Origin of the sequence: Rhizobium sp. SL86, assembly GCF_026672545.1 — a bacterium.
Taxonomy (GTDB): Bacteria; Pseudomonadota; Alphaproteobacteria; order Rhizobiales; family Rhizobiaceae; genus Neorhizobium.
This window is the reverse complement of sequence record NZ_JAPPRJ010000001.1, coordinates 1,598,097-1,655,767: the sequence shown is the minus strand read 5'-3', so window position 1 is coordinate 1,655,767 and position 57,671 is coordinate 1,598,097. Positions and strand designations below refer to the sequence as shown.

The 57,671-nt window shown below is 62.7% G+C and carries 50 protein-coding genes (1 of these 50 only partly in view); 28 read left to right on the top strand and 22 right to left on the bottom strand.

The annotated features are described in order from the left end of the window. Together OU993_RS08275 and OU993_RS08270 are read left to right on the top strand one after the other, a co-directional pair. Nucleotides 1-1,109 carry the final stretch of an aminotransferase class III-fold pyridoxal phosphate-dependent enzyme gene (locus OU993_RS08275; protein WP_268156095.1) on the top strand. 1,432 nt of this gene lie to the left of the window's left edge, so only the last 1,109 of its 2,541 coding nucleotides appear in the window; its start codon lies off the left edge, out of view; its stop codon occupies nt 1,107-1,109. A gap of 376 nt (nt 1,110-1,485) precedes the next feature. Continuing rightward, nucleotides 1,486-1,692, top strand: coding sequence for a hypothetical protein (locus OU993_RS08270; protein WP_268156093.1), 207 nt, complete (start codon nt 1,486-1,488; stop codon nt 1,690-1,692). Nucleotides 1,693-1,756: 64 nt separating this feature from the next. Here OU993_RS08270 and OU993_RS08265 read toward each other — a convergent pair whose 3' ends face one another. Together OU993_RS08265 and OU993_RS08260 are read right to left on the bottom strand one after the other, a co-directional pair. Then, nucleotides 1,757-1,993, bottom strand: coding sequence for an Lrp/AsnC ligand binding domain-containing protein (locus tag OU993_RS08265; RefSeq protein WP_215569816.1), 237 nt, complete (start codon nt 1,991-1,993; stop codon nt 1,757-1,759). 89 nt (nt 1,994-2,082) lie between these two features. Next, nucleotides 2,083-3,021, bottom strand: coding sequence for a LysR family transcriptional regulator (locus tag OU993_RS08260; RefSeq protein ID WP_268156090.1), 939 nt, complete (start codon nt 3,019-3,021; stop codon nt 2,083-2,085). A 106-nt stretch (nt 3,022-3,127) separates the two neighbouring features. On the opposite strand from OU993_RS08260, the gene OU993_RS08255 reads away from it, so the two are divergent. The 5 genes from OU993_RS08255 (at nt 3,128) to OU993_RS08235 (ending at nt 7,809) form a co-directional block, all read left to right on the top strand. Continuing rightward, nucleotides 3,128-4,411, top strand: coding sequence for an NAD(P)/FAD-dependent oxidoreductase (locus OU993_RS08255; protein ID WP_268156088.1), 1,284 nt, complete (start codon nt 3,128-3,130; stop codon nt 4,409-4,411). A 49-nt stretch (nt 4,412-4,460) separates the two neighbouring features. Further along, nucleotides 4,461-6,002, top strand: coding sequence for an L-piperidine-6-carboxylate dehydrogenase (amaB, locus tag OU993_RS08250; protein WP_268156087.1), 1,542 nt, complete (start codon nt 4,461-4,463; stop codon nt 6,000-6,002). Between the two features lie 108 nt (nt 6,003-6,110). Next, the gene (locus OU993_RS08245; protein WP_268156085.1) at nt 6,111-6,386 is read left to right on the top strand and encodes a CopG family ribbon-helix-helix protein; all 276 of its coding nucleotides are present in this window, start codon (nt 6,111-6,113) and stop codon (nt 6,384-6,386) included. Further along, nucleotides 6,386-6,718 carry a type II toxin-antitoxin system RelE/ParE family toxin gene (locus OU993_RS08240; protein WP_268156083.1) on the top strand — a complete coding sequence of 111 codons (333 nt, stop codon included), beginning with the start codon at nt 6,386-6,388 and terminating at the stop codon, nt 6,716-6,718. Before OU993_RS08245 ends, OU993_RS08240 begins: the two co-directional genes overlap by 1 nt. A 95-nt stretch (nt 6,719-6,813) precedes the next feature. Further along, complete coding sequence (locus OU993_RS08235; RefSeq protein WP_268156081.1) at nt 6,814-7,809, top strand: P1 family peptidase; 996 nt, start codon at nt 6,814-6,816, stop codon at nt 7,807-7,809. 6 nt (nt 7,810-7,815) lie between these two features. Here OU993_RS08235 and OU993_RS08230 read toward each other — a convergent pair whose 3' ends face one another. Further along, nucleotides 7,816-9,180: an APC family permease gene (locus OU993_RS08230; RefSeq protein ID WP_268156079.1), complete on the bottom strand. Its 1,365-nt coding sequence runs from the start codon at nt 9,178-9,180 to the stop codon at nt 7,816-7,818. A 257-nt stretch (nt 9,181-9,437) separates the two neighbouring features. Here OU993_RS08230 and OU993_RS08225 point away from each other — a divergent pair, with 257 nt between their 5' ends. After that, entirely contained in the window at nt 9,438-11,129 is a 1,692-nt protein-coding gene (locus OU993_RS08225; RefSeq protein WP_268156077.1) for a catalase, read from the top strand. A gap of 325 nt (nt 11,130-11,454) precedes the next feature. Here the strand turns inward: OU993_RS08225 and arsK are convergent, their stop codons facing one another. The 7 genes from arsK to OU993_RS08190 form a co-directional block, all read right to left on the bottom strand. Beyond that, nucleotides 11,455-12,660 carry an arsenite efflux MFS transporter ArsK gene (arsK, locus tag OU993_RS08220; RefSeq protein WP_268156075.1) on the bottom strand — a complete coding sequence of 402 codons (1,206 nt, stop codon included), beginning with the start codon at nt 12,658-12,660 and terminating at the stop codon, nt 11,455-11,457. Further along, complete coding sequence (arsH, locus tag OU993_RS08215) at nt 12,657-13,406, bottom strand: arsenical resistance protein ArsH (RefSeq protein ID WP_268156074.1); 750 nt, start codon at nt 13,404-13,406, stop codon at nt 12,657-12,659. The genes arsK and arsH overlap by 4 nt, the downstream gene beginning before the upstream one ends. Beyond that, nucleotides 13,381-13,803 (bottom strand): arsenate reductase (glutaredoxin), encoded by a 423-nt coding sequence (arsC, locus tag OU993_RS08210; RefSeq protein ID WP_268156073.1) that lies wholly within the window; start codon nt 13,801-13,803, stop codon nt 13,381-13,383. Before arsC ends, arsH begins: the two co-directional genes overlap by 26 nt. A 3-nt stretch (nt 13,804-13,806) precedes the next feature. Beyond that, nucleotides 13,807-14,865 (bottom strand): ACR3 family arsenite efflux transporter, encoded by a 1,059-nt coding sequence (gene arsB, locus OU993_RS08205; RefSeq protein WP_268156071.1) that lies wholly within the window; start codon nt 14,863-14,865, stop codon nt 13,807-13,809. Nucleotides 14,866-14,867: 2 nt separating this feature from the next. Further along, a complete protein-coding gene (locus OU993_RS08200) occupies nt 14,868-15,395 on the bottom strand; it encodes an arsenate reductase ArsC (RefSeq protein ID WP_268156069.1) in 528 nt (175 codons plus the stop codon). Between the two features lie 12 nt (nt 15,396-15,407). After that, nucleotides 15,408-15,749 (bottom strand): ArsR/SmtB family transcription factor, encoded by a 342-nt coding sequence (locus tag OU993_RS08195; protein WP_268156067.1) that lies wholly within the window; start codon nt 15,747-15,749, stop codon nt 15,408-15,410. Between the two features lie 124 nt (nt 15,750-15,873). Next, nucleotides 15,874-16,380 carry a ferritin-like domain-containing protein gene (locus OU993_RS08190; protein WP_268156065.1) on the bottom strand — a complete coding sequence of 169 codons (507 nt, stop codon included), beginning with the start codon at nt 16,378-16,380 and terminating at the stop codon, nt 15,874-15,876. A gap of 209 nt (nt 16,381-16,589) precedes the next feature. Between OU993_RS08190 and OU993_RS08185 the strand changes: the two genes are divergently transcribed. Continuing rightward, a complete protein-coding gene (locus OU993_RS08185; protein ID WP_268156063.1) occupies nt 16,590-17,582 on the top strand; it encodes a crotonase/enoyl-CoA hydratase family protein in 993 nt (330 codons plus the stop codon). 3 nt (nt 17,583-17,585) lie between these two features. Here OU993_RS08185 and OU993_RS08180 read toward each other — a convergent pair whose 3' ends face one another. Next, entirely contained in the window at nt 17,586-20,096 is a 2,511-nt protein-coding gene (locus tag OU993_RS08180; protein ID WP_268156061.1) for a hybrid sensor histidine kinase/response regulator, read from the bottom strand. Beyond that, entirely contained in the window at nt 20,093-22,243 is a 2,151-nt protein-coding gene (locus OU993_RS08175; RefSeq protein ID WP_268156060.1) for a two-component system response regulator, read from the bottom strand. Before OU993_RS08175 ends, OU993_RS08180 begins: the two co-directional genes overlap by 4 nt. Before the next feature lie 362 nt (nt 22,244-22,605). On the opposite strand from OU993_RS08175, the gene OU993_RS08170 reads away from it, so the two are divergent. Both OU993_RS08170 and OU993_RS08165 read left to right on the top strand, forming a co-directional pair. Next, on the top strand, nt 22,606-22,821 hold the full coding sequence (locus OU993_RS08170; RefSeq protein ID WP_268156058.1) for a hypothetical protein: 216 nt from the start codon (nt 22,606-22,608) through the stop codon (nt 22,819-22,821). Between the two features lie 71 nt (nt 22,822-22,892). Next, entirely contained in the window at nt 22,893-23,276 is a 384-nt protein-coding gene (locus OU993_RS08165; protein WP_268156056.1) for a hypothetical protein, read from the top strand. Between the two features lie 22 nt (nt 23,277-23,298). Here the strand turns inward: OU993_RS08165 and OU993_RS08160 are convergent, their stop codons facing one another. Then, nucleotides 23,299-23,517, bottom strand: a complete 219-nt coding sequence (locus OU993_RS08160; RefSeq protein WP_268156054.1) for a DUF1674 domain-containing protein — start codon at nt 23,515-23,517, stop codon at nt 23,299-23,301. Between the two features lie 114 nt (nt 23,518-23,631). Between OU993_RS08160 and htpX the strand changes: the two genes are divergently transcribed. From htpX to purH, 4 genes are all read left to right on the top strand, one after another. Beyond that, the gene (gene htpX, locus OU993_RS08155; RefSeq protein ID WP_268156052.1) at nt 23,632-24,591 is read left to right on the top strand and encodes a zinc metalloprotease HtpX; all 960 of its coding nucleotides are present in this window, start codon (nt 23,632-23,634) and stop codon (nt 24,589-24,591) included. Further along, nucleotides 24,582-25,991, top strand: coding sequence for an RsmB/NOP family class I SAM-dependent RNA methyltransferase (locus OU993_RS08150; protein WP_442792941.1), 1,410 nt, complete (start codon nt 24,582-24,584; stop codon nt 25,989-25,991). Before htpX ends, OU993_RS08150 begins: the two co-directional genes overlap by 10 nt. A gap of 110 nt (nt 25,992-26,101) precedes the next feature. Further along, on the top strand, nt 26,102-27,778 hold the full coding sequence (locus tag OU993_RS08145) for a heparinase II/III family protein (protein WP_268156050.1): 1,677 nt from the start codon (nt 26,102-26,104) through the stop codon (nt 27,776-27,778). A 111-nt stretch (nt 27,779-27,889) separates the two neighbouring features. Beyond that, nucleotides 27,890-29,506, top strand: a complete 1,617-nt coding sequence (gene purH / locus OU993_RS08140; protein ID WP_268156048.1) for a bifunctional phosphoribosylaminoimidazolecarboxamide formyltransferase/IMP cyclohydrolase — start codon at nt 27,890-27,892, stop codon at nt 29,504-29,506. 250 nt (nt 29,507-29,756) lie between these two features. Here the strand turns inward: purH and OU993_RS08135 are convergent, their stop codons facing one another. Then, nucleotides 29,757-31,145 (bottom strand): MFS transporter, encoded by a 1,389-nt coding sequence (locus OU993_RS08135; RefSeq protein WP_268156046.1) that lies wholly within the window; start codon nt 31,143-31,145, stop codon nt 29,757-29,759. 33 nt (nt 31,146-31,178) lie between these two features. Further along, nucleotides 31,179-35,924, bottom strand: a complete 4,746-nt coding sequence (locus OU993_RS08130; RefSeq protein ID WP_268156045.1) for an NAD-glutamate dehydrogenase — start codon at nt 35,922-35,924, stop codon at nt 31,179-31,181. Between the two features lie 148 nt (nt 35,925-36,072). Here OU993_RS08130 and pdxY point away from each other — a divergent pair, with 148 nt between their 5' ends. Continuing rightward, a complete protein-coding gene (gene pdxY / locus OU993_RS08125) occupies nt 36,073-36,942 on the top strand; it encodes a pyridoxal kinase PdxY (RefSeq protein WP_268156043.1) in 870 nt (289 codons plus the stop codon). Nucleotides 36,943-37,017: 75 nt separating this feature from the next. Beyond that, the gene (locus OU993_RS08120; protein WP_268156042.1) at nt 37,018-37,659 is read left to right on the top strand and encodes a carbonic anhydrase; all 642 of its coding nucleotides are present in this window, start codon (nt 37,018-37,020) and stop codon (nt 37,657-37,659) included. Nucleotides 37,660-37,763: 104 nt separating this feature from the next. On the opposite strand, the gene OU993_RS08115 is transcribed toward OU993_RS08120, so the two are convergent. Beyond that, the gene (locus tag OU993_RS08115) at nt 37,764-38,534 is read right to left on the bottom strand and encodes a lytic murein transglycosylase (RefSeq protein ID WP_268157581.1); all 771 of its coding nucleotides are present in this window, start codon (nt 38,532-38,534) and stop codon (nt 37,764-37,766) included. A gap of 224 nt (nt 38,535-38,758) precedes the next feature. Continuing rightward, a complete protein-coding gene (locus tag OU993_RS08110) occupies nt 38,759-39,793 on the bottom strand; it encodes an aspartate-semialdehyde dehydrogenase (RefSeq protein WP_268156041.1) in 1,035 nt (344 codons plus the stop codon). Nucleotides 39,794-40,172: 379 nt separating this feature from the next. Here OU993_RS08110 and OU993_RS08105 point away from each other — a divergent pair, with 379 nt between their 5' ends. The 3 genes from OU993_RS08105 (at nt 40,173) to OU993_RS08095 (ending at nt 44,156) form a co-directional block, all read left to right on the top strand. Continuing rightward, nucleotides 40,173-41,234, top strand: coding sequence for a hypothetical protein (locus OU993_RS08105; RefSeq protein ID WP_268156039.1), 1,062 nt, complete (start codon nt 40,173-40,175; stop codon nt 41,232-41,234). 16 nt (nt 41,235-41,250) lie between these two features. After that, nucleotides 41,251-42,183, top strand: coding sequence for a UDP-glucose 4-epimerase family protein (locus OU993_RS08100; RefSeq protein ID WP_268156037.1), 933 nt, complete (start codon nt 41,251-41,253; stop codon nt 42,181-42,183). Between the two features lie 77 nt (nt 42,184-42,260). Next, a complete protein-coding gene (locus OU993_RS08095) occupies nt 42,261-44,156 on the top strand; it encodes a polysaccharide biosynthesis protein (protein WP_268156035.1) in 1,896 nt (631 codons plus the stop codon). Nucleotides 44,157-44,191: 35 nt separating this feature from the next. Here OU993_RS08095 and OU993_RS08090 read toward each other — a convergent pair whose 3' ends face one another. From OU993_RS08090 to OU993_RS08075, 4 genes are all read right to left on the bottom strand, one after another. Beyond that, complete coding sequence (locus tag OU993_RS08090) at nt 44,192-45,007, bottom strand: phosphatase PAP2 family protein (protein WP_268156033.1); 816 nt, start codon at nt 45,005-45,007, stop codon at nt 44,192-44,194. Between the two features lie 98 nt (nt 45,008-45,105). Beyond that, nucleotides 45,106-46,215: a 3-isopropylmalate dehydrogenase gene (gene leuB / locus OU993_RS08085; protein ID WP_442792888.1), complete on the bottom strand. Its 1,110-nt coding sequence runs from the start codon at nt 46,213-46,215 to the stop codon at nt 45,106-45,108. A 148-nt stretch (nt 46,216-46,363) separates the two neighbouring features. Continuing rightward, nucleotides 46,364-46,969 (bottom strand): 3-isopropylmalate dehydratase small subunit, encoded by a 606-nt coding sequence (leuD, locus tag OU993_RS08080; RefSeq protein ID WP_268156031.1) that lies wholly within the window; start codon nt 46,967-46,969, stop codon nt 46,364-46,366. A gap of 135 nt (nt 46,970-47,104) precedes the next feature. Continuing rightward, the gene (locus OU993_RS08075) at nt 47,105-47,350 is read right to left on the bottom strand and encodes a hypothetical protein (protein ID WP_268156029.1); all 246 of its coding nucleotides are present in this window, start codon (nt 47,348-47,350) and stop codon (nt 47,105-47,107) included. A gap of 110 nt (nt 47,351-47,460) precedes the next feature. Between OU993_RS08075 and OU993_RS08070 the strand changes: the two genes are divergently transcribed. The 3 genes from OU993_RS08070 (at nt 47,461) to murA (ending at nt 50,146) form a co-directional block, all read left to right on the top strand. Next, entirely contained in the window at nt 47,461-48,345 is an 885-nt protein-coding gene (locus OU993_RS08070; RefSeq protein WP_268156027.1) for an HpcH/HpaI aldolase/citrate lyase family protein, read from the top strand. Between the two features lie 26 nt (nt 48,346-48,371). After that, entirely contained in the window at nt 48,372-48,578 is a 207-nt protein-coding gene (locus OU993_RS08065) for a DUF1737 domain-containing protein (RefSeq protein WP_268156025.1), read from the top strand. Between the two features lie 257 nt (nt 48,579-48,835). Continuing rightward, a complete protein-coding gene (gene murA, locus OU993_RS08060; RefSeq protein ID WP_268156023.1) occupies nt 48,836-50,146 on the top strand; it encodes a UDP-N-acetylglucosamine 1-carboxyvinyltransferase in 1,311 nt (436 codons plus the stop codon). Nucleotides 50,147-50,155: 9 nt separating this feature from the next. On the opposite strand, the gene OU993_RS08055 is transcribed toward murA, so the two are convergent. After that, on the bottom strand, nt 50,156-50,599 hold the full coding sequence (locus OU993_RS08055; protein WP_268156021.1) for a metallopeptidase family protein: 444 nt from the start codon (nt 50,597-50,599) through the stop codon (nt 50,156-50,158). 172 nt (nt 50,600-50,771) lie between these two features. Between OU993_RS08055 and OU993_RS08050 the strand changes: the two genes are divergently transcribed. The 5 genes from OU993_RS08050 (at nt 50,772) to bfr (ending at nt 57,634) form a co-directional block, all read left to right on the top strand. Beyond that, nucleotides 50,772-51,707: an ImuA family protein gene (locus OU993_RS08050; protein WP_268156019.1), complete on the top strand. Its 936-nt coding sequence runs from the start codon at nt 50,772-50,774 to the stop codon at nt 51,705-51,707. 40 nt (nt 51,708-51,747) lie between these two features. Continuing rightward, nucleotides 51,748-53,175: a Y-family DNA polymerase gene (locus tag OU993_RS08045; protein WP_442792940.1), complete on the top strand. Its 1,428-nt coding sequence runs from the start codon at nt 51,748-51,750 to the stop codon at nt 53,173-53,175. Beyond that, complete coding sequence (locus OU993_RS08040) at nt 53,172-56,561, top strand: error-prone DNA polymerase (protein ID WP_268156017.1); 3,390 nt, start codon at nt 53,172-53,174, stop codon at nt 56,559-56,561. The genes OU993_RS08045 and OU993_RS08040 overlap by 4 nt, the downstream gene beginning before the upstream one ends. 304 nt (nt 56,562-56,865) lie before the next feature. Then, on the top strand, nt 56,866-57,183 hold the full coding sequence (locus tag OU993_RS08035) for a (2Fe-2S)-binding protein (protein WP_268157574.1): 318 nt from the start codon (nt 56,866-56,868) through the stop codon (nt 57,181-57,183). Beyond that, entirely contained in the window at nt 57,149-57,634 is a 486-nt protein-coding gene (gene bfr / locus OU993_RS08030) for a bacterioferritin (RefSeq protein ID WP_268156015.1), read from the top strand. The genes OU993_RS08035 and bfr overlap by 35 nt, the downstream gene beginning before the upstream one ends. Nucleotides 57,635-57,671: the final 37 nt, after the last annotated feature.

The following is a 57,671-nucleotide window of genomic DNA, read 5'->3' as shown; positions in this document are numbered from 1 at the left end:
CACTGTTTGCCGGCGACCGGCTGGGCGTGGTGGCGGGTAGCGAAGGCTCGGTCGGGGGCCTGCGGATCCGGCTGAGCCGCGAGGCGCAGATCGTCCCGCCGCTCTTCGCTTCGGCAGGCAATGTGGGCCTGTGGCGGCAACTGGCCATTTCACCGTCTGCCATTCTGGGGATCGATGCCGATGCGCCGCAGGCGGCCGAACGAGCCTTCGTGCGCGGCTGGCGCGAACACGTGTTCGATGCCACAGGCCGACCCTTCATCGATCTGACCGGCGGTGCCGGCCTGCTGGGCCACGGCCATTCCGGCCTGGCGGACGCGGCCTATCACCAGTGGCTGCTGCTGAACGGCCTGTTGAGCACGCCGGTGGAAGCGGAATTCCAGGCGGCATTGCTGCAACGGCTGCCGGGCGAACTCGACACCGTCGTGGCGCTGACCAGCGAAACGGCCGCCATGGACCTTGCGCAGCAACTGGGCGAACGGCTGTTTTCCGAAGACGAACCGCCCCTCATCGCCGACGAGCGGCGAACGGGTTTTGGGCGAACCGGCAAAGGCTTCTGGTCATTTGCGGCAACCGGCACCGTTCCGGATATCGCCGTCACCGGCTCTCCCGTACCGGGCGAGCCACTGGCAGCGGTGGTGATGCGCCGATCCTCGCTTCCGCAGGCGCTTGACCTGCCGCAGCCGGACGCAAGCATGGTGGCCTGCCGTCTGGGCTCCACCGTCATCGACATGCTGGACGACCCGGAGCTGAGTGCCAATGCCGCCGATGCGGCACAGTTCCTGGAGCAGACACTGACGGCCATGGCCGAAGCAAGCGAGGGCCGCCTGGCGCTCTCCGGGGCGGGGCTTGCACCCGAACTCTCGCTCACGGTTCTGTCTGCCACCGATCTTGCGGCAGCGCTTTTGCACCGCGGGATCATTACGACAGCGGTGGACGACAGCCGTCTGCAGTTGACCGCACCGCTCTGCATTGCCCGGGCAAGCCTTGATTATGTGGTCGAAGCGCTGTCGGATGTGCTTGGCATTCCGGTTCCGCAGGCACCACTGGAGGCGAAAGAAGAGCCTCCGGAGGAGCAGGTCTTGCAGAGCGACGAGGAAACACCCATCTGACCGCCGCATGGCGGAATGGTGCAATGCGGCGAACAGGATTTCACAAACTCGCCTCCTTCCTGTCATCAAACAGAAAAAAATTCTAGGTACACAGGTTTCCGATTGAACATGCTGACCGACTCGAATATGGTTCCGTTCCATGGACGAGCTGTCATTGCACGCTGGTCTGGAACATGCGCAACGCCACCGAGAACGCGAAAAAGGGAGAGTGACATGACTTTATCGATCCGCACTGCCCTGTTCAGGGCGGCGCATGATGTGAAACGCACGGGCACCTTCTCCACCCCGTGCTGTCGAATGTGACGCTTCACTTCCCAGGGATCTGAACAAGTTCATTCGTATTGCTGCCTTGCGCAGCCACACTAGGAGTATGACCATGCAAAAGCAGGTTATCGAATACGCCGGTGAGCCGGTGGGTATCGTGGTTCCGGATCAGGACCGGCTGAAGTTCATTGCCGTGAAGTTTCACGTGATCGATCTGGACGAACAGCGCTTTGCGACCGCCGACGACGTGCGGCGCGCCATTCGCAACCACGTTCTTTCGCAGAGCCAGGCGGCAACCGCCAAAGCTGCGGTTGCCTGATCATGGGCACTGACAAACGAAGCGCCGCCCGGCCGCAGGCTCTGGGCGGCTTTTCTGTATCCGCTCAAAACGCGGTGAAGGTGAGCGTGGTCAACGAGCGCTCGATGCCCGGGATGGCGGCAATCTTTTCATTGACGAATTTGCCGATCTCCTCGCCTTCCGGCAGATAGATCTTCAAAAGCAGGTCCCAGTCGCCGCTGGTGGAATAAAGTTCCGAGACGAGCTCCGTCTTGTAGATGGCATCGGCCACCTCGTAGGTCTTGCCCGGCGCGCAGCGCAGCTGGACGAAAATCGGCTTCATGGCATCTTCCCGCAGTCTGGCCGCCCCGGCTTGAAGGAGCAAAGGCGGCTGTCGTGATCCTCTCCCGACTATTGGCTGAACCGGTGCGCTCACGCAACCCGCTCTCTTGCGATCTTGATCTCCCGGGCGATCTCCATCTCTTGTGCGATCTCAAGCAGGAGCCAGTCGCGAAAGGCGGCGAGCGGCGGATAAGAGGCGCGCTCCGGCGGGCAGGCGAGAAAATAATCGCCGCTGCGCATGGCTCCCTGATCAACGACCGGCACAAGCTGGCCCGCCTCCAGTTCCCTCGCAATCAGGAACTGCGGCAACAGCGCGATACCAAGCCCGGCAGAGGCCGCCTCGACCATGGTGACGAACTGGTCGAGCAGCATGCCATGCAAGGCGTCGAAGGTGACATTGCGGGCCCGCAGCCAGGTTTCCCAGGCATCCGGCCGGGTGTTGAGATGCAGGAGCGGCGCCTGCAGCAGGTCTTTTTCCCCGGCGATGTTCAGCCTCCGGATGAGTTCGGGGGCGCCGACGGGCACCACCTCCTCCTGCATGAGGAAGGTCAGCACCGCGCCCGGCCAGCGCGCCTCGCCGAAATGGATCGCCGCATCGAGCGTATCGAAGCGGAACTCGAAGGGTTCGAGCCGGGTGATGAGGTTGACGGTCATGCCGGGATGCGCGGCGATGAAACGCGGCAGGCGCGGGGCCAGCCAGCGGCTGCCGAAGAAGGGCAGGATGGCCAGATTGAGCGTGCCGCCAGCCGGATTGGCCCTGAGGTTGAGCGAGGCAGAGGAAATGCGTCGCAGCGCCTCGCGCACCTCGCGTGCATAGGTATCGCCCGCGATCGTCAGGCGGATCGTCTGCCGTTCGCGCAGGAACAACGCGACGCCGATCTGTTTTTCCAACGCCGCGATCTGGCGGCTGACGGCGCTTTGCGTGAGGCCGAGCTCGTGCGCCGCAGCCGTGACACTGCCGGTGCGCGCCGCGGCCTCGAAGGCCGAGAGAAGCGAAAGCGAGGGCAGGAAACGGCGCGGCGGCAACATGACGGATCATTCCTCCAAAGAATGAACTGTTGAGAAGAATTCGCTATCCGCCGTTTCGCACCGCCTGTAAAGTTTGATCTTCTCACCTGCATCCGGATGGCGTGCCATGTTCAACGATCCCCGCTCCCACGGCCTTTGGGAAAAGACGGCACCGCCCGCCCCCTCGAGCGAGCCGTTGTCCGGCGACGCCTCCTGCGAAATCGTCATCATCGGTGGCGGGTACACCGGCCTGTCGGCAGCGCTGCATCTGGCCGAAGCCGGGCGCTCGGTGATCCTGCTTGAAGCCAAGGCGATCGGGTTCGGCGGCGCCGGCCGCAATGTCGGCCTGATCAATGCCGGCATGTGGGTGATGCCGGACGACCTGCCGGGCGAACTCGGCGCGGTGCATGGCGAACGTCTGCTGACCCTGCTCGGCAACGGACCGCAGGTGGTGATGCAGCTGATCGATCGGCACGGCATCGACTGCGAACTGACGCGCACCGGCACGCTGCATTGCGCCGTCGGCGACAAAGGTCTGGCGGAAATCGAGGAACGTGCCCGCCAGTGGCAGAAACGCGGCGCCGATGTCGAGGTTCTCGATGCAACCGAGACCGAACGGCGGATCGGCACGCGCGCCTATCGCGGCGCTCTGCTCGACCGCCGCGCAGGAACCCTGCAGCCACTCGCCTATGCCCGCGGCCTTGCCCATGCGGCAGTGAAGGCGGGGGCACGGATTTATACCGAGACCCCGGCAATCGCCTGGCAGCAACGGCAGGGGCGTCACGTGATCTCGACGGGCGCCGGCAGCGTGACGGCCGACTGGGTGATCGTCGCGACCGATGCCTATTCGACAGGCCCCTTCGAAACGGTGCGCACCGAACAGGTGCATCTGCCCTATTTCAATCTCGCCACCACGCCGCTCTCCGACAATCTGCGCCGCTCCATCCTGCCCGCCCGCGAGGGCTGCTGGGATACCAAGGAGATCCTCTCCTCCTTCCGTATGGATGACGAGGGCCGGCTGGTGTTCGGATCGGTCGGTGCTCTGCGCGGGCCGGGCACCGCCATCCACAAGGGTTGGGCGCGCCGGGCGCTGCGCAAGATCTTTCCGCAACTCGGCGACATCACATTCGAGGCCGAATGGTACGGGCAGATCGGCATGACAGACAATGCCCTGCCGCGCTTCCACCGTTTTGCCGATCGTGTTGTCGGCTTTTCCGGCTATAACGGGCGCGGAATTGCGCCGGGAACGGTGTTCGGCAAGGTGCTCGCCGCGCATGTGATGGGCGAGGCGGCGGAAGCGGACTTGCCTTTGCCGCAGACCGCACCGCAGGCGCCGGCGTTCCGCCTGCTGAAAGAAGCCTATTACGAAACGGGCGCGCAGATTGCCCATCTGGCCGGGGACCGGTTCTGACGCCCAACCCCGGACAAAGACCTCAAGAGAAAGATGAGAGACGATCCTCATGACGCTTGCCACCCTGAACCTTGCCGCGGAAGCGGATGCCATTCTCTCCCGCCTCGGCGTGGATGCCGCAGCCTTCAAGGGCGGCACGCTTTCCGTCCGTTCGCCGATCACCGGACGCGAGATCGGCCAGGTGGCCGAACTGTCCGCTGATGCAACGGGTGCGGTGATCGACGCAGCGCATCAGGCCTTTCTCACCTGGCGGAACGTGCCCGCCCCGAAGCGCGGCGAACTGATCCGCCTGCTCGGCGAAGAACTACGCGCCGCCAAGGCCGATCTCGGCCGCCTCGTTTCGATCGAGGTCGGCAAGATCACCTCCGAGGGTCTCGGCGAAGTGCAGGAAATGATCGACATCTGCGATTTCGCCGTCGGTCTGTCCCGTCAGCTTTATGGTCTCACGATCGCCACCGAACGCGCCGACCACCGGATGATGGAAACCTGGCATCCGCTGGGCGTGGTCGGCATCATCTCCGCCTTCAATTTCCCGGTCGCCGTCTGGGCCTGGAATGCGGCGCTGGCTTTGGTCTGCGGCAATGCCACCGTCTGGAAGCCGTCCGAAAAGACGCCGCTGACGGCGCTTGCCACCCAGGCGATCTTCGAGAAGGCGGTAAAACGTTACGTGGCCGAAGGCGGCACGGCACCACAAAACCTCTCGACGCTGATCATCGGCGGACGCGAGATCGGCGAGGTTCTGGTCGATCATCCGAAGGTGCCGCTGGTCTCGGCCACTGGTTCCACCGCCATGGGCCGTGCCGTCGGTCCGCGGCTTGCCAAGCGGTTTGCCCGCGCGATCCTCGAACTCGGCGGCAACAATGCCGCGATCGTCACGCCGACGGCCGATCTCGATCTCACCCTGCGCGGCGTCGCCTTTGCCGCCATGGGCACGGCCGGCCAGCGCTGCACGACGCTGCGTCGCCTTTTCGTGCACGACAGCGTTTATGACGCCCTCGTGCCGCGTCTGCAGAAGGCCTATCAGTCGGTGACGATCGGCAATCCGATGGTGGACGGCAATCTGGTCGGCCCGCTGATCGACAAGGCCTCGTTCGAACGTATGCAGAAGGCGCTCGAGGCGGCCAAGGCCGAAGGCGGTTCGGTGACCGGCGGCGAACGGGTGCTGACGGACGACGCGGCAGACGCCTATTACGTCCGCCCGGCCATCGTCGAAATGCCCTCGCAATGCGGTCCGGTGGTGGAGGAAACCTTCGCACCGATCCTTTACGTGATGCGGTATTCGGAATTTGATGCGGTGCTCGACCTGCACAACGGCGTGCCGCAGGGCCTCTCCTCCTCGATCTTCACCAATGACATGCGGGAAGCCGAGACCTTCATCTCCGCCCGCGGCTCCGATTGCGGCATCGCCAATGTCAATATCGGCCCGTCCGGTGCCGAAATCGGCGGTGCCTTCGGCGGCGAAAAGGAAACCGGCGGCGGCCGCGAATCCGGCTCGGACAGCTGGAAGGCCTATATGCGCCGCGCCACCAACACGCTGAACTATGGCCGCACCCTGCCGCTGGCCCAGGGCGTGAAGTTCGATATCGGCTGATCGTTCCCCTTGGGGGCAGCGGCGAGGCTGTTGCCCCCGAAGAACAACGCGTATTTTGACTCTCCGCCTCCCCAGGACTATCCTTTTCCGGACGACGGAGATCGTGGCATGGCAGACGATAACAAGACACAGGTGTCCCTGACCCTGCCGTCCGAGACGGTTGCAGCCTTCGACCGCCTGGCCGGAATTCTGGAGCAGGATCCGGCCACGTTGATGCGGCAGGCACTGGATCAGTATCTCGCAAGCACGGGCAGGCAAGCTCTTGAGGATGCGCAGGGCCTTGATGAACTCGACCGGGGCGACAGCATCGAACTGGACGATGTCCTGGAAAAAGCCAGGCGGATCGTGGAGACTGCAGAACTTAACCGCCGCCGGGCCGTCTGATGCCGCGTGTCCGGCTTTCCAGATCGGCAGAACGCTGGTTTCTGGCCCGGATCACGGAACTGGCAGAGATTGATCCTCGGGCTGCCCGACGCCTGATCGAGCGGCTGGAACGGCAGAAGATCCTTCTCGCATCCTTTCCCAACATGACGGAAAAAGGGCTGATCAAGGGGACACGCAAGGTGAGCATGCCACCCCTGGTGCTCACGATCCGTATGAAGGATGGCGTGATCGAAATCGCCGCCATTCGCGACGGACGCCAGCAGGATGCGCTGGCGCCGAAGGAACTGCGACAGGCCGAAGACGCTCCGGATGAAACGGCTTCGGAAGACTGATTGGCTACGGGCAGCCCCGAGCGCCTGACCAAGACAGAGCCAACGCAAAACGCTAGTCTTCCGTGGCGAATCGACGACACGCTAAGGACGCCCCCATGACCGACCGCCTCAACCTGCTGACCGACATTGAGGGCGTCAGCGTTGGCCATGCGACGGATCTGGCGTTGGGATCCGGCGTGACGGTTGTGGTCTTCGATGAGCCGGCGATCGCGTCGGGCAGCGTGCTGGGGGGCGCGCCGGGCGGGCGCGATACCGCCCTTCTCGATCCGGCGATGACCGTGGACAAGGTCGATGCGCTGGTGCTTTCCGGTGGCTCCGCCTTCGGGCTCGATGCGGCGGGCGGCGTGCAGGCGGGATTGCGCGCGATCGGCCGCGGCCTTGAGGTCGGCTCGACCAAGGTGCCGATCGTGCCGCAGGCGATCCTGATGGATCTTCTGAACGGCGGCAACAAGGATTGGGGTCTCTATTCCCCCTATCGCGAGATGGGCTACGAGGCCTTCAGAGCTGCGTCCAAGGGCGAATTCGCGCTCGGAACCGTCGGCGCCGGGACGGGGGCCACCACCGCGACCGTCAAGGGTGGCCTGGGGTCCGCGAGCGCCCTCTCCTCCAGAGGGCATCGCATCGCGGCGCTGGTGGCGGTCAATGCGCTCGGTTCGGCAACGGTGGGCGATGGGCCGCATTTCTGGGCAGCACCCTTTGAAGAGCATGCTGAGTTCGGCGGTCTCGGCCTGCCAGCAGCATTCACTGCCGGCGATACATCGCTCAGATTGAAGGGCGTGAACCTGAAGGCGACGACCATCGGGCTTGTGGTGACCGATGCACGGCTCACCAAGGCGCAGGCGCATCGCCTCTCGATCATGGCGCAGGACGGTTTGGCGCGCGCCGTGCTGCCCGCTCATCTTCCGGCCGATGGCGATACCGTGTTTGCCGCCGCGACCGGAAAGACCGCCCTCGATGATCCGATGGATTTCATGGAACTCTGCCACCTGGCGACGCTGACCTTTGCCCGCGCCGCAGCACGCGGGGTTTATGAGGCGACCACGCTCCCTGTCGCCGGTGCGCAAGCCTGCTGGCGCGACCGGCACGGCTAAGACCGCTCAGGCTGGTGCCGCGATACCCTTCATCACCCGCACCGTCACGAACCAGAGCACCACGCCGACCGCCAGCAGAATGCCGGCAATGCTGTACTGCACCGGATCGCGACCGGTCCAGGGACCGGCGAGGAAGGCGCAGGTGACGGCCCCCAGAACCGGCACCACGGTTGGCGTGCGGAAATGTTTGTGCTCCACCTTATCCTTGCGCAGCACGAGAACGGCGATATTGACGATGGTGAAGACACAGAGCAGAAGCAGAGCCGTGGTGCCGCCGAGCGCCGGCACGCCTCCGACGAAGGTGATCAGCCCGACCGCGATCACCGTGGTGAACAGGATCGCGACATAGGGCGTGCGGCGGCCGGGATGGACGGCTCCCAACAGCGGCGGCAGCACGTTTTCCTTCGCCATGCCGTAGATCAGCCGGCTTGCCATCATCATGTTGATCAGCGCCGAATTAGCGACCGCAAACATGGTGATGATGCCAAAAATGCCGATGGGGAAACCGGGCGCACCGGCCTGCACCACCTTCAGAAGCGGTGTTTCGCCCTCGCCGAGTTCTGCGGCGGGAACGAGCGTGATCGCCGAAATCGACACCAGCACATAGATGAGACCGGTCAGCACAAGGCCGCCGAGCAGGACCTTTGGGAAGATGCGGCTCGGGTCCTTGCATTCCTCGGCCATATTGACCGAATCCTCGAAGCCGACCATGGCGAAAAAGGCGAGCGTGGTGGCGGCAATCACCGGCCAGAACATGCCCCCGCCTTCCGGCGGCTGGAAGGTAAAGGCGCGTGAGACATCGCCCTCGCCACCCCAGATCGCCCAGAAACCGATGCCGATGATCAGAAGCAGGCCGCTCAGTTCCACGACGGTCAGCACCACATTGACCATGACGCTTTCACCGACGCCGCGGAAATTGACGATGGCGACGAGCGCAATGAAGGCGAGTGCCACACCGGTCACGAGAAAACCGCCATCCGCCATGCCGGTCGCGGCAACGAAATTGGCGGCAAAGGCGCGCGAGGCGGTGGAGGCCGAGGTGATCCCGGAGGACATGACCGCGAATGCCACCAGGAAGGTGAGAAAATGCACGCCGAAGGCCTTGTGGGTGTAAAGTGCTGCCCCGGCCGCCTTCGGATATTTCGTTACCAGTTCCAGATAGCTGAAGGCGGTGAGCAGCGCGACGACGAAGGCCACGAGAAAGGGCAGCCAGACAACACCGCCGACTTCCGCCGCCACCTGGCCGGTCAGTGCATAGATGCCGGTGCCGAGAATATCGCCGACGATGAACAGAAGAAGCAGGCCCGGCCCCATAACCCGCTTCAGCTCATGGCCCGATCCGGTTTGGCTCTTCCCCAGATGCTCTGCCATGCGTGTTTCCGACTGTTGGTCTGACATGACCCCTCCCCCGATGTGGTGGCATTGAACGTGGCTGAACCCGCCTCGGTTCCTTCTTCTTCCTCACCCCTTGCTGAAAATCGAGGAGGGGCTGGAACGCTCGCTTGCGCCACAAGTTAACCGGTCACGGCCCGGTATGCGTTTGCGACGCATGTCCCCGGGACCAAACTCTCTCCAGACGACAGCCAGACGAGAAAGGGACGGACATGGACGAGAACAAACGAGGCAACATGCCGACAGGTACGAGCGACCAGACGCTGACAAATCGGCAGGGCCATCCGGTTGTCAACAACCAGTCGATGCGCACCGTTGGCGCGCGCGGTCCGGCGACGCTGGAAAACTATCAGTTCCTGGAAAAGATCACCCATTTCGACCGCGAACGCATTCCGGAACGCGTGGTGCATGCGCGCGGCTTCGTCTGTTACGGCGAGTTCGAGGCGACCGGCAAGATCGGCGAGGAACCGGCTTCGACCTATACGCGCGCCAAGCTGTTCCAGCAGGCGGGCAAAAAGACGCCGCTCGCCATCCGTTTCTCGACCGTCATCGGCGGACGCGATTCCTCCGAAGTGGCGCGCGACCCACGCGGTTTTGCGGTGAAGTTCTATACCGAAGATGGCAACTGGGATCTGGTGGGCAACAATCTCGCCGTCTTCTTCATCCGAGATGCGATCAAGTTCCCGGACGTCATCCATTCGCTGAAGCCCGACCCGGTGACCTTCCGTCAGGAGCCGAACCGTATTTTTGACTTCATGAGCCAGACGCCGGAGAGCATGCACATGCTCACCCACCTGTTTTCGCCGCGCGGCATTCCGGCAAGCTATCGCCACATGGAGGGTTTTGGCGTCAACACCTACAAGATGGTGAACGACAAGGGCGAGACCGTCTTGGTGAAATACCACTTCCATCCGCGCGCCGGACTGGCCAGCCTGACGGCAGAGGAAGCTGCGAAGGTCCAGGGCCAGGACTTCGGCTCTGCCTCAAAGGACCTGTTCACCGCGATCGAACACGGCGATTACCCGCAATGGGACATGTTCGTGCAGATCATGGAGGATCACGACCATCCGGAACTCGACTGGGACCCGCTGGACGACACGAAGATCTGGCCGGAACACCAGTTTCCGCTGCGCCACATCGGCACCATGACGCTGAACCGCAATGTCGAGGATTTCTTCAACGAAAACGAACAGATCGCCATGGGCACCGGCGTGCTGGTGGACGGGCTCGACTTCTCCGACGACAAGATGCTGGTGGGCCGCACCTTCTCCTATTCCGACACGCAGCGTTACCGCGTCGGCACGAACTATCTTCAGCTGCCGGTGAACCAGGCGAAGAACGCCCAGGTGGCGACCAATCTCTCCGGCGGGCAGATGAGTTTCCAGCGCGACCTTGCCCCCGGCCAGAATCCGCATGTGAACTACGAACCCTCGATCCATGACGGGCTTTCCGAAAACCCGCGCGAGGAGCCGAACCGCCCGCCGGAAATTCGCGGGCCGCTGACGCGCGCCGTGCTGGAGCGGCGCAATGATTACGCGCAGGCACGCGGTCGCTTCTGCACCATGATGGATTGGGAGCGCGACGACCTGATCACCAATATGGGCGATCTCCTCTCGCAATGTCAGCGCGACGTGCAGGAACGCATGGTGTGGCACTTCTTCCTGGTGCATGACGACTATGGCCGCCGGGTCGGCGAAAAGCTCGGCATTTCGGCAGAGGATGTTAAGGGGCTGGGACCGCTGCCGAAACAGGTGCTGACCGACGACGACCAGAAGCGGCTACAGCAGCTTGGCAGGAACGGCGACGTGATCGATCCGTCGATCTGGGGCCAGTGGACAAGTTCGGTGAAGAACCACAAGGCGACGGCCGAAGAAGTGCTGATGGGCAAGCTGCCCAGCGCCCGACCGATAGACCAGGCCGCGGAATAAGTCGGTTGCCGCGTGTCCCCTTCTTCCCGCGGCAGAGCTAAGGCATATCAGAGAAAACCCCCCTCTGCCCTGCCGGGCATCTCCCCCACAAGGGGGGAGACACGTTGCAGGAACCGCCTGGGCCTCGATCGGCTCCGGCGGATCGGCTGGGCTAAGCCCTCCCCCTTGTGGGGAGGGTTGGGAGGGGTCTTATTTCAAATTCATAGGCTTGCCGCCCGCGGGGAGACGGTGGCCGCCAGGCCGGATGAGGGGCGCTGATGCTGATGTGTTAGCGGCTCAGCCTCTCTCAACGCAGGCGGGAAGAGGAGGAGCATGTCTATCTCACTCATGCCGGCTGCAGCGCCACGCGTCCCAGCCGCGCCAGTGCCAGGAAAAACAGAAGTGCGACAAGACCGAGGCCGATCAGCGACCACAGCACCATGTCCGGTCCCGTGCGTTCCAGAATGACGGCAAGGCCGAAGGGCGAAAGTGCCGAGGCGGCCAGCCTGACAAGCGTCAGCTGGCCCTGGCGGGCGCCATAACCTTCGCTGCCGAAAAGGGCGAGCGGCAGCGTGCCGAAGACGATGCTGGAGAGGCCCGAGCCGAAACCGAAGACGATGGCAAACAGCATGGCGCCGGGCACGAAAGGATAGGTGAGCGTCAGCACCAGGATGCCGAGTGGCGCGAAGACGGCCGTCAGCACGGCAAGCTGGAGAGCCCCGAGATTCTTGCCGAAGATCATGTTGGTGAAGCGGCTGAGAACCTGCGCCGGACCGAACAGGGTTGCGACCAGAACCGCCGTGCCTCCGAGGCCGAGCCCGGTCAGCACCGGCACCATGTGGAACAACAGCGCGGTGTTGACGAAGGAGAGCAGCCCCATGCCGATGAGCATCAGGGCAAAACCCTGTTGCCGGTAGGCGGCAGGCAGCAGCCCGGTGACGACCTGGGCGCTGCCCGAGGCGCTTTCATCCGCCCGCCGTCCGCCGCGGCCATAAAGGCTGAGCCAGGCATGCAGCGGCAGGCAGAGCACGAGGTTGAGGGCGGCAAACACGAGATAGACCTGCTGCCAGGACAGATGCGTGTGCAGAACCGTCGTGACCGGCCAGAAGATGGTGGAAGCGAAACCGGCAATCAGCGTGAGATAGGTAATGCTGCGTTTGGCCTCGCGCGGGCGGATTTCCACCAGAAGCGCGAAGGCCGCGCCATATTGCACGAGATTGGAGGAGAGTTCCGTCAGCAGGAGACCGGCAATGAAGACGCCGCGATGAGGCGCGACGGCGCAGATGATCAGCGACAGGGCCGCCGCCAGCGAACCAAGCGTCATGACCCGCCCGGCACCGAAACGATCCATCAGCCGGCCGGCAAAGGGTGCGACCAGCCCCGACACGAACAACGAGGCGGACAGAAGACCGAACACCCAGTCGACGCTCCAGCCGAAATCCCGCGCCATATCAGGCGCGAGAATGCTGAAGCTGTAATAGAGCGTGCCGTAACCGATGATCTGGGTAAGCCCCAGCGAGACAATGGCGGCGACCGGGGGACGGGATGTCATAGGGATTTCAGCTGTACACGGGCTTCGAGTTTATCAGCTGTTTCCTTGCGCTCGCTGTAACGGTCGGTCAAGTAAGCGGAGGCATCGCGCGTCAACCAGGTGAACTTCACCAGTTCCTCGCAGACATCCACCACCCGCTCGTAATAGGAGGATGGTTTCATGCGGCCGTTTTCGTCGAACTCCTGAAAGGCCTTCGCGACGGAGGACTGGTTGGGAATGGTGATCATCCGCATCCAGCGGCCGAGCACGCGCATCTGGTTGAGCGCGTTGAAGGATTGCGAGCCGCCGGAGACCTGCATGATGGCGAGCGTCTTGCCCTGGGTGGGGCGGATGGAGCCGACGGACAGGGGAATCCAGTCGATCTGCGTCTTCAGGATGCCGGTCATCGCGCCGTGGCGTTCGGGGCTGACCCAGACCTGCCCCTCGGACCATTGCGACAGGTCGCGAAGTTCCTGCACCTTCGGATGGCTGACCGGTTCGGCATCGGGAAGCGGCAGGCCCTTCGGATCGAAGAAACGTACCTCGCAGCCAAGTTCGGTCAGAAGCCGCCCGGCCTCCTCTGCCAGGAGCCGGCTATAGGAGATCGTCCGGAGCGACCCGTAGAGGATCAAGATGCGCGGCTTGTGCGTGGAAAAGGCAGGGCGCAGCGCGGCAAGATCGATCGGCCGCAGGTGGCGGGAATCGAGTGCCGGCAGATCGGCACCCGTCTCAAGGGGGGTATCAGCCAAGGCGTTTGCCCTCCGCATCCAGAACCTGCTCGCCATCCTCCTTGACGAAGGGACCCGTGAACGTCTCCGGCAGGATCTCCAGCACCAGTTCGGACGGGCGCGACAGCCGTGTGCCGAGCGGGGTCACCACGAAGGGGCGGTTGATCAGGATCGGGTGTTCGAGCATGGCGTCGAGGAGCTGGTCGTCGCTCAGCGACGGATTGTCGAGACCGAGTTCGGCAAAGGGCGTGCCCTTTTCACGGATCGCCTCGCGCACGGACAGTCCGGCATCGGCAATCATCGTCTTCAGGGTGTCGCGCGAGGGCGGGGTCTGCAGATATTCGATCACGGTGGGTTCGATGCCCGCGTGGCGGATCAGCGCCAGCGTGTTGCGCGAGGTGCCGCAGGCGGGATTGTGGTAGATGGTGACGTCCATGGGTCAGGCTTTCGTTTCGGTTGCGGCGGCACGCACGGAGGCGCCGGCTTCGTACCAGGTCTTGCTGCGGTTCACGATCCAGACGACGGAGAGCATGACGGGCACTTCGATCAGCACGCCGACAACAGTGGCAAGCGCTGCCCCCGACTGGAAACCGAACAGGCTGATGGCGGCCGCCACCGCAAGCTCGAAGAAGTTGGACGCGCCGATCAGTGCGGAGGGACCGGCCACACAATGGGCCTCGCCGGTGGCGCGGTTCAGCAGATAGGCGAGGCCGGAATTGAAGTAGACCTGGATCAGGATCGGCACGGCAAGCAGCGCGATCACCATGGGCTGCGCGATGATCTGTTCGCCCTGGAACCCGAAGAGCAGAACGAGCGTGGTCAGCAGCGCCACGAGCGAGGCGGGCTGCAGGATCTTCAGGAGATCTTCGAGCGCCCGTTCGCCGCCGGAAGCCAGCAACTGGCGGCGGATCAGCTGTGCGGCAATGACCGGCAGCACGATGTAGAGCACGACCGAGAGGATTAGCGTATCCCACGGCACCGTGATGGCCGACAGGCCGAGCAGCAGGCCAACGATCGGCGCAAACGCCACCACCATGATCGCATCATTGAGCGCCACCTGGGAGAGCGTGAAATGTGGCTCGCCCTTCGTCAGGTTCGACCAGACGAAAACCATGGCCGTGCAGGGGGCGGCGGCGAGAATGATCAACCCGGCGATATAGCTGTCGATCTGGTCTGCCGGCAGCAGCGGGCGAAACAGCCAGCCGATGAACAGCCAGCCGAGCAGCGCCATGGAAAACGGCTTGATCGCCCAGTTGATAAAGAGCGTGACGCCGATGCCACGCCAGTGGCGGCTGACCTGCCCCAAGGCTGCAAAATCGATCTTGATGAGCATGGGAATGATCATCAGCCAGATCAGCACGGCCACCGGCAGGTTGACCTTGGCCACCTCCAGCGCTGCGATGGCATGGAAGACACCGGGCAGTGCATAGCCCAGCGATACGCCGACGAGGATGCACAGGAAGACCCAGACCGTGAGATAACGTTCGAAGGTGGACATGATCACGCGACCTCGGGTGTGGGACGGGTCGCGGCACCGGACTTGCCGATCTCGTCCAGACGCTTCTGCAGCGAAAGCTTGTCGAGACTGGTCATCGGCAGGCTCACGAAGATCGAGATGCGGTTGTTGAGCATGCGGTAGGCATCGGCAAAGGCGAAATGCCGCTCGGCCTCCGTCCCTTCGGCTGCGGCAGGATCCGGCACGCCCCAATGAGCGGTCATCGGTTGTCCCGGCCAGACCGGGCAGGCTTCGGCGGCGGCGTTGTCGCAAACGGTGAAGACGAAATCCAGCTCAGGCGCGCCGGGCGCGGCAAACTCGTCCCAGTTCTTCGACCGGGCAAAGCTCGTATCGTAGTTCATGCCCTTCAGCAGTTCCAGCGTGTAGGGATGAACCTCACCCTTCGGCTGCGAGCCGGCGGAATAGGCCTTGAACTTGCCCTGGCCAAGCCGGTTGAGGATGGCTTCCGCGATGATGGAGCGGGCGGAATTGCCGGTGCAGAGAAACAGGACATTATAGACGCGGTCGGTCATGGATGGCTCTCCTTAGGTGGCGGGAACACAGCATTCGGCAACGGAAACGGCAGGCAGGCAGATTTCGGGACGGCCGGCACAGCAGTCTTCCATCAGGAAGCGGATGAGATCGGCGAGATGGTCATAGGCGGCGGTGTAGATGATCGAGCGGGATTCGCGCGTCGCCGTGACCATGCCGACCCGCTCCAGTTCCTTCAGGTGGAAGGAGACGTTCGACGGCGAGACACCGACCGCTTCGGCAACCGCACCGGCGGCCATGCCGTCCGGACCGGATACCACCAGCATGCGGACGATCTTCAGTCGTGTCTCCTGCGACAGCGCTCCAAACAGATCGACAGCGTGTTTCTCGTCCATATTTCTATATTCCTTGAAATGTTGAATCGTCAAATACAACAAAGCCCCGGGCCGCGCAAGAGGCGGTCCGGGGCTTGATCTGAACATCGCGAAAATATCGGCTACCCGAAGCGGGCGGGCGGGATCAGACCTTGGCCGACGCCCCCGCCTCCTTGAGCGAGGCGAACTTCATCGTCAGGCTGCGCAGGTTGTTTTCGATCCAGCGCGCCATGGATTCTTCTTCCTCGAGATTAGCCTTCAGCCCGGACATCGCTTCCGGGAACCCCCCGAGTTCTGCCACCGTCATCAACGACTTGTAGGCGGCGATCTCGTAGTTTTCGAAGGCGAAGTTGGCGAAGGAATTCTTGACGATCTCGTCCGGAGCCATCGTATGGCCAAGCGCCGCCATCGAACCGCCCATGGAGAGCGCCATGTCCTTCATCGTGGAGGGGCTTTCCGACAGGCCCGACAGGATCGTTTCGAGCCGATCGATCTGGCCTTCCGTCTCGCGGATGTGACGTTCCAGCATGTCGGCCACCTCCGGATAGTTCTCGATGCGGGACACCTGCGGCTTCATGATCGAAAGCGCCTGGTTTTCCATCGCATGGGCGTTCTTCAATCCCGTGACGAAAATGCTGCGTGCGTCTGCCATCTTAATCTCCTGGTTCGCGTGCCGTGTTGGCTTGTTCACTAACAGGCAGGCATCCGAAGAGTTCCGAAGGGTACAATTCCGCGCAGATCGCGGCGACGACGGGATCAATCAATCGTTAACCACGTTTATTAAGCAAACTTAAGGATTGGTTAATCCGGCACTTCGCAGACCGGAACGTTCTGATAAGGTGTCGGCTACGAGGCAACGGGATGACGGCAATGACAGACGTGACGGCGCAGGATTATCGTGACCATCAGGTGCCTTGGCACTCGCCCGAGATCGAACCGACGGACGCCAAGGGGAACCGCCAGACAGCCCCCCTTCCGCTGGAGTTGCGGTTTCCGGCAACCACCTACGACAATCTCAGTCTCCGGCTCGACCCGGCCATGCGCACGCTGTGGTACTTCATGAACCCGGTCGAGGCGCCGAGTTATACGCCGGGCCTGCTGGCCGATCTCAGCCGCCTGCGCGGCGAGATACAGGCGCTCGTGAACGGTGCAGAGGGTGAGCAACCGCTGCTTTACCTGGTCAACGGCTCGAAGATGCCCGGCATCTTCAACCTCGGCGGCGATCTTGGTTATTTCGGCAAGCATATCCGCGCACGCGATCGCGAGGGATTGCGCCGCTACGCCCGTGACTGCGTCGATCTGGTCTATTCTTCCTCGATGAGCCTGGACCTGCCGATCGTGCTGATCTCGCTGGTGCAGGGGGACGCACTCGGCGGCGGTTTCGAGGCCGCCATGGCCTCCGACATCATCATTGCCGAAAAGAGCGCGAAGTTCGGCCTGCCGGAAATCCTGTTCAATCTGTTTCCCGGCATGGGCGCCTACAGCTTCCTGTCGCGACGGCTTGACCCGACACGCGCCACCAAGATGATCATGGGCGGCCAGATCTACAGCGCCGACGATCTACACCAGATGGGCCTGGTGGACGTGGTGGTCGAAGATGGCGAGGGCGAAACCGCCGTGCGCGAGTTCGTGGCACGCCATTCGCGCAAGCACATGATCTACCGGACGCTGCGTGAGGTGAAGCGGCGCGTGAACCCCTTGACGCACCAGGAACTGATCGATGTCGTCGACCTGTGGGTCGAGGCGGCGATGCTGCTTGAGGATGCGGATCTGCGCAAGATCGACCGCCTGCGCGTGGCGCAGATCAAGCGTATGGAAGCAGGCAGGGCGGGCACGAAGGCCGATATCGGTTAACGGTCACGAGGCCCGGCGCAGGTCGAGTTCCGACCGGAAGCGCTCGAACTCGTCGCGCAGATGGTGGACATGGCGTTCGCCTTCTGCAGCGAGCTGCGGATCGTTGATCTCCCGCCATTCCAGGCACATCTGGTAGATCCGCATGGCGCCGACATTCGCCGCGGCGCTGCGCAGCGCGTGGGCGGAATTGCGGAAACCATGCACGTCCTCCTCTGCAACAGCTGCGGCCAGCGCATTGAGCGCCGACACCGAATCATCCGCGAACTGGTTGAGGAGCGTATCGACGAATTCCGTTCCGCCGAGCTTCTCGAGCGCGCTGCAGGTGGACGGATCGATCACCGGATGGTCCGCAACCGGCTCTTCACTGACAAGCACCGGGGTCTGCGGGTAGACCGTAGCCGCCTCCGGCTGAGCGGCATCGGCCAGAGCGGCGGCGATCACCTCCAGCAAGGCGCGCGGTTCGATCGGCTTTGTCACACAGGCCGTCATACCGGCATCCATGCAGCGCTGATGCGCTTCGCCGGTCGCATCCGCCGTGACGGCAATGATCGGGATCTTCCGGCTTCCGAGCGAGGCGAAATTGTAGAACTTCGTGGCCTCGATGCCGTTCATCACCGGCATGTTCACGTCCATCAGCACCAGATCGAGGTCACCCTTCAGCATACGCTCGACCGCGGCTTCGCCATTGTCCACCGTTTCGTGCTGATGACCGGCCATTTCCAGGATCTTGCCGAGCACCATCTGGTTCGTCTTGTTGTCGTCGGCAATGAGGATGCGCCAGCTGACAGAGGAGGGCGCGGGAAGAATCGCATCTTCCGGAACCGTGCTGCCGCCCGTTGTCAGTGCCGAAATATTGGAAAGACACTCCGTGCCACTCCCACCCGCCGTGCAGAAGAACAGGTCACGCATGGCAGGTGCCAGTCGCACGGCCTCGTCATGCCGGTCGAACAACACGAGCACCGGTTCGTCGCGACGTTCGAAGTGAGACAAAAGAGACCGGGCCAGCTGGCTTGGAGACGGTCCGGGAGCCTGAGTATCGATGAAGACGACCGGTCGACGGCCGGTCTGAACGTTCAGCGCACGCAAGGCTTCGACTGCCTCCGCCACCGTGCCCACCGTAGTGGCAAAGGGCTGCAACGGCTGCGGCAGGCTACGACGTTCGCCAAACAGGACAAAAGGCAACATCTCGACGATCGGCAGATCCGCGTCCACCACCTCGGTCGGCAGGTGGAAATAGAAGGTGCTTCCTTCGCCCGGCGCGCTGCGCACACCGATATCGCCGCCCATGGCCCGCACCAGCTGCTTGACGATCGCCAGACCGAGGCCGGTCCCGCCGAAACGATCCATGATCGTGCCATCGGCCTGGGTGAAGCGCTCGAAGATGCGCGCATGCGCCGTTTCATCGATGCCGATACCCGTATCGGCGACTTCGAAGCGCAGGAGATCGCTGCCCTGTGACCGGTCGAAGGCAACCTCGATCCGCACATGACCAGTTTCGGTAAATTTGACCGCGTTGCTTGCAAGATTGAGCAGGATTTCCTCAAGATGCCGCCGATCAGCCATGACGAAGCGAGGTGTACCGCTTGCCATGTGAAGGGCGATCCGCAGCCCCTTTTTCTCCGCATTCACGCCGATCATCGCCCTGACATCGCCGAGCAGCAGCGGCAGATCGACTTTCTGCGGGATGACACTTGTCTGGCCCGCCTCGATCTTCGACAGATCGAGGACCGCCTCGATCAACGACAGAAGCGAACGACCGGAACGGCCGATGGTACGCACCATGTCGCGCTGATCGGGCTTAAGCTGCATCTGGACGAGAAGATCACTCAGCGCAATGACGGCATTGAGCGGCGTGCGCAGTTCATGGCTCATGCTGGCGAGAAACAGGCTCTTGGCCTGGCTTGCCTCCTCCGCCTCCCGCTTGGCCTGCGAAAGCTTGCGGATGAGCTTGGAGGAATAGGCGGGAATGACGATCAGCGCACCGATCAGTCCCAGCGAAACCATCGGCTGTTCCTGCCAGAAGGGTGTCGTGTGATAGACCACAAGGAATGCCGCCACGGCCGTAACGGTGGCGACCGTCAGGTAGAAGACCCCGAAACGGAAACCGTTGCCGAGCACCGCCCAGAAATAGACGAGGAACATGGCAGCGCCCGCCTCGCCGCTGGCATGCAGGCCATACGAAAACATGCTGATATCGGCGAAGATCCCGGCAATCCGCCGGATCGGCGAAACGCCCGGAACCAGCAGGATATGGATGAAGACGCCGGCGGCAAACAGCTCGAACAGAAAAACCGGCAGGGCCGCGACGGCCAGCGCCGCCGCCGCTGCTTCCGAGCCGAGCGCCTGGGCAATCACCAGATAGATCAGGATCGTCGAGGAAATCAGCAGCCGATTGGCCGTCAGCTCGTGTTCGGTATCCGGCCGCTCCTTGAGGAGGGCACGCATGTCGCGCACCGATGCCCAGAACGGCCGGGCAAACAGGCGGTGGAAAGGGAAGGGACGCAGCTTGGTCATGCACTTTTCTCAAGAACGGGGCCAGAGCGGACGAGCGCGATCAGATCCTGCGCCGGCATGGGGCGCCCATAGAGGTAACCCTGCATCACGTCGCAGCCGTCAGCCATCAGAAGTTTGGCCTGCGCCTCTGTCTCGACACCTTCGGCAACCACCGTCAGGCCGAGACTGTGGCCGAGATGGGCCACCGTACGCACGATCGTGTGGTCGCTCGGATCAGTGACCATGTTGCGCACGAAGGTCTGGTCGATCTTGATGCGGTCGATGGGGAACTGCTTGATATAGTTCAGTGAGGAATAACCGGTGCCGAAGTCGTCGATCGAGATGCCGACGCCGAGGTCCGAGAGCTGGCGAAGCACAGAGATGACCGATTCCGTCTTCTCCATGACGATGTTTTCGGTGATCTCGAGATCAAGGCATTTCGGATCGAGACCAGTGGCATCAAGCGCCTTCAGGACCAATGCCGCCACGTTGACACGGCGGAACTGCACCGGCGACAGGTTGATGCCGATCCTCAGATGCCCGAGCCCCAGGCGATGCCAGGACTTCGCCTCGCGGCAGGCCTCGTGGATGACCCATTCATTGATCGGCACGATCAGGCCGTTCTCTTCCGCCCGCAGCAGGAACTCGCCGGGGGAGACCAGGCCGCGACCCGGCTCGTTCCAGCGCAGCAGCGCTTCCGCACCGATCACGGCACCGGTCTTGGCGGAAATCTGCGGCTGATAATACAGCACAAACTGCTTCTGCTCGATGGCGGTGCGCAGACGGCTGTCGAGAACCGCGTTGTTGCGGATGCGATCGGCCATGTTGGTTTCATAGAGACGGAACTGGTTGCCGCCGGAATCCTTGGCCTGCTGCACGGCAAGATCGGCATTGCGCAGGAGCTGCGTCACCTCGGTACCATCGGTCGGATAGAAGGTGACCCCGACGCTGGCGCTGCAGGCGGCCTCCCGCTCGGAAAGGCGCACCGGAAAACCGATGGCATCCAGGATACGCTGCGCCATGTCGCTGGCCGTCGTCTTATTCGGGCCAAGAGCCTGCAGAAGGGCAAACTCGTCAGCGCCAAGCCGCGCCACCATGTCTTCCGCACCCGCGAGCGCCTGCAGACGAAGGGCGATCTCCTGCAGGAAGGCGTCACCGGCCTCCTGTCCCATCAGATCGTTGATGCTCTTGAATTCGTCGATATCGATGAAATGCAGGGCAAATGCCCGGTCGCCGCGCCGGGCACGCGCCACTTCGCGGCGAAGACGGTCGTGCAGGAAGGTGCGGTTGGGCAGATTGGTCAGCCCGTCATGCCGGGCGGCATGCAGCAGATGTTCTTCGGCGCGCTTGCGGTCAGTGATATCGAGCGCACTGGTGAGCACGCCGACAATGACATCATCCGCATCCTTCAACGGTGTCTTCGTCGTCAGGAACACCCGCTTTTCGCCGGAGGCGTTCGTCAGCGTGCGCTCAAAACTCTTCAGCGCCTCGCCACCGCGCATAACCTTCCGGTCGAGCGTGCGGTTCGGCCCGGCAAGATCGGCATCAACCAGCACGTCGCTCGACTTGCCGACGAGCTCGGCCGGATCGAGCCCGAGGAACTGGCCGGCAAAGGCATTGGCAAACAGGATGCGGCCATTGCTGTCCGAGGCGCTCACGATGGCCGGAACGGTATCGATGACCTGGGCAAGGCGCTCGCTGGAATCCCTGAGCGCCGCCTCGCGAGACTGCTCACTCGTCGCAAGCTCTTCCGCCAGCGTGTGGGCGCGGGATTCCAGAAGCAGCTGCTGTTTGCGCAACTTCAGAAGATTGCGGGCGCGGACAACGAATTCCTGATGATCGACCGGGCTCTGCAGAAAATCGGTCGCCCCGGCCTCCAGCGCGCGCATGCGAAAGCTGCGCTCCTCATAGACGGTGATGACCATGACCGGGATTTCCGAAAAACCCGGCAGGGTGCGCAGGGCCCGGATGAAGGCTTCGCCATCCATCACCGGCATCTTGTAGTCCGTGACGATGAGATCAGGCACGAAGCCACGCTCGAAATCCGCGATGGCGAGCGACGGATCACCGTAGATACGAATGACCACCCCATTCTCGATGGAGGACGCTAACCTCTCGAAAATGCGGCGGTTGGTCTCCTGATCGTCGAGAATCGCTATGAGCGGCATTCATATTTCCGATAACATCTCGGCACCGACACCGGCCGTATGCCGGCTACGCAGTTTGGCGGTGGCAAAATCCGACACTTTCCCACATAAATTAGCGACCGACATATTAAGAATTCGTTCCCGACCACATCGAGCGGTACATAACTGCACACTCTGCAAAGAGAGGTCGTACGAATCGGCACACGAAGGCGTCGGTTTTCATTTGCCCGGGCCCTTTTCGAGCGGTGCAAGCCGGCCGTCGGCCCCTTGGACCGTTGCAGGCACGACACACCGGATCACACTTCGCGATCAGGGCCGGCGCTTTGTTTTGACGTTGTCTAATATACTTCCTAGGCTTGTCCCATGGCTTGGGGAGACGAGCGATGACGTTCTCATCCTTCGATACATTGGACGCCAGGGACCTTTCTTTTCTGAGAATGGTGCTCGAGGACATCTGCACCGAACGTGCCATTTCCATGGATGGCCCGGAGGCGGCGGATATGGCACGCGCGCTCATCGACTGGTACCTGTTCGGCATCCGCCACCCGCAGCAGCTGAAGCAGATGCTGGCGCCGCTACCGACTTTCCTGGCGAGCTGAAAAACGGGGTCGCCCCTGCCGCAAGTTTCACGTACAGGCTGATCCGATGATCCTCCAAAAGAGGGAACGGGATGCCCAAGCCGCGCGGGCGAACGCCACTCGCCAAACTTCACAAACACTGGAAACGGGCAAGTCCCGAGGAACGCCAGGCCTTTCTCGATCAGGTCGGGCCTGCGCAATCCACACGACCGGCCAGGCGGCAGGCGCACCAGGAAACGAAGAGCGACACGCTGATCGCCAATGGCCGTTATCTGCTGCCCGCAACGGTGCGACGGATCGAGGCGATCATGGTGACCCGCCGGATCGGGCCTTCCGATGTGGTGGAGGATCTCGGCTATCCTGACCAGGCGGTGGCGCTGACGCGCGCACTCACACAGCAGTCCAGCCTGCGGCTTGCGATCATCGCCGCGCTGACCGCCTGGATCGACGAAAACGAGGCGCGGCCGGATCGCTGACCGGCCGGCTCAGTCATGCAAGTCAGAAATCGATGGCGCGGCCGTTGATTTCCCAATCGCCGAACCGGGCGGGATCCGCGCCACCACGGCCACCGAGTTCGGTCGGCCTGTCGACCGGCCGTTCCTGCGCCCGGCGCTCCTCCGCCTCTTTCAGCGCCCTTTGGGCGGCTGGAGACAAAACCTTCGGTGCCGCGTCCTCCGCGTCATCCGCCTGAATGTTGTCGTTGTCCGGTTCCTGCATCACGTCAACCCGTACTGGTCTGCATCAATATTGAAAACCAACCCTCAATAACCACATCCTAAGGCAAAGTGCGGCATTTGCCAAAACGCCGCCCCCTTTCCTGGAGACGCAACGATGAACATGATGCGCACCGCCATGCTTCTGGCCTTCATGACGGCCCTTTTCATGGGCGTCGGCTTCCTGATCGGAGGCCGCGGCGGCATGATGATCGCCTTTCTCATCGCCGCCGGCATGAACCTCTTTTCCTACTGGAACTCCGACAAGATGGTATTGTCGGCCTACCGGGCTCAAGAGGTGGATGAAAGAAATGCGCCCGAATTCTTTCACATGATCCGTGATCTCTCCGCCAATGCCGGGCTGCCCATGCCGCGCGTCTATATCTACGACAGTCCGCAGCCGAATGCCTTCGCCACCGGCCGCAACCCGCAGAATGCCGCCGTGGCCGCCTCGACCGGGCTTCTGGAGCGGCTGACCCCGCAGGAAGTGGCCGGCGTGATGGCGCATGAACTGGCGCATGTGCAGAACCGCGATACGCTGACCATGACGGTAACCGCGACGCTCGCCGGTGCCATCTCCATGCTCGGCAATTTCGCCTTCTTTTTCGGCGGCAACCGCGAGAACAACAATCCGCTCGGTTTCATCGGCGTTCTGGTGGCGATGATCGTCGCGCCGCTGGCCGCAGCGCTGGTGCAGATGGCGATCAGCCGCACGCGCGAATATTCCGCCGACCGGCGCGGTGCCGAGATCTGCGGCAACCCGCTGTGGCTCGCCTCCGCACTCGGCAAGATCGCCGGGGCCGCCCAGGTGATCCACAATGACGATGCCGAACGCAATCCGGCGACCGCGCATATGTTCATCATCAACCCGCTTTCCGGCGAGCGGATGGACAACCTCTTCTCCACCCATCCAAACACGGAAAACCGGATCGCTGCCCTGCAGGCCATGGCCTCCGAATTTGCCGGCGCCTCGACGCCAGCCTTTTCCGCTGCTAGACCCACGCGCAGATCGCGCTCCGTTCCGACCACCGGTTCGGGACGCAGCCATGACGAACCGCGCAAAGGTCCCTGGTCTTGACGGCAGACGATAACAAGAAACGCAGCAAGAAGCCCTTCAAGCGCCCGGCCGGCCGGGTGGACAAAGAGCCGAACAATCCCTTCGCACCGAAGCCCGGCATCGAGGTGCGCATGACGGCGGCCAAGATCCTGGCCGCCGTGATCGACAAGAAGACCTCACTCGACGGCATGCTGGACCCGGCCCATGGAAACCCGGCCTACAAGGTGCTGAGCGATGCGGACCGGGCGCTGACACGCGCCATCCTCAACACGACGCTTCGCCACCTGCCGCGCGTGGAACATGCGATTGCCTCGCTGATTGATTCACCGCTGCCGGAAGGCGCGCGCGCGCTTCAGCATGTGCTCTCTGTCGCGGCCGCCCAGATCCTCTATCTCGACGTGCCGGCCCATGCCGCAGTCGATCTCGCCGTCGAACAGGCCAATCGCGACCCGCGCAACCGGCGTTTTGCCAAGCTAGTGAATGCCGTGCTGCGCCGCATGGTGCGCGAACGCGACGAAATTCTCGCCGCCAGCCGTACAATTTCCCCCGTGCCGGACTGGTATCGCGCCCGCCTCGTCAAGGCCTATGGCGCCGAGCAGGCGGACAAGATTGCCGAAGCCCAGCTTGCGCCGGCCCCGATCGATCTGACGGTGAAGGGTGATCGCGACGACTGGGCAAAACGGCTTGCCGCAAAACCGCTTCCGACGGGCAGCCTGCGCCTGAAGGCCTTCGACGGGTCGGTGACCGCCCTGGAAGGTTTCGAGGATGGCACCTGGTGGGTGCAGGATGCGGCGGCAGCACTCCCCGCCCAGCTGTTCGGAAATCTGAAGGGCAAGCGGATCGCCGATCTTTGCGCCGCGCCAGGCGGCAAGACGGCGCAGCTGGTGGCGCTGGGCGCCGAGGTGATTGCCATCGAACAATCGGCAAACCGGGCTCAACGGCTGACCGAAAACCTGGACCGGCTGAAGCTCAAGGCGGAGATCCGCCATACCGACCTTTTCGAGTTCAAGCCGGACGAGCCTCTGGACGGCGTGCTGCTCGATGCGCCCTGCTCCTCCACCGGCACGACCCGCCGCCATCCGGACGTGCTGTGGACCAAGGGCCCCGAAGATATCGAAAAGCTGGCCGGCCTGCAGGCGCGCATGCTGCGCCATGCCATCACGCTGGTCAAACCCGGCGGCCTGATCGTCTTCTCCAACTGCTCGCTCGATCCGCTGGAGGGCGAAGAGCTGGTCAAGACCCTGCTCAGGCAAGACGCATCCGTGGAACGCGCTCCGATCCGGCCCGAGGATTGGCCGGGCCTCGAGACGGCCATTACGCCGGACGGCGAATTCCGCACGACACCGGCGATGCTGCCGGGCGACGAGGATTACGCGGGCGGCATGGACGGCTTCTTTGCCTGCGTGCTGAGACGACGCTAAGACTTTATTCACCATACCGGCGCACATATTAGCGATGATGGGGCGAACCTTCGCGGCAAATGGCGAGGGTGCGGGAGGCGCCCCTATTTCGACAGTATCGGTATCGGGACATGTTGCTGGCTGAGCGCCGAAGACGTCTAGCTTTGGGACTGACAGAGGCGCAGCGGCGCCTTTGCCGCCGGCTGCTGCCCGTTCGCATGCTGGCCACGAAGATCGGCATGACCGTGCCCGAACGTCTGGTCGTGGCCCCCACGGATCTGCGCGCCGCAGACCCCTTCATCGCCCAGGAAATCATGGCCGGCCGTTTTCCGCTCGCCGGTCGCCTGTTCGAGACGGAGGAGGACAACCCCTTCCTCGAACCCTTGCCGTCGCGCGCCTTTGCCGAAAGGCTGCATTCCTTCGCCTGGCTGCGGCATATCCGGGCGCTGCGCAAGGACGAGGCACGCGCCCAGGCGCGCCACCTGCTGAACGCCTGGATACAGATCCACGGCCGCAAGATCGCGGTGCCGGCCTGGGAGCCGCATGTGGCGGCGGAGCGGATGATTTCTCTCCTCTCCCATTCCCCGGTCGTGCTGCATGGGGCGGAAAGCGGCTTCTATCGCCGCTTCATGCGCTGCATCGCCTGCCATCGGCAATTTCTCCGCAAGGCGGCGGCCTGCCTTCCACCGACCGAGACACGCCTCAGGATCCATATCGCGCTTGCCATGGCCTCGCTTGCCATTCCCTCGCCGGAAAAGCTGATCCGCCGCGAAGGCGCAAGGCTGGACCGGGAGCTGGAACTGCAGATCCTGCCGGATGGCGGCCATGTTTCGCGCAATCCGCGGGCGGCACTCGAAATCCTGCTGGATCTGTTGCCGTTGCGGCAGACCTATATCAATCTCGGTTATGACGTTCCGCAGAAACTGATCCCGACCATCGACCGCATCTATCCGGCGCTGCGTTTCTTCCGCCACCAGGACGGCGATCTGGCACTGTTCAACGGGGCAAGTGCCACGCCGGCGGCCGAACTGTCTGCCGTGCTGCGTTACGACGAGACGGGCGGAAAACCGTTCAAGGCCCTGCCCCACTGCCACTATCACCGGCTGACGGCGGGCGAGACGACGATCCTTGTCGATACCGGCCGGCCGCTGTCGCCCGACCTCTCGCGCGGCGCCCATGCCGGTTATCTGTGCTTCGAATTTTCCGCCGGCCGCAGCCGGTTCATCGTCAATGCAGGCGCGCCGAAATTTGCCGGCCGCAGCTATCGGCAGCTGTCGCGCGCCACCGCCGCCCATTCGACCGTGACGCTCGGAGAAACCTCGTCCGCCCGTATCGCCACATCCCGCCTGCTCGGACCGCTGCTGCTTGATGGTGCGGAGGATTTTTCCGTGCAGCGCTGGGAGGATGCCTATGGCAATGATTGGCTGAAGGCTTCGCATGACGGGTATGTGGCCCCCTTCGGTTATGTGCACCAGCGGGAGATCGGCCTTGCTGCCAAGGGGCACAAGATCAAGGGGCATGACCACTTCTTCGTGCCGGACGACGCCGACGGCAAAGCCGTTTCCGGCACCGCGCGCTTCCATATCCATCCCTCCGTCATGTTGTCGCGTATCGACGCCGAGACCATCTCCATGGAAGGTGCGGATGGGGAGGTCTGGCTGTTCACCGCCCCCGGACTGGAGGTGGGGATCGAGGAGGACGTGTTCTTCGCGGACGTGTCCGGCATGCGTCCGAGCCAGCAACTGGTCATCGATTTCGATCTGCCCGGTACCTCTGACCTCCGCTGGATGCTGAAGCAGCAGGTTTGAGGCGGCCGATCGCGCCACAGCCGTTCCCTCTCGCCTCAAGCTGTGCTAGGCGGCGCGCATGAAAAGGCCGTCCGCCGGATGAGACGGCCTGCGCCCCGAACGGAGTGACCGATGGCCGTTGTTTCCAAGATGATCCCCGCCCCCGACAAAGTGAAGATCCGCACGGCGCTGCTGTCGGTGTCCGACAAGACCGGCATCATCGAGCTGGCGCGGGCACTCAGCGAATTCGGCGTTCGGCTGCTGTCGACCGGCGGCACCTTCAAGGCGATCCGCGAGGCCGGCCTCGAGGTCACCGACGTCTCCGACGTCACGGGTTTTCCGGAAATCATGGACGGCCGCGTGAAGACGCTGCATCCGGGCGTGCATGGCGGCCTGCTCGCCATCCGCGACGATGCCGAGCATGTGAAGGCGATGGAAGAACACAAGATCGGTGCGATCGATCTTGCCGTCATCAATCTCTACCCCTTCGAGGAAGTGCGCGCCGCCGGCGGCGACTATCCGACGACCGTCGAGAACATCGATATCGGCGGCCCGGCGATGATCCGCGCCGCCGCCAAGAACCATGCTTATGTGACGGTCGTCACCGACCCGCAGGACTATCCGCAGGTGATCGAGGCTCTGCGCTCCGACGACGGCCAGACGGCTTACGCCTTCCGCCAGAAGCTTGCCGCCCGCGCCTATGCCCGCACGGCAGCCTATGACACGATGATCTCCAACTGGTTTGCCGAAGCGCTCGACATCGAGATCCCGCGTTACCGCACGCTCGGCGGCGCGCTGTCGCAGGAAATGCGTTACGGCGAGAACCCGCACCAGTCCGCCGGCTTCTACCTGACGGGTGAGAAGCGCGAAGGCGTTGCCACCGCAAAACTGCTGCAGGGCAAGCAGCTCTCCTACAACAACATCAACGATACCGACGCCGCCTTCGAACTCGTCTCCGAATTCGATCCGAAGAATGCCCCGGCCTGCGCCATCATCAAACACGCCAATCCGTGCGGTGTGGCGATCGGCGCGAGCCTGACGGACGCCTACAAGCGGGCGCTTGCCTGCGATTCCGTCTCCGCCTTCGGTGGCATCGTGGCACTCAACACGCTGCTCGATGCGGAAACGGCGACCGAGATCGTCAAGGTCTTCACCGAGGTCATCATCGCCCCGGCCGTGACCGACGAAGCGCAGGAGATCATCGCTGCGAAGAAGAACCTGCGCCTGCTGGTGACCGGCGGCCTGCCCGATCCGCGCTCGCGCGGCTTCACCGCCAAGACCGTCTCCGGCGGTCTGCTGGTGCAGACCCGCGACAACGCCATGGTCGAAGACCTCGACCTGCGGGTGGTGACCAAGCGCGCTCCGACCGAGCAGGAACTGATCGACATGAAGTTCGCCTACAAGGTGGCGAAACATGTCAAGTCGAATGCGGTGGTCTATGCCAAGGACGGCCAGACCGCCGGCATCGGCGCCGGCCAGATGAGCCGCGTCGATTCCGCCCGTATCGCCGGCATCAAGGCCGAGGATGCGGCCAAGGCCATGGGCTGGGCCGAACCGATGACCAAGGGCTCTGCCGTCGCCTCCGAAGCCTTCCTGCCGTTTGCCGATGGCCTGCTGTCGATGATCGCCGCGGGCGCCACCGCCGTCATCCAGCCAGGCGGCTCGATGCGCGACGAAGAGGTGATTGCCGCCGCCAACGAGCATGGCGTCGCCATGGTCTTCACCGGCATGCGGCATTTCCGCCATTGAGACGAACCTGGCCCACAATCAGGCATGAGGGGCCATCGATCCAGAAAAAGACCCTCTCTGGCCTGCCGGCCATCTCCCCCACAAGGGGGGAGAAGACCTGTGGCGCCGTCCCCATGCAAACCTAAAGGATCTTCGCTCCAGCGAAGGCAGAGAATGAGCCGCAAACGGCGCGGCAGGGGCTAGCCCCTCCCCCTTGTGGGGAGGGGTTGGGGAGGGGTCTTCATTCCGCCCTGCGAGCACACCAAAATTGTCAGCGTGCCCCTTCCCGCGCCGGGTAAGGCGTCTTCAACAGCAGCAGGAAACCGGCCGCCAGGAAGACGATCAGCACAGCCATGCCCAGCCGCGATGAGCCGCTGGCGTAGGTGACGAGCGAGAAGGAGAGCGTTGCCATGAAACTGGTGGCGCGGCCGGAAAGCGCGTAGATGCCGAAATAACGCCCCGCCTCGTCCGGATGCACGCTGCGCGCCAGATAGGAACGCGATGAGGCCTGTACCGGGCCAAATGCCATGCCGATCAGCAGGCCGAAACCGAGATAGGCCTTTTCCGCTGCCGTGCCAAACAGGCCGCCGCTGTCTTCGATGGCCATCGGGATGAGACCAAAGGCGACGAAGCCGGGACCCGTCGAAATGATGCCGACGGTGGCGATCAGAAGCAGGACAAGGCTCAGGATGACGACCGCCTTCGACCCGAACAACCGGTCGAGGCGACCCGCGGCAAGGCAGCTGAACACGGCGACGACATTCAAGAGAATGCCGAACAAGCCGATCTCCAGTGTCACCCAGCCGAACATGCCGGCCGCGAACGTGCCGCCGAGGATCAGCAGGCCGTTGACCCCGTCCTGATAGAGCATGCGGGCAACGAGGAAGCGCAACACCATGCGCCGGCGGTCGAGAAGGTCGCCGATCGTTGCCTTCAGTTCGCGCAGGCCGGAGCGGACCGCCATCGCCATCGGTTCGCCCTGTTTGGCATCCGGCGTGAAGAAAAACATCGGCAGGATGAAGACAAGGTACCAAAGCGCCGCCAGCGGGCCGGTGATGCGCGCATCCTCGCCGAGCGCCGGATCGAGCCCGAAGAGCGGCGGCAGACCCAGCAGCGTCTTGCCGGAGGCGGGATCGGCCGCGAGAAAACCGACGACGAGGATCAGCACCAGCATGCCGCCGAGATAACCGAGCCCCCAGGCGGTGTTCGACACCCGGCCGACATCGGCGGGTGCAACCAGCCGCGGCATCATGGAATCATTAAAGACGATGGAAAATTCCGCCGCGATCGAGGCGAAAATCATGAAGGTCACGGGCAAAAGGATCGGCGAGCCGGGTGCTGCGAACCAGAGCATCGCAAGCGATGCAATCTTGATTGCGGCGAAACAGGCAATCCACGGCTTGCGCGGGCCGGACTGATCGGCAATCGAGCCGAGAACCGGCGAGAGAAGCGCGATGACGATGGAGGAGACCGTCGCCATGTTGCTCCACATGGCCTGGGCCGCCACCGGATCTTCGGTGAGGCGCGCAACAAAATAGGGTCCGAAGACGAAGGTCGTGACGACCGTAAAGAAGGGCTGGGCTGCCCAGTCGAACAGCATCCAGCCCCAGATTCCGCGGGACGGCACCTTCTGCACCGTCCCCTCGTGTGTTCCTGCCACCGCACGCCTCCGGATTGACCGGAGGCTATAGGATCACCGAACGCCGCTTTGGGCAAGATCGGTGAAGAGGCTCGCCGCGACCATCATCCGCGCCAGCGTCGTTTCGCCCTCGCTCATCGCAAGAAGCTCGCTGCTGATGCGGTTGAGGCGGACGCGATCACTGGCAAGCCAGGCCTCCAGAGGCTTGCGATCCTTGCCGTGGGTGGCAAGCGCATTGCTGACGATATCCCGCCGTGCCGCCGCGATCTGCTGCAGGCTGCGGATGATCGCGAGATTCTCGTAGTGATCGGCCGCGTTGTAGCGCTCGCCGGATTCCAGGAAGCGGTTGACGCGGAAGGTGTCGGTGACGCTGAAATAAACCTCGGTCGCCCGTGCGAGGGCTGCACCGCTGCGTTCCGAAATCAGCATGATTTCCGGCACCAGCACGAGGTTCGGCAGGATGTTCAGCTCCTCGATCAGCTCTTCCGGCACATCGTCCGGCAGGCTGTCCGCCCGGACGGAGGTCTTGGAGATCGCGCCGCGCAGGCTCTTCAGACCCGTGCGGATACGCGAGACGGCCGCCTGGACCGGCCCCGCCGTCATGCCGGTCTGCAGGATGAAGATCGTCGCACCGACGAAGATCTCGCCGATCTGCTCGTAGAGATCGTTCTGCGTCTCGCCATCCAGCTGGCCGTCGAGCGCATCGACAGCGGCCCAGAGTTTCGGCAGGTCATAGGCGTCACGGGCGATGAAGGCGGCCTTCACCACATCCACCTGGCCACGACCGCTGATATCGCTCAGCATCTGGGTGAAACCCGGACCGCCGCGGTTGATCACCTCGTTGGCGAGCACCGTGGCGACGATTTCCCGGTGCAGGCGGTGATGGGCGATGTCGTCCGCATAGGTCTTCTGCATCTGCTTCGGGAAATACCCCGTCAGGACCTGGCCGAAATAGGGATCATCCGGCAGTTCGCTCGCCACGATCGCGTCAAACAGAACGATCTTGGCATAGGAGAGCAGGACGCCGACTTCCGGACGCGTGAGCGGTTTGCCGGAGGCATAACGGTCGGCCAGTTCCGCATCGTCCGGCAGGGTCTCGACCTTGCGGTTCAGCTCGCCGCGCGTTTCGAGCGCCGACATGAGGCGGGCGAGAACCTCGCGGTTGCGGCTTCCCCGCCGTGTGGTGAGCGAAATCGCCAGCGTCTGCAGGTAGTTGTTGCGCAACACGAGGCCGGCCACCTCGTCCGTCATGGAGGCGAGCAGCTTGTCGCGTTTGTCGCGCGGCAGGCGGCCATCCTGCATGGCGGGGCTCAGCGCAATCTTGATGTTGACCTCGACGTCGGAGGAATTCACGCCCGCCGAATTGTCGATCGCGTCCGAATTGATGCGCCCGCCATTCAGGGCATAAGCAATGCGGCCCTTCTGGGTGACGCCGAGATTGGCGCCTTCGCCAATGACCTTGGCACGCACCTCGCCGGCCGCAACACGGATCGGATCGTTGGCGCGGTCGCCGACTTCCGCATCGGTCTCCGACAGCGCCTTGATATAGGTGCCGATACCGCCGAACCACAGAAGATCGACCGGGCTCTTCAGGATCGCCGTCATGATCTCGAAGGGGGTCGCGACATCCTTGTCGATGTCGATGGCGGCCTTTGCCTGCGGGGTGAGTTTGACCGATTTTTCCGCGCGCGAAATGATCATTCCGCCTTCGGAGAGAACCGAGTGATCGAAATCCTGCCAGCTGGAGCGCGACAGCTTGAACATGCGGTTGCGCTCGGCAAAGCTCTTTTTCGTGTCGGGATTGGGATCGATGATGATGTCGCGATGGTCGAAGGCGGCAATCAGGCGGATGTGCTTCGAAAGCAGCATGCCGTTGCCGAAGACGTCGCCGGACATGTCGCCAACACCGGCGACCGAGAAGGGCGTCGACTGGATGTCGATGTTCATCTCGCGGAAATGCCGCTTGACCGCTTCCCACGCACCGCGGGCGGTAATGCCCATCTTCTTGTGGTCGTAACCCGCCGAACCGCCGGAAGCAAAGGCATCGTCGAGCCAGAAGCCCGCTTCCTGCGCCAGCCCGTTGGCGGTATCGGAGAAGGTGGCCGTCCCTTTGTCGGCGGCCACGACGAAATAGGGATCGTCGCCATCGAGCCGCAACGTATCGGCGGGGCCGATGACCTCGCCGCCAATGATGTTGTCGGTGATCGACAGCAGCGTGCGGATGAAGGTCTTGTAGGCCTCCTTGCCGGCGTTGAAGAAGGCATCACGCTGGGCAGGAGACGGCAGGCGCTTCGGGAAGAAACCGCCCTTGGCGCCGACCGGCACGATGACGGCGTTCTTCACCTGCTGTGCCTTGACGAGACCCAGCACCTCCGTGCGGTAGTCCTCGCCGCGATCCGACCAGCGCAGGCCGCCGCGGGCAACCTTGCCGAAGCGCAGGTGAACACCCTCCACCTCGGTGCCATAGACGTAGATTTCGCGGAAGGGGCGCGGCTGCGGCAGGCCTTCCAGCAGTTTCGGATCGAACTTGAAGGCCAGGATCGGCTTCGGCTTTCCGTCGGCACCACGCTGGAAATAGTTGGTGCGCAGCGTCGAATCGATCGCATTGACGAAACGGCGGAAGGTACGGTCGTCATCGAGGTTCGGCACCGCAATCAGCGCCTCTTCGATCGCCGCATGGTGATCGGTCAGCTTGCGTTCGCGCTGTTTTTCGCCGATGGCCGGATCGAAGCCGTCGCGGAAAAGGGCAAAGATGCGCCGGCTGATCGCCGGATAACGGGCGAGCGTATCGGCGATATGGGCCTGCGAATAAACGATCCCCGTCTGGCGCAGATAACGGGCATAAGCGCGCAGCACCGTGACTTCCCGAACAGACAGACCGGTCAGAAGCACCAGCCGGTTGAAGCTGTCATTGTCGACCAGACCGGCAAAGGCGGCGAGGAAAGCCTCCTCGATCAGCGGCGCTTCCTTGGCAAAATCGATCCGTCCGCCTTCCGGCAGTTCCAGTTCCATGTCGTGCAGCACGATCCGCTTGCCGGCGTCCGGCAGTTCCAGATCGAAGGTGCGCTCGCTGACCACCTGGAAGCCGAGATTTTCCAGAAGCGGCACGCGGCGCGAGAGTGCCAGATGCTCTTCCGCATGGAAGATCTTCAGCGCCAGGATGAGGCGCTCCTCTTCCTGCCGTTCGTAGAGCGAGATGCGGATCGGTTCGCCTTGGGCGCAGGCCAGAATGTTCGGCAGGTCCGAGACGGTCTGCTCCGGCGAGAAGGCTTCCTGGAAGGCAAAGGTGGTTTCGATCAGCGGTGCATCGGCACCGGCAAGACCAACGAACCGCTCTTCCCACGGGGTCGAGATGGCGCGGATCGCCTCTTCCAGCTTCGGCTGCGGAATGCGCGGCGTCTTGCCGTCACGCCGGCCGATGATGAAGTGAACGCGCGCGGTGCCGCCTTCCGGGAAAGCCGGGTAATAGGCCGACACATGGCCCTGATAGGCGGAGGCGAGATAGGCGCCGATCTTTTCACGCACTGCCGAATTGTAGTTTTCGCGCGGCACGTAGACGATGATCGACACAAAGCGGTCGAAATGGTCGATACGCGCAAGCGCCCTCACCCGCGGACGCTCCGCAAGCTCCATGATCTGTTCGCAATAACGGGCCAGGAGATCCGTATCGATCTGGAAGAGATCGTCGCGTGGATAGGATTCCAGCGTGTTGCGCAGCATGCGGCCGGAATGGCTGAGCGGATCAAAACCGAAATGATCCTCGACCTGTTCGACCTTGGCCCGCAAGAGCGGGATTTCGTTGACGGAATGGGTGTAGGCGGTCGCCGTGAAGAGGCCGACGACGCGCAGTTCGCCGGTCACTCGGCCCGCAGCATCGAAGCGTTTGATGCCGACATAATCCATGTAGGCCCGGCGGTGAACGACCGACTTGACGTTGGCCTTGGTGACGATGAGCAGATCGGGACCCTGGAGGAACTGGAGAATTTCCGGCGTGGTCGTGACCGCATCCTTACCCTGGCGCAGCACCAGCACATCGGGATCCGACAGAATGCCGAGACCCCGGCCCTTGCCACGTTCGACCGTCGCCTTGTCGCCTTCGCCGGAATAGACATATTCGCGCATGCCGAGGAAGATGAAGTTGCCGTCGCGCAGCCAGGAGAGGAATTCCAGCGCCTCCTCACGGTCCGACTTACGGCGACCTGCGCCATTGGCGGGCAGTTCCGTCATGGCGGCGTTGAGAAGCTCGAGCATCGGCTTCCAGTCGCTGATCGCCGAATGGACACGATCCAGCACCTGCCGCAGCCGATCCTTGAGGCCGGTCGACTGGTCGTCGGACAAAGGCGCCAGATGAACCTGGATGAAGCTTACGTGCCGGCTGCCGGCTTCGCTGCGCTCGAAGGAATAAAGGCTCGGCTGTTTGCCCGATTCGACGACGAGGATCGGATGCACCGCCAGCGTGATATCACGATGGGAACTCGTCACCTCACCCATGATCGAATCGAACAGGAAGGGCATGTCGCGGTCGATCACCGTCAGAATGCAGACCGGCACCCCGCCAGGCGCGACGCCATCGACGGTCGAAATGCTGATATGGGCACTCTCGCCCGTCCAGGCCTTCAGCTCCTGACCCGCATGGATCGCCGACCGGGCCAGCATCTCCGGCGTATAGGCGGTCAGATCGTCAATGCTCGCGCGGCCAAACAGGATATCCGGATCAAGCGCGACCGCGGCCTCCTGGCCCAGCGCAGCCTTCGCCAGTTCGATGGGTTTTTCGCGTTTTGGATTTCGCTTGCCGGCCATGCAGTCCTCCCGGGGATGTTGATTGCGTCCGAACAACGTTTTCGGCTCGGTTTATGGCAGTTGTGGCACAGAGTTTCGCTTAGTTTCATGGAATTTGTTGACATGAAGCGATGAAAAATCGATCAACACGCAAAAATCGAGGTCGTTCATGTCGGAAAGCAGTGCCGTCATCGTCATCTCAAGCCATGTCGTGCGCGGCACCGTTGGCAACCGTGCGGCCGTTTTTGCGCTGGAGAGCCTTGGCGTTCCGGTCTGGGCGCTGCCGACGGTCATCCTTCCCTGGCATCCGGGTCATGGCCCCTCGACACGGGTCACCATGCCGGACGAACAGTTCGGCCAGGTGATCGACGACCTGATCCGGGCCCCCTGGCTCGGCGAGGTGAAGGCGGTGCTGACCGGCTATTTCGGCAGCCCGACACAGCCGCGCCACGTGGCGCGGCTGGTGACTGCGCTGAAGGAGCGCAATCCGGACCTCGTCTACCTCTGTGATCCCGTGATGGGCGACAAGGGCGGCCTCTACGTGCCGCAGGCGACGGCCGAGGCGATCCGCGACGAGCTGATCCCGCTCGCGTCACTCGCAACACCGAACCGCTATGAACTCGCCTGGCTGTCGGGTGCCGATCTCGACAGCAATACCGCGGTGATGGACGCGGCCATCGCGCTCGGCCCGCCGAAGATGCTGGTCACCTCCGCCGTGCCGATGATGGCAGGCGGCACGGGCAACCTCTACCTGACCGGCAATCACGCGCTGCTTGCCGAACACCGGCTGATCGACAACCCGCCGAACGGTCTTGGCGATCTGCTCTCCGCCGTCTTCCTGGCACGGCTGCTCTCCGGCATGGACGAAGAGAAGGCGCTGCAGCTGGCAACCGCCAGCGTCTACGAGATCCTCGCCCGCACGGCAAAACGCGGCGGTGACGAGTTGACGCTCGAGACCGATGCGGCAAGCCTTTCGACGCCGATGGCCATGGTGCAGCTTCGCCACCTGATGCATCCGTTCCGCACCCGCCGGCGATAGGCCGGATAGCGGCGTTTCCGCAGCGCACAATCGAGACAGTTGATATTCACCGCGCAGGAGATTAAGCAAACAGGCATGACAGATTTTCCGCCCACCCTCCTTGCCGGCTATGAGAATTTCATGAGCGGCCGCTACAGCGGGGAGCGCGATCGCTACCGCAACCTGGCGGAAACCGGCCAGAAGCCGCATACGCTTGTTGTCGCCTGTTGCGATTCCCGGGCCGCACCGGAAACCATTTTCGATTCCGGGCCGGGCGAACTCTTCGTCATCCGCAACGTCGCCAATCTGGTGCCGCCCTACGAACCGGACGGCCAGTACCACGCAACGTCGGCTGCGCTGGAATATGCCGTCCAGGTGCTGAAGATCCGCGATATCGTGGTGATGGGGCACGGCCGCTGTGGCGGTATCCAAGCAGCGCTTGATCCGTCCGACGAACCGCTGTCGCCCGGCGACTTCATCGGCAAGTGGATGGGCCTGTTGCGCCCGACCGCCGAACAGATTCCCAATACGGACGTGTTGACCCAAGCGGAACGCCAGACGGCTTTGGAGCGGGTCTCGATCCGCAGTTCGCTCGCCAACCTCAGAACCTTCCCCTGCGTGCGCATTCTCGAAGAAAAGGGCCGCATGCGCCTGCATGGCGCCTGGTTCGATATTTCCACCGGCGAACTGTGGTTGATGGATTCCAAGACCGGCGACTTTATCCGGTCTTCCGTCTGAGGAAAGACGTCCAGCCCCTCGATCGGCTCAATGTGCTGAAACATCGAAAAAGAACCCCCGTGATCATCGCTGATCCGGGGGTTTTTGTTGCCTGTGGCGCGAATTCAGCGCCCGTCGATCTGCGCGCCGATATAGGCGATCGCCTGCTGGTAGACGCTTGCGGCGTTCCAGCCCTGGATCGCGACGAAATTCGGCTGGCCCGGCTGATAACCGGCACCGGCACGCCAGCCATGGCCGACGAGGAAGTTGGCGGTGGAGGCCAGCGCATCGGCGCGCGAGCGGACCATGTCGATATGGCCGTCGCCATCACCATCGGCGCCATAACGGATGACGTTGAGCGGCAGGAACTGCGTCTGGCCGATTTCGCCATGGGCGGCACCGCGGGCAGACGTGCTGAGATCACCGCGTGCGACGAGCTGCAGCGCGGCATAAAGCTGCTCGGTGAAAAAGGCCGACCGGCGGCAGTCATAAGCGAGGGTCGTTACCGCCGACAGCGTGTGCTGATCGCCGAGGAAGCTGCCGAAACCGGTTTCCATGCCCCAGATGGCAAGAAGCGGGCCGGCCGGCACACCGTAACGGCGCTCGATGGCGGAAAACAGCGAGGCATTCGACGCCTTCATGCTTTTGCCGCGCGAGATAATTGCCTGGCCGCCGCGCTTTTTCATGAACTCGTCAAAGGAGAGTTTGAAGCTTTTCTGGCCGCGGTCGGCACGGATGGTGGCGCGGTTATACTGCACCTCGGCGAAGGCCCGCTGCACCACCTGCGGCGGAATACCCTTCGACGGTGCCTGCTGCTTGAAATTCTCCACCCAGGCTTGAAAACCCGAGGCATCATTGCCGCATGCCGCAGCAGAGGCCGCCTGGGCAGACATCATGAAGGTTGCCGCGACGATGCCGCCGATGATCTTCTTCAACATTTTGTTGGACCCCAATGTATTTCGAGACCGACCACCGCGCCGGCAGCCCTCGTTGTTTGTCCGGTTATGGCGGTCACCATCCAAAGCGACAACCTTTCCGTACATGAAAAGATCGTGATGCATATGGAAAAGCCCCGCTCCCTGGGAGCGAGGCTTTAACGCAATATGCTTAATAACCGGTATCAGGCAGCCTGCTTGCGCGGCTTGATCAGGCCACGATTGACGAGCAGTTCGGCGATCTGGATGGCGTTGAGGGCGGCACCCTTGCGCAGGTTGTCGGAAACAACCCACATGTTGAGGCCGTTCTCGACCGTCGCATCCTCGCGGATACGCGAGATGTAGGTGGCATCTTCGCCGGCGCATTCGACCGGGGTGATGTAGCCGCCGTTCTCGTGCTTGTCGATGACGAGGCAACCGGGTGCATCGCGCAGGATGTCACGCGCCTGATCGGCAGTGATCTCGTTTTCGAACTCGATGTTGACCGATTCCGAATGGCCGATGAAGACCGGCACGCGCACCGCAGTGCAAGTGACCTTGATCTTCGGGTCGAGCATCTTCTTGGTTTCGGCCAGCACCTTCCACTCTTCCTTCGTGTAGCCGTCTTCCATGAACACATCGATGTGCGGGATGACGTTGAAGGCGATGCGCTTGGTGAACTTCTTCGATTCGACCGGATCGGCCACGAAGACGGCGCGGGTCTGGGTGAAGAGTTCGTCCATGCCTTCCTTGCCGGCGCCGGAGACCGACTGGTAGGTGGAGACGACAACGCGCTTGATCTTGGCGACATCATGCAGCGGCTTCAGCGCCACGACGAGCTGGGCGGTCGAGCAATTCGGGTTGGCGATGATGTTCTTCTTCGTGAAACCGACGACCGCATCAGGGTTTACTTCCGGCACGATCAGCGGGACTTCCTGGTCATAACGCCAGGCGGACGAGTTATCGATGACGACGCAACCCTGTGCGCCGATCTTCGGCGACCACTTCTGCGAAATGGTGCCGCCGGCGGACATCAGGCAAATGTCGGTATCGGAAAAATCGTAGTTTTCGAGGTTGGAAACCTTGAGGACCTTGTCGCCGAAGGAAACTTCCGTGCCCTGGCTGCGGGCCGATGCCAGCGCCACGACCTCATCCGCGGGGAAACCGCGTTCGGCGAGAATGTTCAGCATTTCACGGCCGACATTTCCGGTCGCGCCTACGACTGCAATCTTGAAACCCATGTTACTGCTCTCTTTCTCTTCTCTCCTCGGATGTCGGAGGGGGAACCACGGCCAAGGGCGCGTGCTGTTCCTTGTCCCCGGCCAGACCGGGGAGAGAGCGGTGGGCCAGAGACGTCAGACGGTTTTCGTCGTCGTTTTGGCCTTGGTTTTGGAAGATACGTAGACAGGGGCGAGCGCGCCGGCACCTTGTACCGGACCAAATGAAGCGGCGATGTTATAGTCGCGGCGAACCATTCTTGCTTCCCTTCGGGCAAACTCCTTAGAAGATTTCGCGCACGAGTCAAGCGCCGAGGCGCCAAATCGGCCCCGCTTCGGCTGGACAAGCAGAAGCCGAAGCACTACCAGCGATGAAACACGCGAGAGACAGCCAGCCCTTCCCATGTCGAGCCAACTCCTCATCCTTCTGGGTGCCGGTGCGATCAGCGCCCTGTTCGTATTCCTGATCATCCGCAAGGCGGATCGGCTGGGCCTCGTTCAGGCGCCGGTGGCGCGTTCCTCGCATGTGCGGCCGACCCCGACCGGCGGCGGTGTGGGCATTGTTGCCGGGGCGCTTGTTGCCGGCCTGATGCTGCCGGGCGGCGGGGCTCTGTCGCTCACCCTGCTTCTTCTGGGTTTCGTGATTGCGCTCACCGGCCTCATCGACGACTGGCGGCCTTTGAGCGCCCGTGTCCGCCTGCCGGTGCAGGCGATTGCAGTCAGTATCGCAATCTGGATGGTCGGCGCCGCCCGGATCTTCGCACCGGATGGCGGTCTGTTCCTGGCCGCAGTCGGGGTCCTTCTCCTGCTGGTAGCCGGCGTCTGGTGGATCAATCTCTTCAACTTCATGGACGGGATCGACGGCATTGCCAGCCAGCAGGCCATCCTGATGATGGTGTCCGCCATGATCGCCTGCAGCATCGGCAATCCTGATGCCGCCGGCACCTGGATCTGGTGGATGATGGGCGCGGTCGCCGTTGCAAGCCTCGGTTTCCTGCTCTTCAACTGGCCACCGGCCCGCATCTTCATGGGGGATGCCGGCAGCACCTTTCTCGGTTTCATCCTGTTTGCCGCGGCGCTGGTGACGATGACACAAGGCTGGCTGAGCCTGCCGCAATGGCTGATCTTTGCCGCGCTCTTTGCCAGCGATGCGACTGTGACCCTGCTGGTGCGTATTCTGCGGGGCGAAAACCCCGCCGAGGCCCACCGCTCGCACGCCTATCAGCGGCTTTCCCGGCGGTTCGGCGGCGCAAGGCCGGTGACCGTTACCGCGCTTCTGGTGAACGCGCTCATCCTGCTGCCGATCGCGCTTCTGGTTCCGTCCGGCTGGACGGCCTGGGCCGCCGCCATCCTCATCTACGCCATTCTCGTCTGCATCATCCTATGGGCAGGAGCCGGTCTGGCGGATCAGGAAAAAGCCTCTTTCACCGCCTATCGACGACTGCTCCTGCGCGACCATGGCTGAAGACAAGGAGCGGCGCGTGATACTGGTAACGGGAGCCACGGGATTTGTCGGGCGTCACCTCTGCGAGGACCTGCGGCAGCGCGGCCTGGCTTTTCGCCCGGTCAGCCGTAAATCCCTGCCGGATCATCTGACAATTCCGGACATCTCTGCCGCGACCGACTGGTCGGCGGCGCTGTCCGGCATCAACTGCGTCATCCATCTGGCGGCCCGTGTCCATGTGATGCACGAACGGGAAGCCGATCCGCTAGCCGCCTTCCGCGCCCTGAATGTCGAGGCGACGCTGAACCTCGCGCGGCAAGCGGCAGAGGCAGGCGTTCGCCGCTTCGTCTATGTCAGCTCGATCAAGGTGAACGGTGAGACGACCGCGGAAGGAAAACCCTTCCGCGCCGACGACGCCCCTGCCCCGCAGGATCCTTACGGCCGCTCGAAGGCGGAGGCGGAACGCGCGCTGCTGGACCTCGGCCGGAAGACGGGTCTTCAGATCGTCATCATCCGTCCGCCGCTCGTCTACGGGCCGGGTGTCGGTGCCAATTTCCGGCTTCTGATGCGCTGGGCGGCAAGCGGCATCCCGTCGCCCTTCGGCTGCTGCCGCAACAGCCGCTCGCTCGTCTATGTCGGCAACCTGACGGATCTGCTGATCACCGCCGCGAGCCATCCTTCGGCCGCCGGTGAGGTCTTCCTGGTCAGCGACGGCGAGGATCTGTCGACCAAAAGCCTGTTTCACATGATGGCCGATCTGCAAGGCAAAAGAGCACTCAGCCTGCCAATTCCGGTCTGGGCGATGCAGGCGGTTGCATCGCTCCTCGGCAAGGCTTCGCTCAGTGATCGCTTGCTTAAGAATTTGCAGGTCGATATAGCCAAGACAGAAGCCGTGCTGGCCTGGAAACCCCGATATTCCGTCAAGCAGGGATTGCAGAAAACAATCTTCAGTGGCGCACGGCAGGCGTAAGAGGTATGCACCTGCCATTGCACCTTGAGATGACCACCCGCCTCGTCTTTTTCGACGGTTCAGTGCCCGGATAATGGATGTTAGATTTCCTGCGCTATACGCTTGAGAGACTTCCTCGCTTCTGGAAGCGGGTGATCCTGATCAGCTTCGACGCTGTGGCGCTGATCGTCGCACTGTGGGCGAGTTATGCGCTGCGTTATGCCGTGTGGATGCCGGTCATCACCGAGGAACGGGTCTTCCTCGCTCTGATCGCGCCGGTGATCGCCATCCCGATCTTCATCCGTATGGGGCTTTATCGCGCCGTCATCCGTTACCTGCCGGACACGGCGATCTGGACGATCCTCAGGGCCATGGGGATCGCCACGATGATCTGGATCATCGTCGTTTTCCTGATGGAGATGGCAGGCCGCGGCATCGTTCCCCGTTCCGTTCCCTTCTTTTTCTTTGCCATCGGCACGGCGCTGATCGGCGGCGCGCGTTTTGCCGCCAAGGTGGTGCTCAGCCACGGCACCGGCATGCGCCGCGACGAGCAACCGGTCTTCATCTACGGCACAAGCTCGTCCTCGGTGCAGCTCGCCATGGCGCTCAGAGGCAATGGCAACCGTTTCGTGGTCGGCCTTCTCGATGAGGACCCCACCAATCACGGCCGCGATGTCGGTGGCTACCGCGTCTACAACCCGGCCAATCTGCCGCGCCTGATCGAGCAATATGGCGCGCAGGAGATCATTCTCTCCCTGTCCTCGATTTCGGCGGACCGCCGCAAGAGCGTCATCAGCAGCATCAGCGGGCTGGGTGTAAAAATCCGCACCGTGCCGGACATCACCGATCTGGTCGACGGCCGTTATCTGGCAAACCAGATCCGCGAAATCGAGATCGACGAACTGCTCGGCCGCTCTTTCGTGCCGCCGGATCCGGCGCTGCTGGGCGGTATCCTGGAAGGGCGGACGATCATGGTGACCGGGGCCGGCGGCTCGATCGGCTCGGAACTCTGCCGTCTCATCGTGCAGTGGAAACCGAAGAAGCTGGTCCTGTTCGAGGCCAACGAGTTCGCGCTCTACAAGATCGACCGCGAACTGCAGGGCCTGAAACATTGCGAGGTCGTGCCGGTGCTCGGTTCGATCACCAACGAGCCGCGGGTACGCGAAACGATCCGCCGCCACGGCGTCGATGTGCTCTATCACGCCGCCGCCCACAAACATGTGCCGCTGGTGGAAGCGAACGCGCTCGAAGGCATCGAAAACAACGTCTACGGCACCATGGTGGTGGCGAAGGTGGCCTTCGAGGAGGATGTTGCGGATTTCGTGCTGATTTCCTCCGACAAGGCCGTGCGCCCGACCAATGTGATGGGTGCGACCAAACGCTGGGCGGAACTGATCGTGCGCCACATGGCGCTGGAAGCGCAGAGGCTCGGCAAGAATCAGCATTTCTGCGCCGTCCGCTTCGGCAATGTGCTGGGCTCGAACGGCTCCGTCGTGCCGCTCTTCAAACAGCAGATCGCCCAGGGCGGCCCGGTGACGGTGACCAATCCGGACATGCGCCGTTATTTCATGTCGATCCAGGAGGCCGCCGAACTCATCGTGCAGTCAAGCGCGCTCTCCAAGGGCGGCGACATCTTCCTGCTGGAAATGGGCGAACCGGTCCGGATCGGCGATCTGGCGGAAAACATGATCCGGCTGGCAGGGTTCAGTGTGCGTGGACCGGAGAACCCGCAAGGCGGCATCGAGATCAAGGTCACGGGCAGCCGGCCGGGAGAGAAACTGTTCGAGGAACTCTTCTACGACATGGCCAACGCCCTTCAGACGCAGCATCCGAAAATCCTGCGGGCGGATTCCACGGCCATCGTCCATCACAACATCACGGAAGCCTGCGACCGGTTGAAGGCCGCCATGGCCGTCCGGGACGAAACAGCGGCCCGCACCATCCTGTTCGATTTCATCGGCATGGCGCCCGGTGCGAAAGCCACCGAAATCTGACCGGCAGGCTTTCGGGCGTTTCGGGAAAGCCGTGTTCAGGCGGCAGCCGGCAGGGCGTCACCACCCTCACGCTGTTCGGGCTGAGCGGCCGGCTTTGCCACAGGAACAGGCGGCTGCGGCAGCGCAAGCGGCAGAGTGCGCCGCAGGACCGGCAAGGCATTCCCCTGCTCGCGGAACAGGAAACCGTAGCGGGCAAACAGCATGGCAAGAAGGATGGAGGACCAGGCGCCCAGCGTCAGCCCTGCAATCACGTCGCTCGGGTAATGCGCGCCCACCATGACCCGCGAAATGCCGAGCCAGATGGCCATCACCAGACAGAGCGAACGATAACGCGGCGCAATCAACGCAACCGCCATCAAAATGGCGCCGACGGTGGTCGAATGCCCGGAGGGGAAACTTTCGAACTGGAAGCCGCCATGCAGCGGCGAGAAGCCGAAGATGCCGGCCTCATCCTGATAAAGCGGCCGGGCCCGTCCGATCAGCCGTTTGGCCAGATTGGCGACAAGGCCGGATATGACGACGGTTGCCAGGAGATAGGCGGCCAGTTGTCCCACATAAAGCGCCTTGAAACGCGCCGATAAGGAACTGGTCAGGCGCGACACCGACAGGGCTTCAAAGAGAATAAGGATGCTGGCAAAGATCAGCCAGCCGGACTTGCCGACATCCGTCACGATTGCGCCGACCTGCCTGAGCATCCCCCCGGAGTGCAGCACATAGGCTGAAACCGGCTGATCGAGAAGCAGGACAGCAAGAAGAACGAGATTGGCGCCGACGAGCAGCACCGGCATGTGAAGATGTAGACGGGCGCTGCCGCAATGGCGCGCATACCGGCGCTTGAGCTTGCCGTACATGGTTGATCCCCTGCTTTCCCCTCACGACAGGTTAGCAGGCCAGTATGACAGCCATTTTGAAGAGGCGCGGGAAAACCACGCCTCTTCGATCCTGTGGATCAGGCAGACAGCGCCTTGAATTCGGCGAGGATGGCATCGCCCATCTCGGTCGTGCCGACCTTGGTTGCGCCTTCGCTCATGATGTCGCCGGTGCGGATGCCCTTGTCGAGCACGTTGGCAATCGCCTTTTCCAGGCGATCGGCTTCGGTGACCATGTTGAACGAATAACGCAGGCACATGGCGAACGAGGCGATCATGGCGATCGGGTTGGCGATGCCCTTGCCGGCAATGTCCGGCGCCGAGCCATGCACCGGCTCGTAAAGGGCCTTGCGCTTGCCGGTCTTGGCATCCGGCGCGCCGAGCGAAGCGGACGGCAGCATGCCGAGCGAGCCCGTCAGCATGGCGGCAACGTCGGAGAGCATGTCGCCGAACAGGTTGTCGGTGACGATGACATCGAACTGTTTTGGCGCGCGCACGAGCTGCATGCCGCCGGCATCCGCCAGCATGTGCTCCAGCTTCACGTCGGCAAACTTCGCCTTGTGGGTTTCCGTCACGACCTGGTTCCAGAGCACGCCAGACTTCATGACGTTGCGCTTTTCCATCGAGCAGACGGCATTCTTGCGGGTACGGGCCAGCTCGAAGGCCACCGAGGCGATGCGCTCGATCTCGTAGGTATCATAGACCTGCGTGTCGATGGCGCGCTTCTGTCCATTGCCGAGATCGGTGATCGTCTTCGGCTCGCCGAAATAGACGCCGCCCGTCAGCTCGCGCACGATGAGGATGTCGAGGCCTTCGACCAGTTCCGGCTTCAGCGAGGAGGCATTGGCGAGCGCCGGATAGCAGATGGCCGGACGCAGGTTGGCAAACAGTTCCAGATCCTTGCGCAAACGCAGCAGACCGGCTTCCGGGCGCACGTCATACGGCACGTCATCCCACTTCGGGCCGCCGACGGCACCAAAGAGAACCGCATCGGCCGCCATGGCCTTTTCCATGTCGCCTTCGGAAATGGCAACACCATGCGCATCATAGGCCGAACCGCCGACCAGGCCTTCATCGGTCGTGAAACCGGCGCCCATGGCCTCGTTCATATAGGCGATGATCTTGCGGACCTCGGCCATGGCCTCGGGGCCGATGCCATCACCGGGAAGCAGAAAGAGAGAATGCGACATGATCTGGTGTCCTTGGAAATGGGCAGGCTCACCATGACGCGCAGAACCGCGCTTCCCCCACCTCGTCCGAGCCTGCCGCAGAACGAGAGATCAGAGTGTTTCTAAACGCCCTTGCCCCTCTGCATTCCAGAGGGGTTGGGCCACCGGCTCAGAGCCAGGGACGCTCCGACTGGATCTTCGTTTCGAACGAGGCAATCGCACCATCGCTCTTCAGCGTGGTGGCAATGTCGTCAAGACCTTCCAGCATGATGTGCTTGCGGGCCGGATCGATATCGAAGGTGATCTTGCCGCCGTCCGGGCCCGAGATTTCCTGAGCTTCCAGATCAATGGTGAGCACGGCATTGGCACCGCGCGAGGCATCGTCCATCAGCTTGTCGAGGTCATCCTGAGAGACGACGATCGGCAGGATGCCGTTCTTGAAACAGTTGTTGTAGAAGATATCGGCAAACGAAGTGGAGATCACGCAACGGATACCGAAATCGAGCAGTGCCCAGGGCGCATGTTCGCGCGAGGAGCCGCAGCCGAAATTGTCGCCGGCGACCAGGATCTTGGCGTGCTCGTATTGCGGCTTGTTCAGCACGAAATCGGGATTCAGCGAGCCGTCATCGCGATAACGCGCTTCGGCAAACAGGCCCTTGCCGAGGCCGGTGCGCTTGATCGTCTTCAGGTAATCCTTCGGAATGATCATGTCCGTGTCGATGTTGACGACCGGAAGCGGCGCTGCAACGCCGGTGAGCTTGACGAATTTTTCCATGATCTGCCTCCGCGAGACTTTTAACTGCGGATGCTGCAATAGACCAATTTACAGGGGATTTGAAGACCACATTCAGGTCAAACGGTACGCTGGCAAGCCTGCGAGCGTACCGGTTTCGGGCCAGATTGCGCCAGATCAGAGATCGATGATCGTCCCGCGGCCATCGTTCCAGACGCGCATATCCTGTTTGCTGTCCCGCTTGGCGCCCTTGGACCTGGCGCGAACCGGCACCGGTTTGAGGCGCGGCGACAGAGCCTTCACGGCGGTGAAGACGGCAAGCATGCCGGCAAAGGCGATCGTCAGCGAGGCCGTCAGCACAACGAGGGCACCGATGGCGGCAATGCCAATGAGACCGAGGAAGAGCGCACGAATGTTCTGCATGATGTTGAACCTTTCTCTGTGGGAAATGTGGTCCTTTCTCTTGAGTCTTGCAAGAGCCTTTGGCTTCCTGCGCTATTGCGCCTCATCACAAAGCTTGCCAGAAGATCGCAATGCTTGATCACCCGCCCTCCCCCCGACCGCCGCGGCGGTCTCTACTCAGCGTCCCCGCCATCAACGAGCGGGCGCTGGAGAAATGCCGGACGCTGAATTGCGATGGCGTGATCTTCGATCTGGAAGATTCGGTCGCACCGGAAAAGAAACCGCAAGCGCGGGAAAACCTGCGGCAGCTGCTGGCGGAGGTACCGCTCCAGAACCAGGAATCCATCATTCGTATCAATGGCTTGGACACGCCGTTCTGGCGCGACGACCTCAATCTCGTGATGGCGCTCGCCCCCGATGCCGTGCTCATCCCGAAGGTGGGGCGGCCGGAAGACCTCCTAGACGTACAGGAGGTGCTTGATCGGCACGGTTCCGGCACGACGAAAATCTGGGCGATGATGGAGACGGCCCGCGGGATTCTGGATGTCGCGGCGATTGCCGCAAGCCGCTCATCGGTCACCCGACTTGACGCATTCGTGATCGGCCTCAACGATCTGCGCAAGGAAACGCGCGTGCTGCCGCGCCCGGGCCGAAGCTATCTCACCCCCTGGCTGATGCAGGTGGTTCTGGCCGCCCGTGCGCATGGCTTGAGCGTGATCGACAGCGTGTTCAACGATTTTCGCAATGCCGACGAATTTGCCGCGGAATGCCGGCAGGGCCGCGAAATGGGTTTTGACGGCAAGATGCTGATCCACCCGGCGCAGATCGGGCCTGCCAATCTCGCCTTCGGCCCCTCAACCGACGAGATCGCCGAGGCAGACGCCATCGTCTCTGCCTTTGCCCGCCCGGAGGCGACCGACCTGAATGTCATCAACCTCGATGGCCGCATGATCGAGCGCCTGCATCTGGAAGAGGCCGAACGGCTTCTCGCTTTGGCAAAAACCCTCAAAGACTGAAAAGACCAAAACAGAAAGACCCTGACATGAAAGTCTATCGTTTCCTCACCGGACCCGATGATTCCAGCTTCTGCCACCGGGTGACCGATGCGCTGAACAAGGGCTGGGAACTGCATGGCTCACCGACCCACACCTTCAACGCCGCCGAAAACCGGCTCTATTGCGGCCAAGCCGTGGTGAAGACCGTGCACGGCAAGGACTACGACCCCAGCATGAAGCTGGGCGAGCAATAAGCCGACCGGCACCCAGAAAAGGCCTCATCCAGAAGCGACGACGTTTAGCCTGGATGAGGCTGCGGCTTTCGGGGCATCGGCCCTGACCACAGGGCGCATAGCGCAAAAGACACGCCACAAAAGAATGATCTTCATGCCTTAAAAGGGCCGTCTCACCGACGAAAACAGGGGCTCTGAGTGGATTTTCCCGAACCCTCCCCCTTTGTCCCTCCCTTCGCCGCCGCCTTGGCGTGCGCTTTTCCAAGAGGCAGAACAGCATGGCCGAACCCAGAGCCGCAGAGCGTATCGAATATATCGTCGAGGGCGGGCACCGGCTGTCCGGCGCGATCGAGCCCTCCGGCAACAAGAATGCGGCCCTTCCCATCATCGCCGCAGCACTTCTGACCGATCAGCCGGTGGAACTGACCAATGTTCCCCGCATTCGCGATGTCGAGGCACTCGTGCGGCTTCTGGCCTCGCTCGGCGCCGAGACCGAATGGACGGGCAACAATGCGCTGCGCATCCATGCACGCGACATCCAGCCGGCCACCCTCGACCCCGATCTCTGCTCGCGCATCCGCGCCTCCATTCTGCTCGCCGGGCCGGTTCTTGCCCGCTGCGGCGAAATCACCCTGCCGCCCCCCGGCGGCGATGTGATCGGGCGGCGCCGTCTCGATAGCCATTTCCTCGCCCTGCGGCAACTGGGGGCCGAAATCTCGTTGGACGGGAATTATGTCTTCAAGGCCAAGACTTTGACCGGGGCCGACGTGTTTCTCGACGAACCCTCGGTGACGGCGACCGAAAATGCGCTCTGCGCTGCCGTCGCGGCCAAGGGTACGACCATTCTGCGCAACTGCGCCTCCGAGCCGCATGTGCAGGATCTGGCGCATTTCCTCAATGCCATGGGTGCAAAGATCGACGGGATCGGCACCAATTGCATGACGATCGAGGGCGGACGGCCGCTCGGCAGCGCAACCCACCGCATCGGCCCGGACCATATCGAGGTCGGTTCGCTGATCGGCCTTGCGGCGGTCACCGATTCCGATCTGCGCATCACCAATGCCGGGGTCGAACACCTGCGCTCCACCCTGATGGGTTTCGAACGGCTCGGCATTCACTGCCGGATCGAAGGCGACGACCTGATCGTGCCCGCCGGGCAATCGAAAAGGATCGAGCCCGATTTCGGCGGCCATGTGCCGAAGATCGAGGACCAGCCCTGGCCAGCCTTTCCCGCCGATACCATGTCGATTGCCATCGTCACCGCCACCCAATGTGAAGGCATGGTGCTGATGTTCGAAAAGATGTTCGAATCGCGGATGTTCTTCGTCGACAAGCTGATCGCCATGGGCGCGCGGATCGTGCTGTGCGATCCGCACCGGGCGGTGATTTCCGGACCCGCGCCGCTGAAGGCCGCACGGCTGGAAAGCCCGGACATCCGCGCCGGCATGGCCATGCTGATTGCCGCCATGGGGGCAGACGGCACCTCGATCATCAACAATGCCCAGCAGATCGAACGGGGTTACGAGCGGATTGACGAACGCCTGAATGCGCTGGGCGCAAAAATCCGCCGCATCCCGGCCAGGGCCTGAGGCTGGTCCTCAGCCCGTCCGGTCGGCGGCCTCTTCGGCACGTTCCTCGATACGCTCCATATCGTCATCCGACAGGCCGAAATGGTGGCCGATCTCGTGAATGAGCACATGGGTGATGATATCGCCCAGTGTTTCCTCGTTTTCCGCCCAATAATCCAGGATCGGGCGGCGATACAGACGGATACGGTTCGGCAATTCGCCGGTTTCCACCGTGAAACGTTCGGAAATGCCGCGCCCTTCGAACAGGCCGAGCAGATCGAAAGGCGTTTCCAGCGCCATGTCCTCAAAAACCTCGTCATCGGGGAAATCCTCGATTTCGATGGTCAGGTCATGGGTCAGTGCGCGAAATTCTTCCGGCAGGTTGCCATAGGCCTCGATTGCCAGCGATTCGAAGGCGCTGATGGTCGGGGCGTGGCGATCCCGCCAATCATCGGTCTGGTCGACACGGGCCATGGGTGCTCCTTTTTTATAAGCCATATAAGGTTTTCGAGAATTTTTTTCGAGAGCGGATTCAAGCAGCAAGCAGGAAGCGTAAACGAATCTCGCCGCACACCCCGTTGACTCTTCGGGCAGCCTCTGGAATCCATAAGAACATAAAGTGAACATATCGGATGGAGCTGACGTCATGGCACGACCTGCCCTGGCGCAGGAGACGGTTTTTGCCCTGCGCGAAACGATTGCCCGGCTGGAGGGCAAAGCCCTGCCGGCGCTGGCAGCCGCCGAGGCGGAACATGTTGCCGAAGGCCACGCGGAGGCCCATGCCCGGCTGGCAACGCGTGTGGCCGAACTGGACCAGGCGCTGGAGGGCGGCCTGCCGCTGGATGGTATTACGGAAATCCGCAGTCTCGGCTTTCGCCATGCGGGTGCGGCCAGCGGTTTTGCGCTTGCACTGACGGCTCACCTGCAGCGGGAGACGGGGAACGCCAGTCCCTTCCTGTGGATTTCGGACCGTATGGCAAAGGCCGAGGCAGGCCTGCCCTATGCGCCCGGCCTGCAGGCCTTCGGGCTGGACATCACGCGTTTCTACCACGCGGTGCCGCAGCGGCTGGAGGATGCCCTGTGGCTGGCGGAAGCTGCCCTTTCCAGCGGGATTTTTGCAGCAACGCTGCTGGAAATTCACGGCAATCCTGCCCCTTTCGGCCTCACCGAAAGCCGCAGGCTGAGCTTGCGGGCAAAGGCGGCGAGGCGGCCGCTTCTGCTCATCCGGCATGCCGGCGAGGAGGAGGCCTCCAGTGCCCTCTTCCGTTTTCTCGCCGAACCGGCACCGGCGTCCGAACGGCGCCTTCCCGATGGCTCGATGCTTGGCGGCAGCATCGGACATCCGGTTTTCCGTCTCACCCTGGAGAAGAGCCGCAACCCGGCTCCGCTCTGCCTCGATCTGGAGTGGAACCCCCATGACCGCCAATTTTTCGCTCTCCCACCCGCCCTTTCCCCAAGACGAGACACTGTTCCGGCCAGCCAGCCGGCAGCGCGTTCTGGCGCTCTATTTTCCGCGGCTTTCGACCGACAGGGTGCTCCGGCGTCGATGGGGTCTGTCCTGGCGTTTGAACGGGCGTCCTGACGAACCGCCGGTCATCTATGCCGGCCGGCGCGACAACGGCATGCGCCTTGTGGCGCTGGAGGAAGGCGCGGAAACGGTCGGGCTGAAATGCGGCCAGGGGCTGGCAGAGGCGCGTGCCATCTGCCCGAACCTCACCGTGATCGAGGAGGACACGTCCGCCGACAGGCGGTTCCTGGAGGCGCTTGGCGACTGGTGCGACCGTTATACGCCCCTGGTGGGTCTGGAGGCGCCTGACGGGCTGTTCCTCGATATCACCGGCTGTGCGCATCTCTTCGGCGGCGAGGCCGCGATGCTGGAGGAAATCCTCACCCGCCTGACACAGATGGGGATGGCGGTGCGTGGCGCGATCTCCGGTTCGCCGGGCCTCTCCTCTGCCCTTGCCCGCTTCGACGGCAACCGCATCGTGGAAGACGATGAGCGAGAACAGGTGCTGGCCCCGCTGCCGGTGGCGGCCTTGCGCCTGGAGGAGGCGACGATCCAGGCGCTGCACAAGCTGGGCCTGAAGCAGGTGGGCGACCTGATGGAAGCGCCGCGAGCCCCGCTGGCCCGCCGTTTCGGCACCCACCTTCTGCTGAGGCTCGATCAGGCGACCGGCGCGGACGAGGAGGCCATTTCGCCACGCCGGCCTGTGGCCTCGCTGTCGGCCGAAAGGCGGCTCGCGGACCCCATTCAGGCCGAAGAGGATATTCTGGCGCTGACGGCGCAAGTTGCCCAGGCGCTGACGCCGCGGCTCGAGGCCCGTGGGGTCGGCGGACGCGTCTTCGAACTGGTGCTGTTCCGGGTGGATGGTGAGGTCTTTCACCTGAAGGCCGGCGCATCCCGCCCCTTGCGCGATCCGCCGCGTATCGCCCGGCTGTTTGCCGAACGGCTGAAGGCCGTGCATGACGATCTGGATGCCGGTTTCGGCTTCGAAATCCTGCGGCTCAACGTGCTGCAGCACGAGGCCTTCGACACAGTGCAGGGTGATTTTGACGGCGAGGGCCGCGGCCAGCAGCCGCTGGCGGATTTTATCGATCAGGTCTCCGCCCGGCTGGGGCCGGACGGCCTGCAGATCTGTCAGTTACGGGAAAGCCATGTTCCGGAACGGGCGGTGGTGCCGACCTCTGCCCTCTCCGCTGCCGTCCCCCGCAAGCTTATGCCCGAGGCAGCGCCGCTGAACGGGATGTTACCAGGTAAGGAACGTCCGATCCGGCTGTTTGCCCATCCGGAGCCTCTCGAAACCTTCGCGGTCGAAATTCCCGATGGCCCGCCTGTCCGTTTTCGCTGGCGCCGCCTGATCCACACGGTCATGCGGGCGGAGGGCCCCGAACGACTGGCCGCCGAATGGTGGGTGGATGGCGAAACAGCGCCGACAAGGGATTATTTCCGGCTGGAATCGGAAAACGGCCAGCGTTTCTGGGTCTATCGCCAGGGGCTTTTCGATCAGCTCGCTTCGCCGCGCTGGTTCATGCATGGGGTCTTTGCATGATCACGCCCCCCCGCTTTTTCGAGATCGGCGCCCGCACCAATTTCTCCTTTCTGGAAGGCGCCTCGCATCCGGAAGAAATGGTGCAGGCCGCCGTGGCCCTGGCGCGACAGGGAGAACTGGCAGGCCTTGGCATTGCCGATCGCAACACGGTTGCCGGCGTGGTGCGCGCCCACGCGCAATTGCGCGACATGCCGGAGGATGCAGGACTGAAGGTGCAGCCCGGCGCCCGGCTCGTCTTTGCCGACGAGACGCCCGACATGCTGGCCTTTCCCTGCAACAGAAGCGGCTGGGGCAAGCTCTGCCGCCTGTTGAGCGCCGGAAACCTGCGCAGCGACAAGGGCCAGTGCACGCTGTTTATCAACGACCTCCTCGAATGGGGCGACGAGATGATGCTGGCGGTGCTGCCCGGCCGTCCGCTTCTCGATGACCGAGCGGCGGGAGAAGCCTTTGCCGCAAACCTTCACCACTTCAGGGCCCGTTTCGGAAACCGGATATATCTTGCCCTTTCGGCGGATTATGACGGTCGCGATTCCATCGCCTTTGCGAGCTTTGCCCAATGGGCAAACAAGGCCCGCCTACCGCTGATTGCCACCAACCAGCCGCTCTACCACCATCCGGAGCGCCGCCCTCTTTCCGATGTGGTGACCGCCATCCGTTCGCATGTGACGGTGCAGGAGGCCGGTTTCCGGTTTACCGCCAATGCCGAGCGGTTCCTGAAGCCGGCCACGCGCATGGCCGGGATTTTCCGGCGTTATCCGGAGGCGATCGCCAACACGGTCTCGTTTTTCGAACGGCTGGAATTTTCCCTGCGCGCCCTTCGCCACAATTATCCGGAGGAGAAAATTGCCGGCGAGACACCGTCTGAAACACTGGAACGGCTCGCTTATGAGGGCGCGCACTGGCGATATCCGGAGGGTGTACCGGACAAGGTTCTTGAGCAGATCCGCGCCGAACTCGACCTGATCCGCGAAAAACAATATGCGCCCTATTTCCTGACCGTGCGCAACATCATGGAGTTCGCCCGTAGCGTAAACATTCTCTGCCAGGGGCGTGGTTCGGCGGCCAATTCCACCGTCTGTTATTGCCTGCGCATCACCGATGTCGACCCGATGAAATCCTCGCTGCTGTTTGCCCGGTTTTTGTCGACGGAACGCGACGAACCGCCGGATATCGACGTGGACTTCGAACATGAACGGCGCGAGGAGGTGATCCAGTTCATCTATCGCACCTATGGGCGGGAGCATGCGGGACTGGCCGCTGCCGTCACCAGCTACCGCACACGGTCTTCCGGCCGCGAAGTGGCCAAGGCCTTCGGCCTGTCGGAAGATGTGCAGTCGGCGCTGTCGAGCACCGTCTGGGGCTGGTCGACGGAAGGTCTGTCCGAACGGGAGGCCAGCAATGCCGGGCTCGACACGCAGGATCCAACCACCCGGCGGGTTCTCGATTATGCCAGGCAGCTGATGGATTTTCCGCGCCATCTCACCCAGCATGTCGGCGGTTTCGTGATCACCCGCGACCGGCTGGACGAGGTGGTGCCGATCATGCCGACAGCCATGCCGGGTCGTTTCATGATCGAATGGAACAAGGATGATCTCGATGTGCTCGGCATCCTGAAGGTCGATATCCTGGCGCTCGGCATGCTGAGCTGCCTGGCCAAGGCCTTCCGGCTGCTCACCAGCCATTACGGGCGGCCTGAGACGCTTGCCTCCATCCTCGCCGACCAGAATGATGACGTCTATGACATGATCTGCCGCGCCGATACGGTCGGGGTTTTCCAGATCGAAAGCCGGGCGCAGATGAGCATGCTGCCGCGCCTGCGGCCGCGGATCTTCTACGATCTGGTCATCGAGGTGGCGATCGTCCGGCCCGGCCCGATCCAGGGCGACATGGTGCATCCCTATCTCAAGCGGCGGGAGGAGCAGCGGGCAAAACGGGAGATCCCTTATCCGAGCGACGAACTGCGCGAGGTTCTGAAACGCACTCTCGGAGTTCCGCTCTTCCAGGAACAGGCGATGCAGATTGCCATCGTCGCGGCGGAGTTTTCCCCCAGCGAGGCGGATCAGTTGCGCCGCGCCATGGCGACCTTCCGCCGGACCGGCACCATTCATCATTTCCGGGAGAAGATGGTCGGCAACATGATCCGCCGTGGTTATGATCCGGAATTTGCCAGGCGCTGTTTCAGCCAGATCGAAGGTTTTGGCGAATATGGCTTTCCGGAAAGCCATGCGGCCTCCTTCGCACTCCTCGTTTATGTCTCCTGCTGGTTCAAGGCGCTGTATCCCGACGTCTTTCTGGCCGCTATCCTGAACGCTCAGCCGATGGGTTTTTATGCGCCTGCCCAGCTTGTGCGCGATGCGCGCGAACACGGAATCGAGGTCTTGCCGGTCGACATCAATTTTTCCGATTGGGATGCGGCGCTTGAGGACGGCACGGGCTTTCAGCCGCGCAGACTGGCGGAGCAACACCGATCGATGCACCGCGTGGTCCGATCGCGCAAATCCGTCCGGCTCGGTTTTCGGCTGATCAAGGGATTGTCCGAGCTGGACATCCGGCAAAAGCTGGTCGCAGCACGCGGGGATGGTTATCGTTCGATCCGCGATCTCTGGCTGCGTTCCGGCCTCAATCGTTCGGTGATCGAGAAACTGGCGGAGGCGGACGCCTTCCGTTCAATCGGGCTCGACCGGCGCCGGGCGCTGTGGGAGGTTCGGGCGCTTGATGCCAAACAGGCCAGCGAAAGCCTGCCCCTCTTCGAGCGGGTGGGCCGGGATGACCTTCAGCCCGAGCCGGAGATGGTGCTGCCGGAGATGTCGCCCGGGGAACAGGTGATCGAGGATTACCGCAGCCTCACTCTGTCGCTGAAGGCGCATCCGGTCTCCTTCCTGCGCCCGGCACTTCAGGAGCGCGGGTTCGTCACGACGGCGTCTCTTCGAACGGCGGATAAGAACCGGCGGATCGACGTCGCAGGGCTGGTCCTGATCCGCCAGCGGCCGGGCACAGCCAAGGTGATCTTCATGACGCTGGAGGACGAGACCGGCGTGACCAACGCCATCGTACGCCCCAAGATCTTTGCCAAGTATCGATCGGTTGTGATGGCCGCACGACTGGTGCGCATCCGTGGGCTCCTGCAGCGGGAAAGTGATGTCATCCACGTGATTGCCGATCATATCGAGGATCTGACACCGATGCTGGGCCTCTTGCAGGAGGAAAGGCGACGTTTCGGCCTGTGCGACCGGGCCGACGAGGTGGTGAGAGCAACCATGGACCAGCGCGAACGGCAGAACCGGCGAAAAAATCCGGTGCCGGACGAAGTGCAGACCGGCACCGTCTCCGGCACAAGTCCGCAGGAGAGTGCGCGGGTCCTGCCGAGAGGCCGGAACTTTCACTGATGCGTCGGGCCGGAATATTCTGGGTGCGAAAGGATGGCCTGCTATCGATGTTTGCCCTTTGCGCCATCAACGGGGCATGAGCTGGAACTCCTTCCGGCTTGCAGACGGTTATCGGCCGTATTCCGCCATCCCGGCAGAGGGAGCGAGACGAGGTGATGATGGGAAACGAGAGGCCATAACACGCAGATGTGACCCGCCTCTTCGGCGTGAAACCGGGCGATGGGCGGGATTTGATTCATTTTTCTTGACATATGCCATCCGCTTTATCAAAAAAGAGGACGTCCAACGTCATGTTTGATGGCTAATACGCATGCTAGTCTGCAGTTGCAATTACATCACCGACCACGAGATCCGGGCCGTTATCAACAGCCTTCTGGATGAGGACTGTTGGCAGCTGATCGTGCCGGCAAAAGTGTATCATGCCATGGAAAAACGGGGGCGCTGCTGCGGTTGCTTCCCGAACGTTGTGGATCTGATCATCCGCACAACCGAAGAATATCACGCTCAACGCCACTCGACGGAAGCCGAGCTTGTCGATTATATGTCTCGCCTGAGAAAGTTCCACGAGGAAAACAGGAGAGCGGACATTGAAAGGCGACAAAAGAGTCATCGAGCGGCTTAACGAAGCCCTATTTCTCGAACTCGGCGCAGTAAATCAGTACTGGCTTCATTATCGTCTTCTTGAGGATTGGGGTTACACCAAACTCGCCAAGAAGGAACGTGCTGAATCGATCGAAGAAATGCAGCACGCCGACAAGATCGTCGCGCGCATCATTTTCCTCGAAGGGCATCCGAACCTGCAGACGCTGGCCCCGCTTCGCATCGGCCAAAACGTTCGTGAGGTTCTCGAAGCTGATCTGGCCGGCGAATATGACGCCCGCACCTCCTACAAGGCATCCCGCGACATCTGTCACGAGGCCGGGGATTACGTGTCGATGAAGCTGTTCGAACAGCTGCTGATCGACGAGGAAGGCCATATCGACTTCCTCGAAACCCAGATCGAGCTTTTGACCAAGCTTGGCGAAGAGCGTTACGGCCTGCTGAACGCCGATCCGGCCAACGAAGCCGAATAAGACCCTCGACTTCCGAAAAAGCCGGCCGCTCTGGCGG

Excerpts from the sequence above, each read along its gene's own strand:
- OU993_RS08270 (WP_268156093.1), top strand. The coding sequence starts at position 1,486 with ATGCAAAAGCAGGTTATCGAATACGCCGGTGAGCCGGTGGGTATCGTG.
- OU993_RS08265 (WP_215569816.1), bottom strand. The coding sequence starts at position 1,993 with ATGAAGCCGATTTTCGTCCAGCTGCGCTGCGCGCCGGGCAAGACCTAC.
- OU993_RS08260 (WP_268156090.1), bottom strand. The coding sequence starts at position 3,021 with ATGTTGCCGCCGCGCCGTTTCCTGCCCTCGCTTTCGCTTCTCTCGGCC.
- OU993_RS08255 (WP_268156088.1), top strand. The coding sequence starts at position 3,128 with ATGTTCAACGATCCCCGCTCCCACGGCCTTTGGGAAAAGACGGCACCG.
- amaB (WP_268156087.1), top strand. The coding sequence starts at position 4,461 with ATGACGCTTGCCACCCTGAACCTTGCCGCGGAAGCGGATGCCATTCTC.
- OU993_RS08245 (WP_268156085.1), top strand. The coding sequence starts at position 6,111 with ATGGCAGACGATAACAAGACACAGGTGTCCCTGACCCTGCCGTCCGAG.
- OU993_RS08240 (WP_268156083.1), top strand. The coding sequence starts at position 6,386 with ATGCCGCGTGTCCGGCTTTCCAGATCGGCAGAACGCTGGTTTCTGGCC.
- OU993_RS08235 (WP_268156081.1), top strand. The coding sequence starts at position 6,814 with ATGACCGACCGCCTCAACCTGCTGACCGACATTGAGGGCGTCAGCGTT.
- OU993_RS08230 (WP_268156079.1), bottom strand. The coding sequence starts at position 9,180 with ATGGCAGAGCATCTGGGGAAGAGCCAAACCGGATCGGGCCATGAGCTG.
- OU993_RS08225 (WP_268156077.1), top strand. The coding sequence starts at position 9,438 with ATGCCGACAGGTACGAGCGACCAGACGCTGACAAATCGGCAGGGCCAT.
- arsK (WP_268156075.1), bottom strand. The coding sequence starts at position 12,660 with ATGACATCCCGTCCCCCGGTCGCCGCCATTGTCTCGCTGGGGCTTACC.
- arsH (WP_268156074.1), bottom strand. The coding sequence starts at position 13,406 with ATGCGGAGGGCAAACGCCTTGGCTGATACCCCCCTTGAGACGGGTGCC.
- arsC (WP_268156073.1), bottom strand. The coding sequence starts at position 13,803 with ATGGACGTCACCATCTACCACAATCCCGCCTGCGGCACCTCGCGCAAC.
- arsB (WP_268156071.1), bottom strand. The coding sequence starts at position 14,865 with ATGTCCACCTTCGAACGTTATCTCACGGTCTGGGTCTTCCTGTGCATC.
- OU993_RS08200 (WP_268156069.1), bottom strand. The coding sequence starts at position 15,395 with ATGACCGACCGCGTCTATAATGTCCTGTTTCTCTGCACCGGCAATTCC.
- OU993_RS08195 (WP_268156067.1), bottom strand. The coding sequence starts at position 15,749 with ATGGACGAGAAACACGCTGTCGATCTGTTTGGAGCGCTGTCGCAGGAG.
- OU993_RS08190 (WP_268156065.1), bottom strand. The coding sequence starts at position 16,380 with ATGGCAGACGCACGCAGCATTTTCGTCACGGGATTGAAGAACGCCCAT.
- OU993_RS08185 (WP_268156063.1), top strand. The coding sequence starts at position 16,590 with ATGACGGCAATGACAGACGTGACGGCGCAGGATTATCGTGACCATCAG.
- OU993_RS08180 (WP_268156061.1), bottom strand. The coding sequence starts at position 20,096 with ATGACCAAGCTGCGTCCCTTCCCTTTCCACCGCCTGTTTGCCCGGCCG.
- OU993_RS08175 (WP_268156060.1), bottom strand. The coding sequence starts at position 22,243 with ATGCCGCTCATAGCGATTCTCGACGATCAGGAGACCAACCGCCGCATT.
- OU993_RS08170 (WP_268156058.1), top strand. The coding sequence starts at position 22,606 with ATGACGTTCTCATCCTTCGATACATTGGACGCCAGGGACCTTTCTTTT.
- OU993_RS08165 (WP_268156056.1), top strand. The coding sequence starts at position 22,893 with ATGCCCAAGCCGCGCGGGCGAACGCCACTCGCCAAACTTCACAAACAC.
- OU993_RS08160 (WP_268156054.1), bottom strand. The coding sequence starts at position 23,517 with ATGCAGGAACCGGACAACGACAACATTCAGGCGGATGACGCGGAGGAC.
- htpX (WP_268156052.1), top strand. The coding sequence starts at position 23,632 with ATGAACATGATGCGCACCGCCATGCTTCTGGCCTTCATGACGGCCCTT.
- OU993_RS08145 (WP_268156050.1), top strand. The coding sequence starts at position 26,102 with ATGTTGCTGGCTGAGCGCCGAAGACGTCTAGCTTTGGGACTGACAGAG.
- purH (WP_268156048.1), top strand. The coding sequence starts at position 27,890 with ATGGCCGTTGTTTCCAAGATGATCCCCGCCCCCGACAAAGTGAAGATC.
- OU993_RS08130 (WP_268156045.1), bottom strand. The coding sequence starts at position 35,924 with ATGGCCGGCAAGCGAAATCCAAAACGCGAAAAACCCATCGAACTGGCG.
- pdxY (WP_268156043.1), top strand. The coding sequence starts at position 36,073 with ATGTCGGAAAGCAGTGCCGTCATCGTCATCTCAAGCCATGTCGTGCGC.
- OU993_RS08120 (WP_268156042.1), top strand. The coding sequence starts at position 37,018 with ATGACAGATTTTCCGCCCACCCTCCTTGCCGGCTATGAGAATTTCATG.
- OU993_RS08115 (WP_268157581.1), bottom strand. The coding sequence starts at position 38,534 with ATGATGTCTGCCCAGGCGGCCTCTGCTGCGGCATGCGGCAATGATGCC.
- OU993_RS08110 (WP_268156041.1), bottom strand. The coding sequence starts at position 39,793 with ATGGGTTTCAAGATTGCAGTCGTAGGCGCGACCGGAAATGTCGGCCGT.
- OU993_RS08105 (WP_268156039.1), top strand. The coding sequence starts at position 40,173 with ATGTCGAGCCAACTCCTCATCCTTCTGGGTGCCGGTGCGATCAGCGCC.
- OU993_RS08095 (WP_268156035.1), top strand. The coding sequence starts at position 42,261 with ATGTTAGATTTCCTGCGCTATACGCTTGAGAGACTTCCTCGCTTCTGG.
- OU993_RS08090 (WP_268156033.1), bottom strand. The coding sequence starts at position 45,007 with ATGTACGGCAAGCTCAAGCGCCGGTATGCGCGCCATTGCGGCAGCGCC.
- leuB (WP_442792888.1), bottom strand. The coding sequence starts at position 46,215 with ATGTCGCATTCTCTCTTTCTGCTTCCCGGTGATGGCATCGGCCCCGAG.
- leuD (WP_268156031.1), bottom strand. The coding sequence starts at position 46,969 with ATGGAAAAATTCGTCAAGCTCACCGGCGTTGCAGCGCCGCTTCCGGTC.
- OU993_RS08075 (WP_268156029.1), bottom strand. The coding sequence starts at position 47,350 with ATGCAGAACATTCGTGCGCTCTTCCTCGGTCTCATTGGCATTGCCGCC.
- OU993_RS08070 (WP_268156027.1), top strand. The coding sequence starts at position 47,461 with ATGCTTGATCACCCGCCCTCCCCCCGACCGCCGCGGCGGTCTCTACTC.
- OU993_RS08065 (WP_268156025.1), top strand. The coding sequence starts at position 48,372 with ATGAAAGTCTATCGTTTCCTCACCGGACCCGATGATTCCAGCTTCTGC.
- murA (WP_268156023.1), top strand. The coding sequence starts at position 48,836 with ATGGCCGAACCCAGAGCCGCAGAGCGTATCGAATATATCGTCGAGGGC.
- OU993_RS08055 (WP_268156021.1), bottom strand. The coding sequence starts at position 50,599 with ATGGCCCGTGTCGACCAGACCGATGATTGGCGGGATCGCCACGCCCCG.
- OU993_RS08050 (WP_268156019.1), top strand. The coding sequence starts at position 50,772 with ATGGCACGACCTGCCCTGGCGCAGGAGACGGTTTTTGCCCTGCGCGAA.
- OU993_RS08045 (WP_442792940.1), top strand. The coding sequence starts at position 51,748 with ATGCGCCTTGTGGCGCTGGAGGAAGGCGCGGAAACGGTCGGGCTGAAA.
- OU993_RS08040 (WP_268156017.1), top strand. The coding sequence starts at position 53,172 with ATGATCACGCCCCCCCGCTTTTTCGAGATCGGCGCCCGCACCAATTTC.